Below are 57,671 nucleotides of genomic sequence, written 5' to 3' on the forward strand. Positions count from 1 at the left end.
CGTTGCCGCAGGCCAGCGCCGGCGCGGTCTTCCAACTGGCGATCTGGATGGGATAGTTCCACGCCCCGATGCCGACGCAGACGCCCAGCGGTTCGCGCATGGTATAGGCGAAATCGCCCCCCATCGGGATATGCTCGCCGGTGATCCCGGCGGCGATGCTGCCGAAATATTCCAGCGCGTCGGCGCCGCTGGCCGCATCCGCGACCAGCGTTTCCTGCAAGGGCTTGCCGGTGTCGCGGGTTTCCAGTTCCGACAGTTCCCGGTTGCGGGCGCGCATGATCTCTGCCGCGCGGCGCAGCACCCGGCCGCGTTCGGTTCCGGTCCGCGTGGCCCAGTCTGCCTGCGCCCGTGTCGCGGCCTGTAGCGCGCGGTCGAGAATCGCAGGCGTGGCGGCGTGCAGCCGGGCGATTTCTTCTCCGGTGGCGGGCGAGAGCACGGCGATTTCCTCGCCGGTGGTATCCTCGACATAGTTGCCGTCGATGAAGTGGCTGGCGGCGGGTTGGCAAAGCGCGGTCATGGGGCACTCCGTTGCTGTGGATGTGGCGATTTGGACGTGTCCGCTGTGAGACAGCGATCTTGGTGTCCTTCTAGAGCGTATATTGATTGACTGGTCAATCAGGTGTGTTGCAGGAAACCCCGAAATGTGGTTCTTGGGAGCGATCAAAATTGTAACGGGGAGGTTTTTAAATGTTCAGATTGTCTATTTCCGCGCTGGCCCTTGCGGCCATGGCGAGCACTGCAAGTGCGGCGGATTGCGATTCGGTCCGGTTCTCGGATGTGGGGTGGACCGATATCACCGCCACCACGGCGGCCACCGCCGCGGTGCTAGAGGCGCTGGGCTATGACACCGACATCAAGGTGCTGTCGGTTCCGGTGACCTATACCTCGCTCGCCAAGGGCGATATCGACGTGTTCCTGGGCAACTGGATGCCGACGATGGAGGCAGACATCGCCCCCTATCGCGAGGCCGGAACCGTGGACACGGTGCGCGTCAATCTGGAGGGGGCGAAATACACGCTGGCCACCAACAAGACGGGCGCCGATCTGGGCATTACCTCGTTCGCGGCGATCGTCGATCAGGCGGAGGCGCTGGATGGCACCATCTACGGGATCGAGCCTGGCAATGACGGCAACCGGTTGATCATGGACATGATTGCGGATGGCGCCTTTGGCCTGAGCGATTTCAAGGTCAAAGAAAGTTCAGAGCAGGGGATGCTGGCGCAGGTCGCCCGCGCCGACCGCAAGGGCGAGCCGATCGTGTTTCTGGGCTGGGAACCGCATCCGATGAACGCCAATTTCGACATGACCTATCTGGCGGGCGGGGATGACTGGTTCGGCCCGAACTATGGTGGCGCGACGGTTCAGACCAATACCTCTGCCGGCTATGTCGCGGCCTGCCCGAATGTGGGCAAGCTGCTGGGCAATCTCGAATTCTCGCTGATGATGGAGAACGAGATCATGGGCGCGATCCTGAATGACGGGACCAAGCCGGAAGAGGCCGCCAAGACCTGGCTTGCCGCGCATCCGGAAACGCTTGGCCCGTGGCTGGACGGCGTGACCACCAAGGATGGCAGCGATGCCATGGCTGCGGTAAAAGCGGCGCTGGGGCTCTGATCCCACGCATCCGATAAACACAGGCGCAACGCGACCGCGATTGACAGGCCGCGTTGCGCCGTGCCGGATGGAACCGGTGGCCGCCCGTCGAGAGGCGGGGCCGGTGCCGGATACCCGGCGCGTGACATATCAAGGAACAAGGCGAACCGAATGGACTGGCTGACCGACCGCAAGATCCCGATCGGCGACAGCGCCAAGGGGTTCTTTCTTTGGCTTCAGGATCACGGGGCCTGGTTCTTTGACGGCATGGCCGTCGCGATGGAGGGGCTGATCGACGGCATCCTCTGGGTGCTGCAAACCCCGCATCCACTGGCGGTGATCGCGGTTTTCGTGGCGATCACATGGGGGCTTCAACGCAACTGGAAGACCTGCCTGTTCGTGGCGCTGGGCTTTCTCTTTATCCTCAATCAGGACTATTGGGAGGAGACCACCGAAAGCCTGACGCTGGTGCTGTCGGCCTGTGTCTTCTGCATGGCGATCGGGGTGCCGTTGGGCATTGCCGCGGCGCATCGTCCGCGTCTGTTTCGCGGCATGCGGCCGGTGCTGGACCTGATGCAGACGCTGCCCACCTTTGTCTATCTGATCCCGGCCATCGTGTTCTTTGGCATCGGCATGGTGCCGGGGCTGATCGCCACGGTGATCTTCGTGGTGCCAGCCCCGATCCGGTTGACGCATCTGGGGGTGTCCTCCACGCCGAAACCGCTGCTGGAGGCGGCGCAGGCCTTTGGCGCCACGCCGCGCCAGACGCTGTTCAAGGTCGAACTGCCCTATGCCCTGCCGCAGATCATGGCGGGGCTGAACCAGACCATCATGCTGTCACTGTCGATGGTGGTGATCGCGGCGCTGGTGGGGGCCGACGGGCTGGGCGTGCCGGTGTTGCGCGCGATCAACACGGTGAATATCGCGTTGGGCTTTGAAAGCGGCTCGATCATCGTGGTGCTTGCCATCATGCTGGACCGCATGTTGCGGATGGAGCGCTGAGCCATGACCACTGCCGTGAAATTCGACAATGTCTCGATCGTGTTTGGCCCTGAGCCAGCCGCCGCCCTGCCGCTGATGGACGCGATGCAGGACCGCAGCGAGATCCAGTCCGAGACCGGTCAGGTCCTGGGCGTGCATGATTGTTCGCTTGAGGTCGAACAGGGCGAGATTCTGGTGCTGATGGGGCTGTCTGGCTCGGGCAAATCCACCCTGCTGCGGGCGGTCAACGCGCTGAACCCGGTCACGCGGGGGCGGGTGCTGGTGAATGACGGGCAGGGGATGGTCGATGTGACCGCCGCCGATCCCGCCACCCTGCGCCAGATCCGACAGCAACAGGTCGCCATGGTGTTTCAGCAGTTCGGCTTGCTGCCATGGCGCACGGTCCGTGAAAACGTCGGGCTGGGGTTGGAGCTGTCGGGCGTACCCAAGGGTGAGCGCGACGCGCGGGTCGATCGACAACTGGCGCTGGTCGGGTTGTCTGACTGGGGCGATCGCAAGGTGGGCGAGCTGTCGGGCGGCATGCAGCAGCGGGTGGGACTGGCCCGCGCCTTTGCCACCGAGGCACCGATCCTGTTGATGGACGAACCGTTTTCCGCGCTGGATCCGCTGATCCGCACCCGGCTGCAGGACGAGCTGCTGGATCTGCAAAAACAGCTGCAGCGCACCATCATCTTTGTCAGCCACGATCTGGACGAGGCATTCAAGATCGGCAACCGCATCGCCATCATGGAGGGCGGGCGCATCGTGCAATGCGGCACCCCGCAACAGATCTTTTCAAATCCGGCGAATGACTATGTGGCCGAATTCGTGGCGCATATGAACCCGCTCGGCGTGCTGCGCGCCCGTGACGTGATGGCACCGTTGCACTCCACCCCCGAACGCATGGTCTCGGCGGATGCCGATATACAGGACGTGATGAGCCAGGTGATCGAAACCGGCCAGCCCATCGGCGTGACCGAGGGCGGCAAGCTGCTGGGCGAGGTCACCAAGGATGGCGTTCTGGCCAAGCTGCTGGACCCAAGGGGGTAGCCCCGTCTTGCGACCGCACTGCGATCCCAACAGGCGCTTCCCCCCTACGCAATCTAGGGCTTGCCCCAAATCGGTTTCCATCGTTAGCTTAAACTCTGGGCGAGCCGCTCGCTGAATAGGCGGTCTGATGGCGCGTGACCGGCTAGGCCCCGGCGCCGCTTCCCGGGCCCCTTGCCAACCCGTTTCGGAGGGCTGCTGATTACTATCATGGACCAGAGTAAACGATTTTTTGACGAGATGTTCGCCCGGCCCGAGGCGGCGCGACCGCCCTATGAGGGCTATAACCAGTGGTTTAGCGGTGAAGACCTCAAGGGGCTGCGGCGCAAGTCGAGCGAGGCGGAAGCGTTTTTCCGCAGCATCGGTATCACCTTCAACGTCTATGGGCAGGACGAGGCGGACGAACGGCTGATCCCGTTCGACATCGTGCCGCGTATCATCTCGGCGCGGGAATGGGCCAAGCTGGAACGCGGCATCGAACAGCGGGTGCGCGCGATCAACGCGTTTCTGCATGACATCTATCACCGTCAGGAAATCCTGCGCGCGGGCCGCATCCCGGCCCATATCATCGCCGGAAACGAGGCGTTTCTGCCGCAGATGATCGGGGTGAACCCGCCCGGTGGCGTCTATACCCATATCGTCGGTGTCGATCTGGTGCGCACCGGAGAGGATGAATTTTTCGTGCTGGAGGACAATGCGCGCACGCCCTCGGGGGTCTCTTATATGTTGGAGAACCGCGAGACGATGCTGCAGATGTTCCCGGAGCTGTTTACCCGGCTGAACGTGCGCCCGGTCAGTTCGTATCCGCAGCTTTTGCGCCGCTCGCTGTCGGACTCGGCGCCGGTTGGCTCGCCCAATGACCGGCCGGTGGTGGCGGTGCTGACGCCGGGCATCCACAATTCGGCCTATTTCGAACATGCGTTTCTCGCCGACCGGATGGGCGCCGAACTGGTCGAAAGCGCCGACCTGCGGATCGACAAGGGCCGCGTTGCCATGCGCACGACGCAGGGGTTCAAACCGATCGACGTGCTGTATCGCCGGGTCGATGACGAATACCTCGATCCGTTGAATTTCAACCCCGACAGCATGCTGGGCGTGCCCGGGATCATGGATGTCTATCGCGCTGGCAACATCACGCTGGCCAATGCGCCGGGCACCGGCATCGCCGACGACAAGGCTCTGTATTCCTACATGCCCGATATCATCGAGTTTTATACCGGCGAACCCGCGATCCTGCCGAACGTGCCGACATGGCGCTGTTCCGAGGCTGACTCGCTGGCCTATGTGCTGGATCACCTGTCCGAGATGGTGGTCAAGGAGGTGCACGGATCGGGCGGCTATGGCATGCTGGTGGGCCCGGTGGCGAGCAAGAAAGAGATCGCCGCCTTTGAGCAAAAGCTGCGGGCGCGGCCAAGCAATTATATCGCGCAACCGACGCTGGCGCTGTCGACCGTGCCGATCCTGACCAAGGCGGGGCTGGCGCCGCGCCATGTGGACCTGCGCCCCTTTGTGTTGGTCTCGCCCAACCGGATCGACATGACGCCGGGCGGGCTGACCCGGGTGGCACTGAAGAAAGGGTCGCTTGTGGTCAACTCTTCGCAGGGCGGCGGCACCAAGGATACCTGGGTATTGGGGGACTGAGCGGATGATGCTGGGAAAGAACGCCGGCGGTCTGTACTGGATGTTCCGCTATATCGAACGGGCCGAGAATATCGCCCGCTTGCTTGAGGCTGGCTGGCACATTGCGCTGACCCGCTCCAATGGCGGCAATGGGAAGGGCGCGAATGAATGGCGCTCGATCCTGACCACGGCGGGGATCGACGCCGCCTATCACGAGAAGTACGCCGAATACGACTCCGCCAGCGTCATCGACTTTTTGCTGCGCGACCGGGACAATAACTCCAGCGTGCTCTGCGCCATCGAGGCGGCGCGCACCAATGCGCGCACGGTGCGCACGGCGCTGTCGGGCGAAGTCTGGGAGGCGATCAATCAATGTTGGATGACGCTGAAATCCACCTTGGCGCGCCCGGTAACCGAACGCAGCCTGTATGACACGCTCAGCTCGATCCGCCACGGTACCTCGGTGGTGCGCGGGGCCTTGCACGGCACCATGCTGCGCAACGATATCTATGCGTTTTCGCGGTTGGGCACCTTTATCGAACGGGCTGACAACACCGCCCGTATTCTGGACGTGAAATATTATGTGCTGCTGCCCTCGGCGGCCTTCGTCGGCACCAGCATCGACAACGCCCAGTGGGAGGTGATCCTGCGCTCGGTCTCGGCCGAACGGTCCTATCACTGGCTGAACGGCGGCGATGTCTCGCCCTACAGCATTGCCGAGTTTCTGATTCTGGACAAGCGGATGCCACGATCGCTGGCGTTTTGCTATTCCAAGATCGGACAATATCTGGCGCTGCTTGAACAGGACTATGGCCAGCGTCAGGACAGCCAGATCCTGTCGGATCGCATCTGCATGCGGCTTCGCTCGGCTTCGGTGCAGTCAATTTTCGAAGATGGCCTGCACGAGTTCTTGACCGAGTTCATCGCCGACACCTCGCTTCTGGCCAATCACATAGAAACGGATTTCCGATTTTACAGGTAACGCAATGCGGCTAAAAATCACCCACGTCACAACCTATACCTTTGACACCCCGGTGCATTACGCTTTGCAGCAATTGCGGCTGATCCCGAAATCGGGCCATGGCCAATCGGTGATCGCCTGGTCCTCGACGATCAACGGCGGCACCAAGCAGCTTGAATTCGACGACCTGTTTTCCAACCATACCGAGCTGGTGATGGTCGATTCCGGCGCGACCCGGGTTGAGATCATCAGCGAAGGCGATGTCGAGATCGAAGACCGTGGTGGCTTGATCGGCAAGCATGGCGGGATGGCACCGCTTTGGCTGTTCCGCGAGACCACGCCGCTGACCACGCCGGGGCCGTTGCTGCGCCAGCTTGCCAGCTGGATGCGCGGTGCCTTCCCGGATTGGGGCGGGGTCGAGTCCTTGCACGCCCTGTCGAGCGAAATTGCCGAAGCAGTGACCTATGAAACCGGGCACACCGACAGCAGCACCGGCGCGGAAGAGGCGCTGAGCGCGGGGCACGGGGTGTGTCAGGACCACGCCCATATCATGATCGCGGTCGCCCGCCTGATGGGGCATCCGGCGCGTTATGTCAGCGGCTATCTGATGATGGACGGGGTGGTGGAACAAAGCGCCAGCCACGCCTGGGCCGAGGTCTGGACCGAAGGGCTGGGCTGGATCGGGTTTGACGTCTCGAACGGCATCTGCCCGGATGCGCGCTATGTCCGGGTGGCGACGGGGCGCGATTATCGCGATGCGGCGCCAATTCACGGGCTGCGACAGGGCGCCGGTGGCGAGGCGCTGCATGTCGCCTTGCAAGTTCAGCAATAGGCTGCTTTCTAGGGCCGCAACAAAAGGGGCCCTGCCATGACCTATTGCGTCGGTCTGATGCTGGACAAGGGGTTGGTGTTCATGTCCGACACCCGCACCAATTCCGGCGTCGACAACATTTCGACTTTCAGCAAGATGTTCGTCTGGGAACAGGCGGGCGAGCGCAATATCACGCTGATGACCGCTGGCAATCTGGCGACCACGCAATCGGTCGTCAGCCTGCTGGATGAACGCAGCAAGGAACCCGCCGCGCGCCATCCCGGTATCCTTGAGGCCAAGTCGATGTTTCAGGTCGCGACGCTGGTCGGCAATACGTTGAAAGAGGTGATCGCGACCCATGCCGAGACCGGCCAGCGCGCCGATGCCGCCTTTAACGCCACGATGATTCTGGGCGGACAGGTCGAAGGCGGCGCGCCGCGTCTGTTCATGATCTATCCCGAGGGCAACTTTATCGAGGCCAGCTTCGACACCCCCTATTTCCAGATCGGAGAGACCAAATACGGCCGCCCGATCCTGGTGCGGGCCTATGATCCGACGATGAGCTTTGAAGAGGCGGTCAAGCTGCTGTTGCTGTCGTTTGATTCCACCATCAAGGCCAACCTGTCGGTCAGCCTGCCGCTGGATGTGCATATCTACGAGGCGAACAGTCTGGAGCCCGGCGCGCAGTTTCGCATCCAGCCCGATGATCCCTATTATGACCGGATCTCGAACGACTGGGGTGTCGCCCTGCGCGAGGCGTTCGGCCAGCTTCCCGATTTCACCTTTCCCGAAGGGTTGGCGTAAGCGGGCCGCGCGGCGCGTTCAGGTGACAGGCGGGAACCTTGTTCGAAAATTCTGTAATGATGATCTGAGCCAAGCTTTTGTGCGCGGAACAAGGCCGAAGGCCGCCGCGCGAGCGCCGGACCGTCCCGGTGGTCTGGCGCTTGGATGACGTTGGCGCATCGCCCGGATGTTGTCCGGGTTTGGCCAAGATTAAGTGCTTGGATCAGAGGTCACAGCGCCAGCCCACGGTCCGGCGCGCGCGCGGCTTGCTCTGTGGGGGGGAGTGGCGGCAGCCTCGAAATCGGTTCAGGTGAAATGCGCAATGGCGCAAACGAAAACCGCGCCCGCCGAGGGGCGGACGCGGTTCGTGGTTGCCTGACGGGGACGGCGGTTAGCCGTAGACCAGCCTTGGCAGCCAGGTGATGATCTCGGGGAAGAACATGCACAACAGCAGCCCCACCACCTGCAACGCCAGAAACGGCAGCGCGGATTTGAAGATATCTGTCATCGGGATCTCGGGCGGGGCGACGCCACGCAGATAGAACAGCGCATAGCCGAACGGCGGTGACAGAAAGCTCATCTGCATGTTGACGAGGTAAAGCACCCCGAACCACAGCACCAGATCATCGGGGCTGTCCAGACCGAAGGACTGCGCGCCGAGCGCCTTGATGATCGGCACGAAAATCGGCACGCACAACAGCAGGATGCCGACCCAGTCCAGAAACATGCCAAGGACGATCAGCACGATCTGCATGATGACCAGAATGCCCCAGGGACCAAAGCCGGTGGACTGCAAGGCGTTCTGCACGAATTGCTGCCCGCCCTCCAACACGTAAAGCCCGACAAAGATGGTCGCGCCGAACATGATCCAGATCACCATCGCGCTGGCCTTCAGCGTGCCGATCGAGGCCTCGCGGATCGTCTGCCAGTCCAGCTTGCGGTGGATGGCGGCGACGATGAAGGCGCCAAAGGTGCCGATGCCGGCGGCCTCGACCGGGGTCGCGACGCCGGTAAAGATCACCCCCAGCACCACGACGATCAGGGCGATCGGGGCCGACATCTTGCTGATCAGACGGATCTTGCCGGCGGTGCTGATCCGCTCTTCCATCGGGATTGGCGGCCCCAGATCGGGGTTGATATAGCTGCGAATGATCACATAGGCGACATACATCCCCGACAGCAGCAGGCCGGGGATCACGGCGCCGATGAACAGTTCGCCCACCGATTGCTCGGCCACTACCGCATAGATGATGGCCAGGATCGAGGGCGGGATCAGGATGCCCAGCGTGCCGCCCGCCATGATCGACCCCATGGCGATCTTGGGATCATAGTGCCGCTTGAGCATGGCGGGCAGGGCGATGATGCCCATGGTGACCACCGCCGCGCCGATCACGCCGACCATCGCGGCCAGCACGGTCGAGGCGATGATGGTCGCCGCCGCCAGCCCGCCTTTGACCCCGCCCAGCACCTTGTAGATCACATCGAACATGTCGTTGATGATCCCGGCCCTCTCCAACATCGAGGCCATGAAGATGAAGAGCGGGATCGCCGACAGCTGATAGTTCGTCATCAGCGGAAAGATCCGGCTTGGCACGATGTTCAGGGCGCGTTCGTCACCCAGAATGAACAGGAACACGCAGGCCAGACCACCGGTGACAAAGGCCAGCGGCAGACCCGCCAACAGCAGCACCAGCAGCGAGCCGAACATGATGAGCGTCAGAAGCTCGATTCCTATATCAAGACCCATTGCTTACGCCCCCTTCACGACGGCGCGCAGATCCTGCGCCAGTTTCGAAATACCCTGCAAAATCAGCAGCAGGCCACCGATCACCATGACCCATTTCATCGGCCAAAGCGGAACTCCCCATTCGTTGAAGCTGATTTCACCCCAGCGGATGTTCGGATCGCTCCAGAGCGTCAGGTCAAAGCCGGACAGCATCTCGCTAAAGCCGATCTCTCCGCGCGCCCAATCCGACAGGATCGAATTGCCCGAGGGCACCGAGATCGAGTCAAAGGCGAAGATATAGGATGTCGCCAGCAGCGTGCCGGCGAAGATGAAGAAGAAAACAGACGTCAGCAGATCGACCCAAGCCTTTTTCTTGCGCGGCAAGGGCGCATAGAAAATATCGACCCGCACATGGCTTTCGGTGAGCATCGCGTAAGAGCCCGCGATCAGGTACTGCATGCCGAACATCAGATACATGGATTCATGCGCCCAGTTGGTCGGGCTGTTGAACACGTATCGGCTGATCACTTCGAAGTAATAGACAAAGACCGCGATCACCGCCCAATAGCTGACGAATTCGCCGCAGAACAGCGACAGCCGGTCGATGTACCCGGTCCAGCCTTGCGAGACATGGGCGCTGTCCTCCTTGGTTGTCTCCGCCTCAAGTTCCTGCAACTTGCGTTCGGTTTCGCTCAGGGGTTCGACGGCGGGCAGGTTGGCGTTGGCGCGGCGTACCATGCCGGGCAGCAGCAGCGCGTCGATCAGCATCGCCGCCATCAGCAGGTAAAACGCCCCGGTCGAGAGTTTTTTCCAATAGGCCAGCCGCGCGCTTGCGTCCTCGGCCAGCGGCTGCGCCGTGATCAGGTCCCTGCGCGCGGTTTCGATGCTGTCGCGGCTCTTGGTGATGCGATCCTCGGCGCGCTTGAGCTTCTTTTCCGCCCCGCGCTTGGCGAATGATCCCTCCTCGGCGGCGCTGAGATCGGCGCGCAGCCCCGGTAGACTTGCCTCGCTCGAGGCGATGCGATCGGTTTCGCGCGTGACGGTGCTTTCGGCCATCCGCACCGTGTTGGCGGCGTTCGACAGCTCGGACCGGGCGCCAGCGCCTTCCCCGTTGGCGATCAGGATCGCCAGAAACACGGGGATAAAGATCAACCCCCACAGGTTCTTGAGAAAGAACCGGTGCAGGCCGAGCATGCCGCCGGTGACAAGGATCATGTATCCTAGGGCAAGGCTGTATGTCGGATGATCGGGTTTTGGCCGCTTGGCCAGGGCCATGGCGATGATCGGGAAAACGATCAGCCCGGCCCAATAGGCCCAATGTGGCAGGGTGAAATCGAGATTTGGCATTGACCCTCTCGCGGTCTGGTGGGGGGAGTCGGCAATGGTCCGCGCACCCGCAACAGGGCACGCGGACCGGAGCGGTGGGTTACCGGATCACAGGTCCAGTTCCATCCCTTCGATCTGTTCCTTGGTCACATAGCCCAGCGAGCCGGACATCATGTAATCAAGCTGGATCTTGAAAAGCCGCGCGCTGTCCTTGTCGCGGTTGGCGTATTTGAACCAGATCGGCACCGCGACCTCGGTCATCAGCTCCACGTCGTCCTGGCTCAGGCGCGTGACCTCGGTGCCGTCGGCCTCGAACTTGGCCCAGGCCTCCTGATCCGCCTTCTGGATCGCGGCGTGGTGCATGTCGGAATAGACGTGGGTTTCCATCTCGACGAACTGCCGCATCGCCGGGCTCAGCTTGTTCCAGGCGTCGATGCCGACGGTGATGTCCATCAGGTCGACCGGTTGGTACAGCGACATGAACCCCGGAGGGCCCATCGAGATATACTTGGTCACCTGACTGAACCCGAGGCTGTAGTTCACCGCCGGCCCGACATAATCGGCCACGTCGATGGTGCCCTTTTCCAGCGCCGGAAAGATTTCCGAACCGGGCAGAACCGTGGTTTCGGCGCCGATCTCGGTAAAGACCTCGGCCACCATGCCGCCGGGCATCCGCATCTTGCGCCCGCGGAAATCGTCGATCGAGCGGATCGGCACCTTGGAGTGGATGATGTTCGGGCCGTGATGCACCGGGCCGACGAAATGCATCCCCTGTTTGGCATACATCTCGCGCGCGATCTCAAGCCCGCCCAAACCGTAATAGAACACATCCCATTCATGCGGGTTGCGCATGCCCAGCGGATAGCTGGTCAGGAAGGTGGCCGCCGGGATGATCCCCTGCGCATAGATGGTAAAGGGGTTCACCGCGTCCAGAACGCCGTTCTTCACCGCGTCGAACAGTTGGAAATCCCCGACCACGTCATTGGCGCCGAACGGGTTAAAGGCCAACTCGCCGTTGGTTTTCTCGGCAATGGTGCCGCACCAGTCCTTGAAGATCTGCAAACCGGCACCGCCGGGCCAGGATGTCTGGATCTTCCATGTGGTGGTTTCGCCCGCCGCCGTGGCGATGGATGGGGCCGCCAGACCGGCCGCCCCGGCGAGCGCGACCTTCTGCAAGGCAGCCCGGCGCGTGATATTATATTTCGTCATGTCTTCCTCCCTATTCTGTCAGACGATCTCCCGTTCGTCCGACGGTGTGTTTTCAAATTCACACTTTAGAATTGGTAACTTTATTTATCCAATCTGCATAGAGGTTTTTCTATCTGCCACACAGTTCGGCACACCAGGGCGCGGCGGCGGTGATCCGGTTCCCTCGATTGACCAGATCGCCCGGCGTCTTGAGACCAGCGGGGCGCGAGAGGATAGGCGCACCAGTCCGGTACAAAAAAACCGGCAGCCAAAAAGGCTGCCGGTTGGTCGTGACGGATCTTGCGATCAGGTGTCGTGGACGTCAGGCAAGGCCCTCGGCGGCGACCCAACCGGCGGTCAGGTCAAGCACCCGGCCCAGCCGCGCGACGATCTCGTGCACCTGCTCTTCGGTGATGATCAGCGGCGGGCACAGCGCCAGCGTATCGCCGACGTTGCGCAGGATCAGCCCCTCGTCATGGCCGAACTCAAAGGCGGCGGTTCCGACCTTTCCGATCGGGTCAAACGGGCGTTTGCTGGCCTTGTCTGCGACCAGCTCCAGCCCGGCGATCAGACCGGCGCCGCGCACCTCGCCCACCAGCGGGTGATCGGCATATTGCGCCAGCGCCTTTTGCATCACCTCACCCATCCGGGCGGCGTTGCCCATCAGATCCTGCTCTTCGATGATCGCAAGGTTCTCCAGCGCCACGGCGGTGGCAACCGGGTGCCCCGAGGCGGTGTAGCCGTGGCCAAAGGTGCCGATCTTGTGGGTGTTGTCGGCAATGGCGTCATAGATCTCTTCGGAAAAGATGATCGCCGCCAGCGGCATGTAAGACGAGGTAAGCTGTTTCGACGTCACCATGATGTCGGGGGTAAAGCCGTAATGCACGGAACCAAACGAACTGCCCAAGCGGCCGAACCCGTTGATCACCTCGTCGGCGATCAGCTTGATGTCGTACTTGCGGCACAGGGCCTCGACACCGGGCCAGTATCCTGCGGGCGGGGGCATGACGCCACCGGCGGCCATCAACGGCTCGCCGATGAACCCGGCGATGGTGTCTGCGCCTTCCTCAAGGATCACATCCTCGATCTCTTTCAGCAGGCGGGCGGTGAAATCGGCCTCGCTCTCACCGGCTTCGGCAAAGCGATAGTAATGCGGACAGGTGACATGGCGCACCGGGATCGCCGGCAGATCGAAATCGCGGTGATTGCCCGGCAGGCCGGTCAGGCTGCCCGAGGCGACGGTGATACCGTGATAGCCCTTGGTGCGGGCGATGAATTTTTTCTTCTCGGGCCGGCCGAGGGCGTTGTTCATGTACCACAGCATCTTGACCACGGTGTCGTTCGCCTCGGACCCGGACGAGGTATAGAACACCCGCGTCAGGTTTTCCGGCGTCATCTCGACCAGCTTTTCGGCCAGCCGGATCGACGGCTCATGTGCCTTGTGGGCAAAGATGTGGTAATAGGGCAGGCGGTCCATCTGCGCCGCTGCCGCATCGCGCAGGCGCGGCTGACTAAAGCCTACAGCGACCGACCACAGCCCGGCCAGCCCTTCGATATACTGCTTGCCGGACTGGTCATAGACATAGATGCCTTCGCCCCGGTCGATTATCAGCGGGCCTTTTTCCTCATGACGGCGGGCATCCGTATAGGGGTGCAGCGAGGTGGTAATATCCACATGCTGCGCCGAGTTGGACGTGGGTTTCATCATCGATTCCTTTGCTTAGTGTCGAATATTGGTAGGGTCAGAGGCAGAGCTGGGGTCTGGGACTGGCACCGGATTGGGGCCACCTTAACCGCTTTGCCGGTGGCGAAAAGGGGGGCAGGAGGAGACAGGGGCCTGTCAGGAAGACACGGGCACCGTGTCGCCGATCACCTCGCCCGCGTCTAGCAGCAGATCCTCGCGGAACTGGTTGGCCACCAGTTGCACACCGACCGGGGTTGGCCCGTGCGGCCCGGTGACAGTGCCGGTGGCGACGCTCAGGCTTGGCAATCCCATGAAGGGCAGGCCGATCTGCGCCATCTGGGCCGCGACCACCGCGTCGAAATCCGCCTGACTGCCGACATCGCGCTGATCGGCGAAGGGCAATTCACCAGACACCGGACACAGCAGCACCGGCCAGTCGCTGAGAAAGGCGCGCCACTCCCGGGCCAGCCGCGAGCGGGCTTGAAGCGTATCCAACAGCCCGTTCACATCGACCGGCGGGCAAAATGCCGACAGCCGTTCATAGACGAGGTTGGCGTCGGGGTCGTCCTCGGTCCGGATCGCCGCATCCGCAGCGCGCCGGGTCTCTGCCAGCCAAAGCGTGAGCTGGCGCATCATCGCCTCGCGCAGCGGCGGGGTGTCCTGTTCTTCCACGATCCATCCGGCGGCCTCCAGCCGGGCGGCGGCATCGCGCAGCGCGGTCTTGATTTCGGGCGCGACCTCCATCCCGTCGGGGGCCAGACACAGTGCGGCGCGGCGCGGGGCATCGGGGCCCCGCAGCGGCGCGGGCATGTACCAGGCATCGCGCAAATCGGGCGCGGCCATCGCTTCCAGCCCCAGCCGCAGATCCGCGATCGAGCGCGCGATCGGTCCCGCAACCGCCATCAGCTGACCGCCGATATGCCGATCAACCCCGGTGAAGTTATAGGCCGGGACGCGCCCAAGCGAGGGGCGCAGCCCATGCAGCCCGCAGGCATAGGCCGGATAGCGCACAGAGCCGGCGATATCGGTGCCATGGGCCAGCGGCCCCATACCCGCGGCAACCGCCGCCGCCGCCCCGCCCGAAGACCCCCCGGGGGTCAGCGCCGGGTTGCGCGGGTTCTTGGTGTGGCCATGCAGGCTGTTGCGGGTAAACCAGCGCAACGAAAACGCCGGCGTATTGGTCCGCCCGACGATGACCGCCCCGGCCTTGCGCAGGTTGGCGACCACCGGATTGTCCTGCGTTGCGATCAGATCCTTCTGGGTGCGCAGCCCGTTGGTGGTGGCATAGCCAGCCTGATCCGCGTTCACCTTGATCGTGATCGGCACCCCGGCCAGCAGGCCCGGTGCCTGTCCTGCCGCATGGGCGGCATCGACCGCGTCGGCGGCGGCCAGCGCTTCTGCGTCACAGCGCGCGATCACGGCGTTCAGCGGCGGGTTCACCGTGTCGATCCGGGCCAGCACCGCCTCGGTCACGGCGCGCGCCGTGATATCGCCGGTGTGAATCTGCGAGGTGATCTCGCTCGCGGTCAGGTTCCAAAGGTCGCTCATCTTTCCATCCTGTACAAAAGGCGGGGCAAATCCCCTGATCTGATCTAGCTTGCGGTCGCGGCCCGGTTGCCCCAGTCGGCCCCCGGCACCGCCGCCAAAAGGTTGCGCGTATACTCTGCTTTGGGGGTCAGGAACACGTCCGACACCGGCCCGATCTCGACCAGCTTGCCGCGCTGCATCACCGCGATCCGGTCGCACAGTTGCGCCGCGACGCGCAGGTCGTGGGTGATGAACAACAGCGACAGGCCAAGCCGCTGTTGCAGATCGCGCAGCAGCTCCAGCACCTGCGCCTGAATCGAGACGTCGAGCGCGGAAACCGCCTCGTCGGCGATGATCAGGTCCGGGTCCATCGCCAGCGCCCGGGCGATGCCGATCCGCTGGCGCTGACCGCCGGAAAACTCATGCGGGAAGCGCTCGGCGGCCGAGGCCTCTAACCCGACGGTGTCGAGCAACTCGCGCGCTCGCGCATGGGCCTCGGCCACCGGCACGCCTTGGGTGATCGGCCCCTCGCTGATCGCCGAGAGGATTTTCTTGCGCGGATTGAGCGAGGCATAGGGATCTTGAAAGATCATCTGCACCCGCCGCCGCGCATGGCGAAGCTGTTGCGGGGTCAGCGCGTTCATGTCTTCCCCGTCCAGCAGGATCTGGCCGCTGTCGGGCTCGACCAGCCGCACGATGGCGCGCCCGACCGTGGATTTCCCCGACCCGCTTTCGCCGACGATGCCCAGAACCTCGCCCCGCGCCACGGTGAAGGACACGCCGTCAATCGCCGTCACGCTGCGGGTCGGTTTGAACAGGCCGCCGCTGGTGACATAGGTTTTGCGTAGATCGCGCACCTCCAGCACCGGCGCGGTGGTGACCGGGTGCGGTTCGGGCACGCTGTCCGAGGGGATCGCCGCCAGCAGGGCGCGGGTATAGTCGTGCTGTGGCGCCTCAAGCACCTGCGCGGCGCTGCCCTGTTCGACAATATCGCCATAGCGCATGACGATCACCCGGTCGGCGATCTCGGCCACCACGCCGAAGTCATGGGTGATGAACATCACCGCCATGCCATGACGCTGCTGGATCGTCTTGATCAGCTCGAGGATCTGCGCCTGCGTGGTCACGTCAAGCGCGGTGGTGGGTTCGTCCGCGATCAGGATCGCAGGGTCCAGTGCCAGCGCCATGGCGATCATGGCCCGCTGGCGCTGCCCGCCGGACAGTTGAAACGGATAGGCGCGGATGATTTTTTCCGGGTCGGGCAGGCCGACCTCTCCGATCAGGGACAGCGCGCGCTCCTTGCGTTCGGCGGGGGTGAAGCGGTTGTGCGCCTCATAGACCTCGGCGATCTGGTCGCCGATGCGCATCAGCGGGTTCAGCGCCGACATCGGTTCCTGAAAGATCATGCCGATCCGGTCGCCGCGCAGCGCCCGGCGCGCAGAGTCGGGCAGGGAAAACAGATCGCGCCCCTCAAAGACCGCCGCGCCCTCGGTCACATGCACCAGATCGGGCAAAAGCCCCATCAGTGCATTTGCCGTCATCGACTTGCCCGAGCCGCTTTCCCCTACCACGCAGAGGATCTCCCGCTCTTGCAGATCAAACGAGATGTTGCGCACGGCAAAGGCCCGGTCGGCCCCCGCAGGCAGGGCGATCGCGAGATCGTGGATGGAAAGTGCCGTGCTCATTCTATCGCCCTTTGCGTGCCAGCCGTGGGTTCAGCGCGTCGTTCAGCCCCTCACCGATCAGGTTCAGCGCCAGAACCGTCAGCAGGATCGCCACCCCGGGAATGAAGCTGAGCCACCATGCGGTGCGGATCACCGTGCGCGCCGCCCCGATCATATAGCCCCAGCTCATGATATTGGGATCGCCCAGCCCGAGAAACGACAACGAGCTTTCCAGAAGGATCGCGGTGGCCACCATCAGCGAGGCCATGACGATGATCGGTGACATCGCATTGGGCAGGATGTGGCCGAACAGGATCCGCATGTTCGACAGCCCCGCCAACCGCGCGGCATCGACAAATTCGCGCCGCCGCAGTGATAGCACCTCGGCTCGCACCAGACGGGCGACGGGGGGCCAGCTGACGATGGCGATGGCCAGCGTGATCGAGGTCAGATGCGGCTCCAGAATGGCGACCAGAACGATGGCCAGCGCAAAGCTGGGGATGGTCTGAAAGAACTCGGTAAAGCGCATCGCGCCCTCGTCGATCCAGCCACCGTAAAACCCCGCCAAGGCACCCAGCGGAATCCCGATCAGCAGCGCCACAGCGGTCGAGACCAGCCCGACGATCAGCGACACCCGCGCGCCGTAAACCAGACCGGCGGCGACGTTGCGGCCCAGCGTGTCGGTGCCCAGCGGCATCCCCTCGACCGCGAGGGGGGGCAGAAACGGGCGTTGGACCATCTTCCACGGGCTGTCGGGAAACAGCAGCGGCGCAAACACCGCCAGCAGGACCACACAGATCAGGATCAGCAGGCCCAGCAGCGCGCCGCGATTGCGGGCAAAACGTGTCATGAAATCGCTCATGCCGCGCCCCCCGCCGCGATGCGCGGATCAATCAGCCGGTAGACGATATCGGTGAGGATGTTGAACAGGATCACCATCGCGGCAGAGACCAGAAACACCCCCAGAAGCGTGTTGTAATCGCGCGCGGTCAGGCTGTCGAACATCAGCCGCCCGATGCCGGGCCATGCAAATACGGTTTCAGTCAGGACCGCGCCGCCCACCAGTTGTCCGGCTTGCAGACCGGCCAGCGTGACCACCGGCAGCAGCGCGTTGCGCAGGATGTGGCGGCGGCGGATGATGCCCTCGCTCAGGCCCTTGGCCCGTGCGGTCTTGACGAAATCCATCTGGCTGACCTCTAGCACGGAGGAGCGGGTCATGCGCAGATAGACCGCCATGAAGAACAGCCCCAGCGTCAGCGCCGGCAGCGCCAGATGCCGGAGCCGGTCCAGCACCATGGCCAGCCCGGTATAGCCGGCCCCGACTGATTCATAGCCAAAGGCGGGCAGCCAATTGAGCTGCACCGAAAACAGCAGAACAGCCATCAGCGCCACCCAGTACAGCGGCGTGGCATAAAACAGCAGCGCCATGCCGGTGATCGCGCTGTCGGACCAACGCCCGACCCGCGCGGCGGCGGCAAGGCCAAAGACCACGCCCAGCAGCAGCGACATGCCGAATGCGGTCATCGTCAGCAACAGGGTCGCGGGCAGCCGATCCAGGATCAGGTCAAGAACCGGCATTTGCTGGCGGTAGGAATAGCCAAGATCAAGCTGCAGCACCCCGCCGACATATTTGTAGAACTGCACATAAAGCGGTTGATCCAGACCGAACTGCGCCCGCAGCTGGTCGATATAGATCTGGTCGGCGGCGCCGTTTTCCCCCGCCATCACGGCGGCGGGATCTCCGGGCGCGGCATGGATCAGAAAGAAATTCAGGATCACGATCATCAACAGCGTGATCGCGGCTTTGGCGGCTCGTGCAAGGATCGCTGCGAGTAGGGTCATCGGCCGGTCCGGTCCTGTCCGTTTGTCGGTTCGGGAAACCGGCGGCCCGCGTGGATGTGCAGGCCGCCGGAGATCGTGTCAGCGATGCGCGCGGCTTAGCGATGCGCGCGCGTCACTTTTCGATCCAGGCGTCGCGGGCGCCGTCGTTGACGCCGATGGCGGTGGTCACCAGATCCTTGACATCGCAGCGATAGATCGTCGGGAATTCGATCTCCAGCAGCCATGCGACCGGCACGTCCTCGACGATTTCGCTTTGGATCTCGTCATAGAGCGTCTGGCGCTTTGCCACGTCGGGCTCGATTGCGGCGGCGGCCCATTTCGCGTCCAGCTCGGGGTTGGCATAGCCTTCGACGTTGTTCCACGGGCTGCCCTTGGCGATGTTCGAGGCGAGATAGTTGCGCGCCACGCCAAGTGCCGGGTCGCCATATTGGTACATGTAGGTAAAGGCGATGTCATAGTCCCAGTCGCCCAGCTTCTGGTTCCAGCCGGCCACGTCCGAGGCCACCATATCGACACTGACGCCAACCTCTTCGAGGTTCTGCTTCATCGCCTCGCCCCAGCGCTTCCAAGTCTCGCCATAGGGCAGCGGCAGGATGCGCACCGGGGTGCCGTCATAGCCCATCTGCTTGAGCAGGGCGCGGGCCTTGTCGGGGTTGTAGTCATAGTGGTTGACGTCATCGGAGTAGAACTTGGTACGGCTGGAAATCGGCCCGGTCGCCACCGTGCCATAGCCGTTCCAGATCACGTCCTTCACGAATTCGCGGTCGATGGCATACATCAGCGCCTGACGGAATTCCTTGTGCGAGGTCGGCCCTTCGCGGTTGTTGAGCCAGGCCAGCGCATGGGGCGCGAAATATTCCCAGCCCTTGCCGGTGGAACAGACGTTGTCCATCTTGATCAGCCGGGCAACGTCCCAGTTCTCGATCGAGCCGCCGGGCAGCACGTTCACGTCGCCATTCTCAAACGCCACGGCACGGGCGGCGGCATCGGGGATCACCCGGTAATAGATCTCGTCCAGATAGGGCTGGCCGTCGAGATAGTAATCCTCGTTCTTGACCAGATGGATATAGCTGCCCTTTTCCCATTTATCGAACTTGAACGGGCCGGTGCCGATCGGCGTGTTGTTGGCCGGGTTGTTGGCGAAATCGGTGTCCTTGTAGATATGTTCGGGCACCATCGGCATGGTGCCGGCCTCGAACACGCCGATGAAGGGGCCAAAGGGCTCTTTCAGCTGGAACACCACGGTCAGATCATCCGGCGCGGTGATGCTGTCTACATGTTCAAGGCTGACGCGCAGCCGGGCGTGGGTCTTGCGCAGGAACACATCGGCGGAAAACACCACATCGGCCGCGGTGAAGGGCGCGCCGTCATGCCATTTCACCCCGTCGCGCAGGTGAAAGGTATAGGTCAGCCCGCCTTCGGAAATCTCCCAGCTTTTCGCCAGCGAAGGCTGTGGGTTCAGGTCGGTGTCATAGCGCAGCAGGCTTTCATAGATATCACCGGCGACCAGCTGGGTCGGACCGTTGCTGACCAGCCCCAGCATCAGGCTGGGCGGTTCCGGTTGCACCACGATGTCGAGCCGCCCACCGGCGTCCTGCGCCTGTGCCGCTGCGGCCAGGCCGAGCGATACAAAGGTCGCTGTAATCAGTTTCTTCATTCTTCAAGTCTCCCGGTTGGATTTCTGTCGTCGATCCGGCTGATGGCGGTCTTTCACGCGTGCGGTATCGGCGGGGGCCGGGCTTGTGTGACCCGGTTCTGTTGTTGTCGGCAGGTGCTGCCTTTGGCACAGGCCTGAGACCGGGGCGCTCTTTTTAATGGCGCAGCTTTTGCCCTCCGGTCCTGCTGACAGGTCAGCGGGAGGGCGCGCGAATGTCAAGGAAAATTGTCGACAGTATACAATTTCAGGTCTAGGTTTTCCCTTATGAGCGAGAAATCCGACCCCCCGATATTCAGCCCGGTCACGCGCGATGCGCTGTCGCAGAAGGTCGCCAAGATGCTGACCGATGCGATCATGTCAGGCAAGCTGAAGCCGGGGGCCCGCGTGTCCGAATCCGTGATTGCCCGCGATCTCGGCGTCAGCCGCGCGCCGGTGCGCGAGGCCGGGCGCCTGTTGGAAAGCGCGGGGTTGCTGGTCTCGCATCCCAACCGGGGCTTTTTCGTGCGCACGATGGATTCCGAGGATCTCGACTCGCTGTACGAACTGCGTCTGGCGATCGAATGCGAAGCGGCTGCGCGCCTTGCGCGGCAGGGCGCGCAAGAGGTGATCCCGGTCCTGCGCAAGCAGATGGACCAGATGATCGCGCTGGCCAGCAGCGGCGAGATCGCTGCGCAGGTTCAGGCCGACATGCATTTTCACCGCCTGATGATCGAAGGCTGCGGCAACCGCCGCTTTGTGTCGGTGTTCAAGAAGGTTGCCTCGGAAATCCAGCTTGGCGTTGCGCTGATCGGCCATGTCAACGACGCCCCCGACAACATCGCCCGCAATCACGAGATGATCATCGCGGCGTTGGAGGCAGGGGATGAAGAGGCGGCCCGCGCCGCGATGCGATACCATATCGGCGTGGCGAGAACTGCCGTTGTCGCCCATTTTCAGAGATTGGAGGCGGCGGGGCCTCATCCTGAAAACCCCGCATCCTGAAACCCGGCATCTGTCGGCTCTGGTCGGGCGCTTTTGCTCTGGGATCAGGCCGCCAGATCGGCCTTTGACATCGCCGCTTGTGCCCATGTGGCAAGAGCGGCCTGTGTGGCGGGGAGCCGTTCGGCCAGATCCTCTGCAAACGCCAGGAAGGCCGGGTGGTTCAGGGTGTTCACGCCCACGATCACGGGGATGCCCGCGACCAGACAGCGACCGATCAGCTCACGAAACCCGCCGCCCTCGGCTTCGCGTCGGCCGAATTTGTTAAGGATCAGCAGCGCCGGGGCCGGGTCGAGGGTGGTTTCAACCGCGGCGACCGCAGCCTCCAATGCGGCACTGTCCAACCGGCAGCCGCGCGACTCTTTGCCCAGCGACTGCGAAATCCGAAACACCGGACCATCTGGCAGCACCTTGCCATCCATGTCGCAATGGTGGGGATCGGAGCTGTCGCTGTTGATCTGCACTAGACCCGCGACCGCGTGCCCCTGCCTCAGGCAGGTCTGGGCGAATTCACCGAGCAGCAGATCGGTCGCGCCGGGGGTGTTGGTCATGACATAGGCCAGTTTCATAAGCGTTCCTTTCGGACGGGGATCAGATCGGCAGGAATTCCAGCATATCGCCGACCGCCACCTGTTCGGTGTCTGCGGGGATGAGGATCAGACCATCCGCTGCCGCCAGCGGCCCCAGATTGGCCGAGTTCACATTGGGCGCGCAGGCGGCGATTTCGATCCCTTGCCCGTCATATCCAATGATCGAGGCGGGCCGATATTCGCAGCGCCCCGGTCTGTGCGGGATCGGGGCGGCGGCGCGCACATGGCGTCGGGCCGATGACGGGGCGGCCCCGGACAGCCGGTCAACCAGCGGTCGGCCCAGCACATGCCAGGTGACGAAGGCCGCGACCGGATTGCCCGGCAGGCTGAGGATCACGCTCGTCCCCAGCTGCGAAACGGTAACGGGTTTGCCCGGTTTGATCGCCACGCCAGATACGGCAATGCGCGCGCCAAGATCGCGCAAGGCGGGCTTTACAGGGTCGCGTTCGCCTACGGAGATCCCGCCCGAGGTCAGGATCATGTCGACCTTCCCGCTCAAATCCGCCAGCGTGGCGACGAGTGCGGCGCGCCGGTCGGGCACCTGCTGCACGGCGACAATATCCGCCCCGGCGTCCTGACATAGCGCGCGCAGCATCGGGGTGTTCACGTCCCAGATCGCGCCGCCCTGCACCGGCTCTCCAGCTGGGGTAATCTCGTCTCCGCTCAGCACAAGGGCGATCCGCAACTGCCGCCGGACGGTGACATACCCGGCCCCGGCACCGGCGCAGATGGCAAGGTGTTTCGCCGCCAGCCGGAGGCCGGGGGCAAGCACCACATCGCCACACCGCTGGTCGTTCCCGGCCTTTCTGATATGGCTGCCGACGCGCACCGGGCCGGTCACCAGCGCGTGGTCTCCGCTGCGCTCGATGGCCTCTTGCATCACCACCGTATCGGCGCCCTCGGGGATCGGGGCGCCGGTAAAGATGCGCATCATCGTTCCTGTGGTCAGAGGGGTTGGCGCGTCACCCGCGGCGCAGACCCCCTGAACCGGAAGCAGGGCGCGGTCGCGCAGATCGGCGTAGCGCAGGGCATAGCCATCCATCGCCGCGTTGTCGAACCGGGGCATGTCGGAGCGCGCCAGCACCGGCGCGACAAGGCAACGCCCGCGCGCCTTGTCCAGCGTGACCTCTTCGGTCTGCGCGATCGGGGTGACCAGCGCCAGCGCGGCGGCGACCGCCTCGTGTACCGGCATCAGCGCGCCGGGGCGGTGGAGATCATCGCAGCCGCAGGCGGCGCTTTCGATTCGTTCGAAAACTGTCATTCCACGTTCCTCGTTTCAATGCGCCGTGTCGGTGTCGGTGTGACGCCTTTGCAGCATCCGCAACCGAAGCGATTTCAGGTCGCTCTGGCTTAGCCGGACCCGTGCCAGTGGCAGCACGATGCCGTTCTCTACAATCAGTTGGCGGCGTTCCCGCGCGGCAAAGGCGGTGATGGCCGTGGCCTCCTCCGCCGTGAACGCCGTGCCCCGCAGCACCAACCGTTCCAGCGCCGCTTGGATCGGCTCCAGCATCGCGCTGGCATGGGCGTGATCGGCTATGAGCCGGTCCAGCGTGTCGTTGATGTCCGCGTCAGTCTGCGAGCGGCGGCGCAGCAGCGGGAACAGATCGCCCTCTTCGTCCCTGATGTGGCGGGGCAAAGCGGTTTTCAGATGTGTCAGCACCTCGCCGGCCAGTGTCGGGTCGGGGTGCGGCAGCGCCGCGACCAGCGTATCGAGGAAACCGCAGATCACGCGCCGACAGCGATTTTCCCCGGCGAGGTGATCCAGCGGGTCGGGCAGGACGGCGTCGCCAGACAGGCCGGGCACCGGGGCAGAAGCGCGCCTCTGCCCCCCGTTGCCCGGCGGATATGATCTGGCCGCCGCCATCCCTCTCAGGCCACCGCTGCCAGATCGATCCCGGTGATTTCGGTCCGATCCAGCAGCCCCGAGAGATAGGCGTTCGCGGCCCGAGCCCAGTTCGCTTTTTCACAGGCCTCGGACAGGCGGGGCCGCACCGCGTCAAAGGGCAGGATCTCCCCCGTCGCGCGCTCATCCACGCGCAGGATGTGATAGCCATAGCGCGTTTCGACCAGCGTCTCGTATATCGCGCCCACCGGCGCGGCATCCATTGCCGCCTCGAACTCGGGCACCGTGTCGCCGCTGCTGAGTTGTCCCAGCTGGCCGTCGGTGTCCCGCGACGAACAGGCGCTTTCCTTGCGGACCAGCGTGGCGAACTGCCCGGGGGTCGCGCGCAGATCCTTCAGCACCGCCTCACCGCGCAGCTTTGCGGCGGCCCGGACCTTTTTGTCCTCGGGCGCGGCGGCAAAGAGGATATGTGCGGGCTGATACAGCGAGGGCGCGCGATAGGCGCCGGGGTTGCGCTGATAGATCTGGTGCAACGCCTCTTCGCTGACCGGGGCAGGTTGTACATTTTGGGCCAGCAACTCCCGGATCTGGGCCTCTTCCGGGGTTTCCCATTTGTCGGGCGAGAGCTCTTCCGGCGGTGGGGTCAGACCCAGCCTTTCGGCCTCGTCCAGCAGTACCTGCCGGATCACCAGCGCCCGTGCCGCCCGGCGCCAGGCCAACCCCGGCTTGCCAGCCGGGGCGGGGTGGTTCTGGGCCTCTGCCGCGATGTCCGCAGCAGAAAGCGTGGTTCCATTGATGGTGATTTCGGGGAACAGGGGGTTTGTCATCTGATCACTCCGCCGGGGTTTTGTTCACGGTTTTCCGGCGCGAGCGCACGATCTGATAGCCCGGCCGCCACAGATAGCGCAGCGGCACCGACAACATGTGGACAAGCCGGGTGAACGGGAACAGCAGGAAGATCGTCAGCCCAAGGAACAGGTGCAGTTTGAACACCAGCGCCACATCCGCGATATAGCTTGCCGCCTGCCCGTCGAAGGTGAAGATCCCCTGCGCCCAGGCCATGAACTTGGTCATCTCATGCCCGTCCAGATGCTGCAGCGAGACAAAGATGGTTCCGACCCCAAGCGTGAGCTGCGCCAGCAACAGGGCCAGAATGGCGATGTCGGCAAAGCTTGAAGTGCGGCGAATGCGCGGGTCGGTCCAGCGGCGGTGAAACAGGATCCCGCCGCCCACCAGCGCCATCACACCGGCGACGCCACCGGCGATCACCGCCAGCAGCTGCTTGGCGCCATGGCTGATGCCGAGGGCATCGAATATCCAGATCGGCGTCAACAGCCCGCCCAGATGGCCGAAAAAGATTACCAGAACCCCGACGTGGAATAGCACCGATCCAAGGATCAGCTGGCGCCGTCGCAACAACTGGCTAGAGCTTGATTTCCAGGTGAACGGCACGGTCTCATAGCGGGCAATGGACCCGAAGATCAGCACCGTAAGCGCGATATAGGGGTAAATTCCGAATAGAAATTGATGCATCTGAGCCTCCATCACTCAGCCGCTTGGGCGGGTGTGCCCGGTGCGGGGGTTACGGGTGTATCCATCTGGGACAGCATGTCGCGCACCTGCGGACAGCCGCCATTGGGATCGGGGCCAAAGGTCACTTCGCTTTCTTCCCAGACGGCATCGAGCGCCTCGAGATCCTCGGGGTCGTCGTCGGGCAGTTCCAGAAGCTGTTCGACCGCGCCGGCATCGACGCGGGCATCTGCAATCTGCAAAAGCGCGGCGAACACGGCGCCATAGGGGCTTTCCCGCCGCTCCAACCGGGTTTGCAACGCGGCCAGAATATGGGCCGCGTCCGCCAGCGTGTCTTGAACATCGGCAATCGGACGCATCGCCAGAAATTCCAGCAGCACCGGCAGGTGGTCGGGCAGTTCCGAGGTGACCGGATCAAAGCCACCCGCGCGGTACATCTCGACCAGATTGACCATCGCGCCGCCGCGATCCCGGCTTTCGCCGTGGACATGTTCAAACAGGTTCAGCGACAGGCTGCGCGAGCGATCAAACAGCGCGACATAGGTTTCCTGCACCTCATAGATGTCGCCCGATTGCAGGGTCTCGACCAGCGGGCGCAGGGCGCGCCGCGCGGCCGTGGTCAGGCGGCTGTCCGAGGCCAGAACGCCGGCGATTTCCGGCATCGCATGCTGCAACTCCTCGGTGGGATAGCTCAGCAGCAGCGACATCGCTTTCAGGGATCGATCCATCATCATCTCATGGCCTCCGGCATTTTCAGGGCTTTGCGCTTTCCGCCGAACAGCGTGCCGTCGGAGATACCGGTCGAGCATCCGTTGCCGTCGGTAAAGCCGCAGCCGCCGCGCATGTCATAGGCGTCTTCCACCTGTTCGCGGTGGGTGGTGGGGATCACGAAACGATCCTCGTAATCGGCCAGCGCGAGGATCTTGTACATGTCCTCGATCACCCGACCGCTGAGGCCGACCCGTGCCGCGATCGCCTCGTCGATGACGCCATCCACGGTCTTGGCCCGCATGTAGCTGCGCATCGCGGACATCCGCTCCAGCGCCTGCACGATGGGTTCTTCGTCGCCGGCGGTCAGCATGTTGGCCAGATAGCGCACCGGGATGCGCAGGCTGCGCACATCGGGCATTTCGCCGTCATGGCCGATCTTGCCGGCCTCGGCGGCGTTCTGGATCGGGCTGAGCGGCGGGATGTACCACACCATCGGCAGCGTCCGGTATTCCGGGTGCAGCGGGAAGGCCAGCTTCCATTCCATCGCCATTTTCCAGATCGGGCTTTCCTGCGCGCCCTTGATCCAGTCCTCGGGCACGCCGTCGGCGCGGGCGGCTTCGATCACCGCCGGGTCGTGCGGATCGAGAAAGACATCGAGTTGCGCGTCGTAGAGGTCCTTTTCGGAATGCGTGTTGGCTGCGCTTTCGATCTTGTCCGCATCATAGAGCATCACGCCAAGATAGCGGATGCGACCGACGCAGGTTTCCGAACAGACGGTCGGGTTGCCGCTTTCGATCCGGGGATAACACAGCGTGCATTTCTCGGATTTGCCGCTTTCCCAGTTGTAATAGACCTTTTTGTAGGGGCAGCCCGAGACGCACATGCGCCAGCCCCGGCATTTTTCCTGATCGATCAGGACGATGCCATCCTCTTCGCGCTTGTAGATCGCGCCAGAGGGGCAGGAGGCGGCGCAGGCGGGGTTGAGGCAATGCTCGCACAGGCGCGGCAGGTACATCATGAAGGTATTTTCGTACTCTCCATAGATCTCCTTCTGCACACCTTCGAAGTTATAGTCTTTTGAGCGTTTCTCGAATTCGCCGCCAAGAATTTCCTCCCAGTTCGGGCCGTACTCGATCTTCTGCATCCGCTCGCCCGAGATTTTCGAGCGTGGCCGCGCGGTCGGAAACGCTTTGACTTCGGGGGCGGATTTCAGGTGGTCGTAGTCGAAATCGAACGGCTCGTAATAGTCGTCGATCTCGGGCAGGTCGGGGTTGCCAAAGATATTGGCAAGGATGCGCCATTTGGACCCCTGTTTGGGTTGCAGCTTGCCGGATTTGGTCCGCTCCCAACCGCCGTTCCAGCGTTTCTGGTTCTCCCAGTCCTTGGGATAGCCGATGCCGGGCTTGGTCTCGACGTTGTTGAACCATGCGTATTCGACGCCGTCGCGGCTGGTCCAGACGTTCTTGCAGGTGACGGAACAGGTGTGGCACCCGATGCATTTGTCGAGGTTCAGCACCATGCCGATTTGTGCGCGTACTTTCATTGTGCGGCCTCCTTCTCGGTCGCTTCGTCGTCAAGCCAATCGACCTTGTTCATTTTCCGGACGATGACGAATTCGTCCCGGTTCGAGCCCACGGTGCCGTAGTAGTTGAAGCCGTAGGACAGATGCGCGTAGCCGCCGATCATGTGGGTCGGTTTCAGCACCGTGCGGGTGACCGAATTGTGGATGCCGCCGCGCAGCCCGGTCTTTTGCGAGCCGGGGGTGTTCACGATCTTTTCCTGCGCGTGATACATGAACACCGTGCCTTCGCGGATCCGCTGCGAGACGACGGCACGCGCGGTCAGCGCCCCGTTGACGTTATAGGCCTCGATCCAGTCGTTATCCGCGATCCCGGCTTTCTTGGCGTCGGTCTCGGACAGCCAGACCACCGGCCCGCCGCGGTTCAGCGTCAGCATCAGCAGGTTGTCGGAATAGGTCGAGTGGATGCCCCATTTCTGGTGCGGCGTGATGAAGTTCAGCACCAGGCTGTCGCCCGCGTCCTGCACCCCCTTGGTGATGGTCTTGAGATCGACCGGCGGGCGATAGGCGACGAAGCCTTCGCCAAAGGCGCGCATCCACAGGTGATCCTGATAGAGCTGTTGCCGCCCGGTCAGCGTGCGCCATGGGATCAGCTCATGCACGTTGGTGTAGCCCGCGTTATAGCAGACCTCTTCGCTCTCGATGCCGGACCAGGTCGGCGAAGAGATGATCTTGCGCGGCTGGGCGGCGATATCGCGGAAGCGGATCTTGACGTGTTCCTGCCCCTCAGCGAGATGCGCATGTTCGCGCCCTGTTGCCTTGCTCAGCTCTTTCCACGCCTTTACGGCCACCTCGCCGTTGGTTTCGGGGGCGAGCATCAGCACCACCTCGGTGGCGTCGATGTCAGTGTCGATCCGTGCTTGTCCCTTGGCCGTCCCGTCGAGTTGCACACCGTTGAGGTCGCGCAGGTTCTGGACCTCGACCTTGGTGTCCCAGGCGATGCCCTTGCCGCCGTTGCCGATGTCATCCATCAGCGGCCCCAGCGCGGTGAACCGGTCATAGATCGCGGTATAGTCCCGCTCGACCGTGATATAGTTCGGCGCGGTCTTGCCCGGGATCAGATCGCATTCGCCTTTCTTCCAGTCGCGCACCTGATCCTGCGCGATCTCGGCCGGGGTGTCGTGCAGGATCGGCAGGGCCACCACATCGGTTTCCTGCCCGAGATAGCCCGGCACGATCTCTTGAAACTTCTTGGCGATCGCCTTGAAGATCTCCCAGTCGGATTTGCTTTCATAGGCCGGGTCCACGGCCGCCTGAAGCGGGTGGATGAACGGGTGCATGTCCGAGGTGTTGAGATCGTTCTTTTCGTACCATGACGCGGTTGGCAGCACGATGTCGGAATAGACCGCCGTGGTGGACATGCGAAAGTCGATCGTCACCAGCAGGTCAAGCTTGCCCTTGGGCGCCTCGTCGCGCCAGACCGCCTCTTTCGGCTTTTGCCGGCCTTCCTCGCCCAGATCCTTACCCATCACGCCGTTGTCGGTGCCCAGCAGGTGTTTGAGGAAATATTCATGCCCCTTGCCCGAGCTGCCCAACAGGTTGGAGCGCCACACGAACAGGTTGCGCGGCCAGTTCTCGGGCGCGTCCGGGTCGGTACAGGACATCTCCAGATCACCGGATTTCAGCCCCTTGGCGATATAGTCGCAGGGCTCGTGCCCGGCCTCTTTCGCGGCTTTGGCCACCTCAAGCGGGTTCTGCTTGAGCTGCGGCGCCGAGGGCAGCCAGCCCATGCGCTCGGCCCGGATGTTGTAGTCGATCATCGAGATGTCCCAGTCGCCTGCGGGCGCGGTGGGGGAAAGCAGCTCATCCGCTGTCAGCGTCTCATAGCGCCACTGATCGGTATGGGCGTACCAGGAGCTGGTCCCGTTCACCTGCCGGGGCGGGCGGCCCCAGTCGAGCGCAAAGGCCAGCGGTTGCCAACCTGTTTGCGGGCGAAGTTTTTCCTGACCGACATAGTGGCTCCAACCGCCGCCGGACTGGCCGACGCAGCCGCACATCACCAGCATGTTGATGATGCCGCGATAGCTCATGTCCATGTGATACCAGTGGTTCAGCCCGGCCCCGAGGATCACCATCGACTTGCCGTTGGTCTTTTCGGCGTTCAGCGCGAATTCGCGCGCCACGGTGATGATCTTTTCCGCCGGAACGCTGGTGATTTTCTCGGCCCATTTCGGGGTATAGGGCATGTCGGCTTCGTAACCCGAGGTGACCCAGTCGCCGCCCAGCCCACGGTCAAGCCCGTAGTTGGCGCACAACAGGTCAAAGACGGTGGCGACGCGGGCCTCTCCGTCGGCCAGCTTCACTGTCTTGACCGGGATGTTGCGGGTCAGCACGTCGGGGTGGTCGCATTTGACGAAATTCTCGGTCGCGACGCCGCCGAAATAGGGGAAATCGACGCCAACCACATCGTCGTGATCCTCGTCGAGGATCAGCGACATTCTGAGAGCGGTCTCGGCATTTTTCGCGCGCTGTTCCAGGTTCCAGTCGCCGTCTCCGCCCCAGCGGAAACCAACCGAGCCGTTGGGGGCGACAAAGCTGGCGGTCTTGGAGTCAAAGGCGATGGTCTTCCATTCCGGGTTGCTGTCCTCGCCCAGCCTGCCGTCGAAATCATCGGCGCGCAGGAACCGGCCCGGCACCAGCCGGCCATCCTTTTCCTCCATCCGCACCAGCATCGGCATGTCGCTGTATTTGCGGCAATAGTCCTCGAAATACTCGGCCTGCCGGTCGAGGTGGAATTCGCGCAGGATCACGTGGCCCATGGCCAGCGCCAGCGCCGCATCGGTGCCTTGCTGCGGGGCCAGCCAGACATCGCCGAATTTTGCCGCCTCGGAATAGTCGGGGCAGATCACCGCCGACTTGGTGCCGCGATAGCGCGCCTCGGTATAGAAATGCGCATCCGGGGTGCGGGTCTGTGGCACGTTGGAGCCCCAGATCAGCAGGAAACCGGCATTGAACCAATCGGCCGATTCCGGCACGTCGGTCTGTTCGCCCCAGGTTTGCGGGCTTGCCGGGGGCAGATCGCAATACCAGTCGTAGAACGACATGCAGGTGCCGCCCAACAGGCTGAGGTAGCGTGTGCCAGCGGCATAGCTGATCATCGACATCGCCGGGATCGGCGAAAACCCGAACACCCGGTCAGGGCCATAGGTCTTGGCGGTATAGGCATTGGCCGCCGCCGTGATCTCGGTCGCCTCATCCCAGGTTGCGCGCACGAACCCGCCCTTGCCGCGAGAGGTGACATAGCTGGCGCGCAGGATCGGGTCGCCTTGCAGCTTGGTCCAGGCTGCGATCGGGTCCATCGTTTTGCGCATCTCGCGCCAGATCTTCATCAGCTTGCCACGGATCAGCGGGTTCTTCACCCGGTTGGCGCTGTAGAGATACCAGCTGTAGCTGGCGCCGCGGGCACAGCCGCGCGGTTCGTGGTTGGGCAGGCCGGGACGGGTGCGCGGATAATCGGTCTGCTGGGTTTCCCAGGTGACGATTCCGGATTTCACATAGATCTTCCAGCTGCACGAGCCGGTGCAGTTTACCCCGTGGGTCGAGCGCACGATCTTGTCGTGGCGCCAGCGGTTTCTATAGGTGTCTTCCCAGTCCCGGCTTTCACGGGTGAGCTGTCCGTGACCATTGGAAAACTGGTCCAGCTCCTTGGATTGGAGGAAATTCAGTCTGTCGAGGAGGTGGCTCATTTGGCTGTCCTTTCAGTTTTCGTCAGACCGGCAGCGGCTGCGCCGCCGGCCCTGTATCAGCTTATGCGGTGGCGCTGGGCGCGGGCGTCGGGGACGCCCCGCCGCGTTCAAGGTTGTGCAGCAGGCCGCCGCGCCGGGTGTAATAGGCCCAGGTGACCATCAGGCAGATCACGTAGAACACCAGGAAGGCCCAGAGCGCGCCCACCGGAGACCCCGTCATGGCGATCGAGGTGCCGTAGGCCTTGGGGATGAAAAAGGCACCATAGGCCGCGATTGCGCTGGTAAAGGCGATGATCGCCGCACTCTCGCGCTCGGCCTGCTTGCGGCTGGCGGTGGCATCGAGATCGGGCAACAGGCGCGGCACTTCGCGCCCCATGATCGCGGGGATCATCTGGAACGTGGAGGCATTGCCGATGCCGGTCAGCAGGAACAGCGCCATGAACGCGGCGAAGAACCCCGCGAAGCTGCCCGCGCCAAGGGCGGCGATCACCCCGAACACCGCCACGATCATCGCGGCAAAGGTCCAGAACGTCACCCGCCCGCCGCCGAAGCGGTCGCTGACCCAGCCGGTTCCGGCGCGCGACAGCGCCCCGACCAGCGGCCCGAGGAACACATATTGCACCGCGTTCACCTCGGGGAAAGCCAGCCGCGTCAGCAGCGGAAAGCCCGCCGAATAGCCAATGAAGCTGCCAAAGGTGCCGGTATAGAGCAGGCACATCAGCCAGTTGTGTTTGCGGGTAAAGATGATGGCCTGCTCGCGAAAGCTTGCCCGCGCATCGGCGATGTCGTTCATGCCAAGCCAGGCCGCAGCGGTGGCGATCAGGATGAAGGGTACCCAGACAAAGCCGGCATTCTGCATCCACAGCTGGCCGCCGTCCGACAGGGTTTGCGGTGCGCCGCCCATTGCGCCGAACACGCCGGCGGTGACGACGATCGGCACCAGAAACTGCATGACCGAGACACCAAGGTTGCCAAGACCGGCGTTCAGCGCCAGCGCGTTGCCCTTTTCCGCCTTTGGGAAGAAATAGGCGATATTGGCCATCGAGGAGGCAAAGTTGCCGCCCCCGAACCCGCAGAGCAGCGCCAGCGCCAGAAAGATCAGATAAGGCGTTTCAGGGTTCTGCACCGCATAGCCGATCCCCATCGCCGGCAGCAGCAGCGACACGGTCGAAAGCGTGGTCCAAAGCCGCCCGCCGAAGATCGGCACCATGAAGCTGTAGAAGATCCGCAGGGTTGCACCTGACAGCCCCGGCAGTGCCGCCAGCCAGAACAGTTGGCCGGTGGAAAAGTCGAACCCGATGGCAGGAAGCCGTGCCACCACCATCGACCAGACCATCCACACCGAGAAGGCCAGCAACAGCGCCGGGATCGAGATCCAGAGGTTGCGCTTGGCGATGCGACGGCCCTGATCCTCCCAGAAACTCGCATCTTCGGGGCGCCAGTCGTCCAGAACGCGCGGCATGACCGTGCGCTCTGGATCGTGGATGTCCTGCATTTCGGGCAGCGCAGGCAGTCTGTCGAGCGCCTCGCCCTGCGCACTGCGTTCCATTGCGCGGATCGAAAGGTGCATCCACCCCAGCGCGACGGCGACCAGTGTGAACAAAAGCGCAAAGCACGAGGTATAGACGCCCGTAAGGTCAAGCAGCGCCCCGAACCCGATGGGAAGGATAAAGCCGCCCAAGCCGCCGATCATGCCGACAAGACCGCCGACCGCGCCGACATGGTTGGGATAATAGACCGGGATGTGCTTGAACACCGCTGCTTTGCCGAGGCTCATGAAGAAGCCAAGCGCGAAAAGCACCGCGATGAAGGGCCAAAGCCCCATCGACGTCGAAAAGGCGATCGGGCCGTTCTTGCCCTGAATCACATAGTCGGTCGGCGGATAGGACAGCATGAACAGCAGGATCATCGAAAAGCCGAAGGTCCAGTACATGACCGCCCGCGCGCCGAACTTGTCGGACAGGTGGCCGCCATAGGCGCGGAACAGGCTTGCCGAGAGACTGAACACCGCCGCAGCCATCCCTGCCGATTTGACGTCGAGGCTGTAGACGTCGATCATGTAGTGCGGCAGCCAGAGCGCCAGCGCCACAAAGGCGCCGAACACCAGAAAGTAATAGAGCGAAAAGCGCCAGACCTGCAGGTTGCGCAGCGGGGCGAATTGCTCGGCCATGGAGGGCGCGCGCACGCCCCGTTTGCGACGGTCGACCAGTTCCGGATCATCCTTGGCGAACAGAAAGAAGATCACGCCGATGATCGCCAGCCCTGCGGCCCAGACATAGGCGACGCCGTGCCAGCCATAGGCCACCATGACAAAGGGGGCGACGAATTTCGTCACCGCCGCGCCGACGTTGCCGGCGCCAAAGATTCCCAGCGCGGTGCCCTGATGCCCGGCGTCGTACCAGCGCGAGACATAGGCGACGCCGATGATGAACGACCCGCCCGCAAGGCCGATGCCGAGCGCTGCGATCAGATAGGTGGTATAGCTGTCGGCCAGCGTCAGCGCCCATGTGGCCAGCGCGGTCAGGATCATCTGCGCCGAAAAGACCAGCCGCCCGCCGTACTTCTCGGTCCAGACGCCGAGGAAGAGGCGGGTGATCGACCCGGTCAGGATCGGTGTTGCGACAAGAATGCCGAACTGCGCCTCGGACAGGCCAAGCTCGTCCTTGATGGCGATGCCGATAATGGAAAAAATCGTCCAGACCGCGAAACAGGCGGTAAAGGAAATTGTACTCAGGCCAAGGGCGCGGTGTTGGTCCGCGCGAGCTACGCCTTCAAGCGTATTCATCGAGTGTCCCTCCTGGGGTCTTGGTGGGTTACGCATTGCATTTCACGGCCCAGAAAGAGGGAGATGGAGCAGGAGACGGTTGATTCAGATCAAGAAACGATGCGCGCCGACCTGAAATAAACATCCGGACCACTTGCGTCTGTCACGACAGGAAAACATGTGGATCCGGGAGAGGGGGCCAATCGGAGCGACGCTTGACAATCATCAAGTGAGAAACCTACCAAAGTCATAGCGATCAACCTGGAGGCGACATGAGACCCGAGGATATCCCCGAGATTCGACCCTTGGATCTGTTCCGCAACATGTCGGAGGAGAATTTCAACGATTTGATCCGGGGGGGCTATGTCCAGACCTTTCCACCGCAGGTGGTTCTGACCACCGAGGGTGATCAACCGGATTTTCTGCATATCGTGCTGTCAGGCAGCGTTGAACTTTTCTCGACGTGGAATGATCGCGAAACCTCGATGGCGACGGTCCGGCCGATCTCGACCTTTATCCTGGCGGCGACGATCCGGGATGCGCCCTATTTGATGTCGGCGCGCACCTGTGAAAAGTCGCGCATCATCCTGTTGCCGTCGATGGATGTGCGCGCCGTGTTCGAGCGCGACAATGATTTCGCCCGGGCCGTGGTGAGTGAACTAGCGCAATGCTACCGATCCGTCATCAAGATCTCCAAGAACCTCAAGCTGCGGACCTCGATCGAACGGCTGGCCAATTACCTGTTGCGCAGCCATCGGCGTGCCGGTGGTGCGCTGGAATTCGACCTGCTGCTTGAAAAGCGCCGCCTTGCCTCATTTCTTGGGATGACACCGGAAAACCTGTCGCGCGCGATCAAGGCGTTGCGCCCCTATGGGGTTGAAATCGACGGGGCGCAGGTGCGCATCACCAATCTTGCCGATCTTGAACAATTCGCAAAACCGAGCCCCCTGATCGACGATTACAGCACCTGAATCGGCCCCGGCGGCACAAAAGCGGTGCCAAAACAGTACCAAAACGGCGCCAAAGCGATCACTCCGGGGTGCGGGGTGTTTCGTTGATCTCCGCCAATTCCCGCAGCAGCGTCAGAAGCAGTTGATATTTCTCAGGGCCGAATTCGCGGGTGATCTCGCGGTGGATGACGGCGGCCTCTTCCACTAGAGGATCAAGCAATTCGACCCCCTGCTGTGTCAGTTGGACAAGAGCGGACCGGTTGTCGCATTCGCTTGTGCTGCGCTCGACAAAATCACGTTTTTCCAGAGACTTGAGAATGCGGGACATCGAGACTTTGTGGATGCAGGATTGTTTGCAGATATCGGTCGCGGTCATCGCGCCCTGATCGAACAGAATGCGAAGCACCCGCCACTGCTGTTCTGAAAAATCCTGACGATGGAAGATGTCGCGAAACCGGACGACCACGGCCTCGCGCCCTCGGGTGCAGGCGATGGCCAGCGATCGGTTGACATAATCCGGGTTCGCAAGGTCGGGATAGGGTGTTGTGTTCGGTTTTCCCATTTCTTCTTTACCTGCATTTAGTTGTCTGGGGGCCGACATGCCCGGGGGAACTGATCACATGGGGACAAAAGGCTGCCTGCTCAGACCTCTCGTGTGAACCATATCGTGGGCGGCAAGGATTGTCTTGCGCGTTCCGATCGTCTGACGCGGTGATAGTCTCAAAATGAGACTATTACGGTATCTGCGAAAAGGCCACTGGGGACGTGCGCGAGGACGCCCATCCCTGAACGGTGCAGCTTTGTGACAGTTTTGCCGTCGACACGGGGCCGGTTTCGGGCGCTTTGCGCGCCGCCAATTGCCATGGGGAAACCGGTGCGGAGGCAATTATTCATGGATTTTCACATCACCTTGTATACTGAATTGGCAAGCCCCTCTCGTGAGGAATTGTCATTTGCGCAAATACCCCCTGCCAGCCCTGTCGCAGTTGCATACCTTCGAAGCGGTCTCTCGGAGGATGAGTTTTACCGCGGCCGCAGACGAACTTTGCCTGACTCAAAGTGCCGTCAGTCGCCAGATCAGGGCCTTGGAAGCGGATCTTGGTCAGTCTCTGTTTCATCGCAAACACCGCGCGATCGAACTCACCCGTGCGGGGCGTCGGCTGTTTGACGCGGTCACCCGTGGGCTGGACGAGATTTCGCGCTGTGTCGGGGATTTGCGCGCGGTGACCGAGGCGCCGCAGATCACGGTCGCGGCCTCGGTTGCCTTTTCCTATTACTGGCTGATGCCCCGTCTGGAGCGCTTTTCCGAGCGCCGCCCGGAGATTGATCTGCGCGTTCTGGCCACGGATCAGAAGGTGGATCTGCACAAGGGCGATACCGATATTGCCGTCCTGTATGGCGACGGGATCTGGGATGGTGTCGAGGCCCGGCTGTTGTTCGGAGAGCGGGTCTATCCGGTGTGCAGCCCTGGCTATCTGCGCGATCACCCCGAGTTGCAGCGCCCAAGCGATGCTCTGGGCCAGACGCTTTTGCATTTGGAGGGCGGCGGCACGATCTGGGGGGCGGTCGACTGGCGGGTCTGGCTGGCGCATCAGGGCGTCAGGGGAGAACCTGAGCGCCGGGGCATCCGTCTCAACAGCTACCCGATGGTGCTGCAGGGGGCCGAGGCCGGGCGCGGTGTGGCGTTGGGGTGGAGCTATATCACCGACGAGATGCTGGCGGACGGGCGTCTTGTCTGTCCGGTCGGTTTGCCGTTGGAGACCCGCAGCAACTATTACGTTGGTGCGCTGGTAGAGCGCATGTCCAACCCGGCGATCGGCGATTTTTTCCAATGGATCATGGAGGAAATCGGAACGGGTGCGGAATTGGCATGATCTGGGGGAATGCGACACATTCACAATGATCGTTTGAACGCGGGTTTTCGGTGCTGCCACAGTGAGCTTGAAAAACCAGGCGAGGTCCGACATGACCGTATCCACCGCGCGAAGAACAAGCCGTCGCAGTCGAGGCATTGCAAATGCCGTGCCTCTGGTCTCACCTGTCAGACCGGGCATGTTGGGGGGTGGGTACAAGCCTCTGACCCAGCCCGAGGTCGAGCGTATTCATGCGCTTGTGCTGCAACTGCTGGAGGATCTGGGGCTCAGCCAGATCACCCCGAGCCTTGAGGCCCGCGCGATCGAGGCGGGATGCTGGGTGGACGACACGGGCCGGCTGCGGTTTCCACGCGCGCTGGTCGAGGATGTGATCGCCCGCACCCGGCGCAAATTCACCCTGCATGGCATTGACCCCGCCCATGACATCGAAATCGGCGGCGGGCGCGTGCATACCGGCACCGGCGGGGCGGCCCCGACCATCATGGATTTTCACAGCGGGAGATACCGCGAAAGCACGGTGTCGGATCTGTATGACATTGCCCGGCTGGTGGACCGGATGGACAATATCCACTGGTATCACCGCTCGGTCGTGGCGCGCGATGCCGAGACCATTCTGGATCTCGATATCAACACCACCTATGCCTGCCTGTCCGGAACGACGAAATCCATCGCCATCAGTTATACGGACAGCGCCAGCGTCAAGGCCGTGATCCCGATGCTGGATGCGGTGGCCGGGGGCGAGGGGAAATTCCGCCAACGACCCTTTTGCACCGCGGTCTGTTGTCATGTGGTGCCGCCGATGCGCTTTGCCACCGAAAGTTGCGCCGCGCTGGAGGCCGCCGTTGAGGCGGGCCTGCCGATCCTGCTGGTGGCTGCGGGTCAGGCCGGGGCCACGGCACCGGCAGCGCTGGCGGGCTCCGTCGCGCAGGCCTGTGCCGAGGTTCTGGCGGGGCTGGTCCTGTGCAACATCATAGACCCGATGTGCCGGGGGATCTTTGCCACCTGGCCCTTTGTCAGCGATCTGCGCACCGGCGCGATGTCTGGTGGCTCGGGCGAGCAGGCGCTGTTGTCGGCGGCCTGCGCCCAGATGGCGGGGTTCTATGATCTGCCCAATTCGGTGCCTGCGGGGATGACCGACAGCAAGCTGCCCGACATGCAGGCTGGTGGTGAAAAAGGCTATACGGTGGCGCTTGCCGCCCATGCCGGGGCTTCGATGATCCACGAATGTGCGGGCATGCACGGGTCGCTGATGGGAACCTGTTTCGAAAGCTATGTTCTTGACAATGATTTGCTGGGTGCAATCCTGCGCACGGTGAAGGGGGTGGAGGTGACGGAAGATGCGCTCAGCTTTGACGTGATCCGCGATGTGGTGCTGGGCGAAGGGCATTACCTTGGCCATCCGCAAACCTTCAGCCGTATGAAAACGGATTACCTGTATCCCGCAATCGCCGACCGCCGCAGTATCAGCGTCTGGGAAGAGACCGGCGCGCGCGATGCCCGCGAGGTGGCGCGCGGCACCGTGCAAACCGTGCTGGGCGAACATTATCCGACGCATATCGACCCGGCGATTGATCGTCAGCTTCGCGACAATTTCAACATCATTCTGCCCGCCGCGCGGATGCGCCCGGGCAACGGCGTCTGGTAGCGCCCGACAGGAAAGGACAGGGCAAACGATGCAATCTCAAGCGAAAGTGGTGATCGTCGGCGGTGGCATGATGGGTGTTGGCCTGGCCTATCACCTGGCCGAAGAGGGCTGGCGCGATGTCGTGCTGATCGAAAAGGGCGAGCTGACCAGCGGATCGACCTGGCACGCGGCGGGGCAGTGCCCCAGCTTCATCGGCAACTACAACATGGCCAAGATTCACCATTATTCCAATACGCTTTACCCGCGCCTGGAAGAGATCACCGGCCAGCCCGCCGGCTGGCACGGCTGTGGCGGCATTCGGCTGGCCACCACCCCGGAAGAGGTGGAATGGTTCAACTATGTGGCCGGGTTCGCGGCCAATATCGGGTTCCACATGGAGGTGATCGGCCCGGAGCGGATCAAGGAGCTGAACCCCTGGCTGGAAACCGACGGTGTTGTAGCCGGGGCCTATACCACGATGGATGGCCACGTGGACCCCTCCAGCGCCTGCAACGCCATGGCCGCCGGCGCGCGCCAGATGGGCGCAACGATCATTCGCCACAACCGGGTGCTGGACATCAAACAACGGCCCTCGGGCGAATTCGAGGTGATGACCGAACAGGGCAGCATTACCTGTGAACATGTGGTCAACGCCGGTGGCTGCTATGCCCGCGAGGTGGGGCTTTGGGTGGGGGTCGACACGCCGATCACCAATATGGAACATCATTATCTTGTCACCGAGGCACTGCCGGAATTCACCGCCAGCGACACCGAACTGCCAGTAATGCGCGACCCGGCAACCTCGGGCTATTACCGGCAAGAGCAGAAATCGGGGCTGATCGGCGTTTATGAGCACTATGGCGCCAAGGAAGCCTGGGACAATCGCGGTGGCTTTCCCAAATGGGACAGCGAGAACGAGCTGTTCGATGGTGATATCGACCGTATCGCGCCATGGCTTGAACAGGCGTTCGAGCGGATGCCGATCTTTGCCAATGCCGGGATTAAGCGCGTCATCAACGGGGCCATTCCGCATTCGCCCGACGGCAATCCGCTGGTTGGACCGGCGCCGGGGCTGCGCAATTTCTGGCAGTGCTGCGGGTCGTCCATCGGCATCGCGCAAGGGGGCGGGTGCGGCAAATATCTGGCGCAGTGGATGGTGCATGGCGAGGCCGAGATCAACATGGGCTGTGTCGACCCGCGCCGCTTTGGCCGCTATGCCGATCAGGACTATACCCGCGCCAAAAGCTTCGAGGATTATCACGAGATGTTCGTGACCCCGCTGCCGGGGCGCGAGGCGGGGGCAGGGCGCCAAACCCGCATTACGCCGCTGTATGAGCCGCTCAAGGCCAAGGGGGCCGCCTATACCCAGGTCTTTGGCTGGGAGCGTCCGAAATACTTTGCGCCAGAGGGCTTCGTCGAGGATCTGCGATACAGCCGCAACAACGTCTTTGACATCGTGGCCGCGGAGTGCCGCGCGGTGCGCGAGCGTGTCGGCATCATGGATCTGTCGAGTTTTGCCAAGTTCGATGTCTCCGGCCCTGGCGCCGAGGCGCTGCTGGATCGGCTGACCGCCAACAAGCTGGCCCGGAAAGCATGCGGCATCACCCTGACCCATGTGCTGTCCGAGGGCGGCCGGATCGAGGGGGAATGGACCATCACCCGGTTGGCGGAGGATCGGTTCTATATCCTGTCAGGTGCGGGCAGCGAACTGCAGGTGCTGGATCATCTGAGCGTGGCGGGCGACGATGTCACCGTTGACAATGTCACCGATGATTTCGGCCTTCTTGTCGTGGCCGGCCCCAAGGCCCGCGAGGTTCTGCAACCGCTGAGCAGTGCCGATCTGTCGAACGCCTCTTTCCGCTGGCTGTCCGGGCAGGAAATCACCATCGCGGGCATCCCGGTGCGGGCGCTGCGGGTGAGCTATGTCGGCGAGTTGGGCTGGGAGCTGCATGCGCCGATGGGCGATCTGGAGACGCTTTACGATGCGATCTGGGCCGAAGGCGTGTCGCACGGTATCGCCGATTTCGGCGCCCATGCGGTCAATTCGCTGCGGATGGAGAAAGCCTATCGCGGGTTCGGCGCCGAGCTGACCAACGAGATCACCCTGATCGAGGCCGATTGCACCCGGTTTTACGCCCCGAACAAGGGCGCGTTCACCGGCCGCGATGCCACCGAGGCGGTGCGCGAAAAGGGCGTTGCCACCACGCTGGTTTACGGAGAGGTCGCGGCAAGTAATTGCGACATCTACGGCGGCGAGGCGGTGATGCTGGGCGGTAAGGTGGTCGGGGTCTGCACCTCGGGCGGCTATGGCCATGCGACGGGCAAAAGCCTTGCCTTTGCCTATATCGATCCCGGTGCTGCAGAGGGGTTGGAGGTTGTCATCCTGGGGCAGCGCTGTGCGTTTACCCGTCATGGCGACCCGGTCTGGGACCCCACCAACGCCCGGCAGAAAGCCTGAGCGATCGCTTGCAGAGTGGCCGCCCCCGTCTCCGGTGTCCCCGTGATGCCGGGGCTGCGGGGGCGCGGTTAAAGGTATTTAGTCGGCACCGCCGTGGTGAGCTTCAGCTCTTCCATCGAGATCGAGGAGTTGATCTGTGAAAAGTCGAGCTTGTCGATCATCTTCTTGTAGACGGTGTCATAGGTGGAAATGTCGGGAACGACGACCTTGAGGATGTAATCCGTGGATCCGGTCAGGCGATAGGCTTCGACGATTTCGGGGATTTCATCGATCAGCGACCGAAAGCTGTTGAGCCAGTTCATTTCGTGGCGTGACGCGGTGATGCCGATGAAGACCGTCATGCCGACATTGGCGCGCTCATGATCGACCACGGCGACACGGCCGCGGATGACGCCCGCCTCTTCCAGCCGTTTGATGCGCCGCCAGCAGGGGGTGGGGGTCAGCCCCACCGCCTCTGCGATCTGATTCACCGGTTGGTCGGCATCGGCTTGCAGCAGCTCAAGAATGCGTCTGTCGATGTCATCAAAGCCAGAGGACTCGGCCGGTTTCTTGTCGGTATTGCGGGGCTTTCTAGGGGCGATCATTGCGGCGCGAACTCAAGGATCATGCCGGAGCAATACTTGGGGGCAAGGGCGATCCCGCGCGCGGTTGGGGAATAGGGAATGGCGTTCGACTTTAGGTAGTCTTCCGTTGCCTGCAAATCCTTGACGTGGATGGACAGCGCGGCAAACCCGTGTTTCGGCAGGCTCGACAGGTCGATGCCGGGGAAACGGGCGGCAAGGGCTGCGGGTGTCAACAGCGTGATCCCGGTCGAGTCGGGGCCCGTCGTGACCTGCGCGCCGCTGTTGGTCCGGGTGACCGCACCAGCCGCGTATAGCCTTGCAAAACGCTCGGCATCCTCTGCCGGGGTCTCGCTTTGGGCGAAGACTTCGGACAGCCCCGTCGCACCATTGGCATGATCGAGCAGCTCTGGCAGCCAGACCGTTTCGCGGGTCTTGTGCTGGCACATAAAGAGCGTGCCGAACGGGCGTTCGCTGTCATCAAAGGGCAGGGTGGCAAAGGCGGCGGGCGCGGTGCCGCCATCTGGCAGGGGAACCGGGCGTTCGAAATGGCCGACCGGGCCGGTCGCGATGCCAAGCTTTGTCAGGGCGGTCTTGGCGGCCTCGGCATCGCTAATGCGGCAGGCAATGGCGCTGAGACCTTCGCCGTTGCTTTCCAGAACGGCGCGCCGTGCGGCATTGCCCTCGACCGGGGTGACGATGCCGAGAAGTTCGAAATAATCGTTCGGAAACATGATGGTATGGTTTGCAGTCCCCTTTGAGGCGGAATGCATCCCGCGCGGCGAGACGGTGAACCCCAGCCGTTCGAATTGTTGTTGCGAACGGTCCAGATCCTGAACCAGAAGAAAGACGTGGTCGATGCCTTTGACGGGATGTTCCATGGTGCGTTTCCTGTGTTCGTGGGTCAGCGTTTTACCGGGGCAAGAGCGATCTCATGCACCGCGACATTGGGGTTCATCTGGGCGACATGCAGCGCCAGATCGGCGATATCTTCGGGCTGGATCATCCGCGCGGCAAGCTCCGGGTCAAAGCCCGGACGTTTCGTCAGCAGCGGTGTTGCCACTTCGCCGGGACAAAGCGCGGTGGAGCGGATACCGTTCACCCCCTCTTGCCCGTTAAGGCTGGCGCTGAGATCGCTGAGGGCGTGTTTCGAGGCGCCGTACGGCACACCGGCGACATCGCTGTGAAACCGCCCCGCCCAAGATGAGGTGTGGATCATCACGCCTGATTTTTGCGTCCGCATCGGGGGCAGCGCGGCGGCGATCACGTTCAACGCGCCGGTGACATTGGTCTGGATCACTGCATCCCAGCTGTCCCAGTCCAGTTGATCCCAGCGCCGCAGCGGGATGTTCAGCCCTGCGTTGTTGCACAGCACGTCGAGCGAGCCCGCCCAGTCGGGAATCTCTGCGCCAAGCGACAGGATCCGCGCGCGGTCGGTCACATCGGCGGGAAAAGCCCTTGCCTCGCCGCCCTCAAGGTCTATTTCCTCGACCAGTTCATTTAACGCGGCCTCGGACCGCGCCGTAAGGGCGACCCGGAAGCCGGCAGCAGCGAAGCGCCGGGCCATTGCAGCGCCGATTCCCGACCCGGCCCCAGTGATCCACGCGCATTTCGTCATATTCTTTCCCCTTCAGGGTGATTGATGTGGATTTTTGTGCTACGTTTTGCTCAGTTAGTAGCATAGGAATACTTTTTTCAAGCATTTCAAGCAAAAATTTATTGACCTCGTGGCGAGCGGCTGGTTCCTAGAGGGCAGTCGCCCGGATCGGACCTGTTTTTTGGGCGGGACAACAACAGGGAGTCAGATATGATTCAGAAAAAGGTAGCCCTTAGGGCTTCGCTTGGCTCGGCGGCACTCTGTGCGCTGAGTGTCATGACGACGGGAGCCGCCTCGGCAGAAGACGCGCCGAAGCATGGTGGCACCGCGATCATTCACATGGCCTCGGAACAGCGCGCGCTCAACCCCGCGCTGCGGGCCTCGACGGGCGTCTACAACATCACCGGCAAGATCATGGAGCCGCTGATCGACAAAAGCTATGACGGTTACGAGCCGGTTCTGGCGACCGAATGGTCGACCTCGGACGATGGCAAGCACATCACCGTCAAGCTGCGCGAAGGCGTCAAATGGCACGACGGCGAACCGTTCACCTGTGCTGACGTGTCCTTTTCGGCGATGGAGCTGTGGAAAAAACTGCTGAACTATTCCAGCACGCTGCAACAGAACCTCGACTCGGTCGATTGCACCGATGATTTCACCGCCGTCTTCAACTATTCCAAGCCGATGCCTTTGAGCCTGTTCGTGGCGGCGATGCCCGACCTTGGTCATCCGGTGGCCAAGCACCTGTATGAAGGCACCGACATTCTGAAGAACCCGTACAACACGGCTCCAGTCGGGACCGGCCCGTTCAAATTCGTCGAATATGAGCGTGGCCAGTATGTGATGGCGGAACGCAACCCGGACTACTGGCGCGGCGAGGAATTCCCGTATCTTGACCGGATCGTCTGGCGCTTCATTCGCGACAAATCAGCCGCCGCTGCCGCACTGGAATCGGGTGAAGTACACGAGTCCGGCTTCAACGGCGTGTCGATGTCCGATATCGAGCGGTTGTCCAAGGATGAGCGTTTCGAAGTTGGCACCATGGGCTATGAGAACAACGTCGCCCACTCCACCGTCGAGTTCAATCACCGCAACCCGATCATGGCCGATCTGAAGGTGCGCCAGGCGATGTATCATGGGCTGGACATCGACTACGCGATCAAGACGATCATGCGTGGCTTTGCCAAGCCGGGCCGGGGTCCAGTTCCGTCTGCGGGTGGGGCGAACTACACCGATCAGGTCACCACCTATGACTATGATCCGGAACTGGCCATGAAGATGCTCGACGAGGCCGGCTATCCGGTCAAGGATGACGGGTTCCGCTTCCATCTGCGTCACCGTCCGGCACCGTGGGGCGAGTACACCCAGCTTTGGGGTGAGTATTATGCCCAGGCGATGCGGGAAATTGGTATCGACGTCGAGATCCTGACCAACGATGCGCCCGGTTTCCTGAACGGGGTCTATCGCGACTATGACTTCGACACCGCCAACGGCTGGCACCAGTTCCGTTCGGACCCGGCTGTTTCGACCATGGTCTGGCTGCGCTCCGGCGCTCCCGCCGGCACCCCTTGGTCGAACCAGTTCGGCTGGCAGTCCGACGAGATGGACACGATGATCGACGAGGCCCAGGCCGAGCTCGACCCGGAAAAGCGCGCCGCCGACTATCACGCGATCCAGGCCAAATCGATGGACGAGATCCCGGTGATTTTCGCGATCGAGCATCCCTTCATCTCGGTCACGTCGACCAAGCTGAAGAACCACCACAACACGCCGCGCTGGAACTCTTCCAGCTGGTATGACCTCTGGCTCGACGAGTAATCGCGCCCGCCGTGCCCGGAGGTTCCGGGCACGGCATCAATATCCGGAGCACATGATGACGCTACACCTCCCCCCGATACTCACTTACGCCCTGCGCCGACTGGTGCAGGCGGTGCCCGTGATCGTGCTGATCATGATCGGCACCTTTCTTCTTCTCAAGCTGGCGCCGGGCGATACCGTGGATGCGCTGGTCGGCGACATGGGGGGCGCTGACGCGGCCTATATCGCGCGGTTGCGGACCGAATACGGGCTGGATCAGCCCGTCTGGGTGCAGCTTTGGCTCTATATGGTGAAGCTCGTGCAGTTCGATTTCGGCTGGTCCTTTGTCTATGAGGAGTCGGTCGCGACGATCCTGCTGGAGCGTCTGGGCACCACCTTGATGCTGATGGCAACCTCGCTGTCGATCGCCTTTACGGTGGGCTGTTTTCTGGGCGCGTTCGCGGCACGCCGGGCCTATTCGTTGACGGACAACGTGATTTCGACGGTTGGGTTGGTGTTCTATGCCACGCCAAGTTTCTTTCTGTCGCTGATGATGATCCTGCTGTTTTCGGTCCAGCTGGGCTGGTTGCCGGTGGGGGGCATCAAGACGGTGGCCGGGTTCTATACCGGCTGGGATCATGTGGTGGACGTGGCGCGACATCTGATCATGCCGACGGCGGCGCTGTCGCTGATCTATCTTTCGTTTTACCTGCGGCTGATGCGCGCCTCGGTGCTTGAGGTTGCCGATCTGGATTTCGTGCGGACGGCGCGGGCCAAGGGTGCCGGCGAGACCCGGCTGATGGTCCACCACATCATGCGCAACGCGCTGTTGCCGGTGATCACGCTGCTGGGGATGCAATTCTCGACCGTTCTGGGTGGCTCCGTGGTGGTGGAAACCATCTTCTCGCTGCCGGGGCTCGGACAGCTGGCCTATCAGTCCGTTATCCAACGCGACATGAACATGTTGATGGGCATCATTTTTCTCTGCGCGATCATCGTCGTGGTCGTGAATTTCCTCACCGACCTGCTCTATGCGCGTCTCGACTCGAGGATCGAACTGGCATGACCCTTCTCACAACCGAACTTCCCAAACCTGAACCGCATCGCGCCGTGCTGCTGTGGCGTCGTTTCGCCCGCAACCGGGCCGCGCTTCTGGGGCTTGTCATCTTTGTGGTCGTGCTGATCATGGCCGCCACCGCCGGGCTGATCGAGCCAACCGATCCGTTGCGCCGCGCTGGCGTGCCCCTGACCAAACCCTTTGTCGACTGGGCAACCCCGCTGGGCACAGACCAACTGGGCCGCGACATCCTTGCAAGCCTGTTTTACGGTGCGCGGATTTCGCTGCTGGTTGGTGTGCTGGCGACATTGCTGTCGATTGGCATTGGCGTGGTTATCGGCGCGGTGTCCGGCTATTTTGGCGGCTGGATCGACGATGTTCTGATGCGCACCACCGAGGCGTTTCAGACCATCCCGAACTTTGTGCTGCTGCTGGCGCTGGTGGCGATCCTTGGCTCGTCGATCGAATATATCACCGTGGCCATCGCCATCGTTTCCTGGACCGCGCCGGCGCGGATGGTGCGGGCCGAGTTCATGTCGCTGCGGGGACGTGAATTCGTCGATGCCGCGCGCAATCTCGGGGTCTCCAACACCGCGATCATCTTCCGCGAGATCCTGCCCAATGCCCTGCCGCCCATCGTGGTCTATGCCTCGGTCATCATGGCGCTGTCGATCCTGCTGGAAAGCGCGCTGGCCTTTCTGGGCCTTGGCGATCCCAACCATGCGAGCTGGGGCAACATGATCGGCCAGGGGCGCGCCGTGTTGCGCTCCGATTGGTACTGTGCCGCGATCCCGGGCACCGCCATCATCCTGACTGTGCTGTCGTTCTCGCTGCTGGGCGAGGGGCTGAACGACGCGCTCAATCCGAGGCAGAAGAAATGAACGGCAACACCCCCGTATTGGAGATCAAGGGTCTGCGCATTGCGCTGCCCAAAGGCGCCGACCGGCCCTATGCACTTGATGGGCTCGACCTGACTGTCAACCCGGGCGAGATCGTCTGTCTGGTGGGCGAGAGCGGCTCTGGCAAATCGCTGACCGCTGGCGCCATCATGCGGCTGTTGCCGGAACCGCATGTGCATGTCGCCGACGGCGCAATTCGGTTCGAGGGCGAGGATCTGCTCGCCCTGTCCGAGGCCCGGATGAAGGCCATTCGCGGCGACCGGATCGCGCAGATCTTTCAGGAACCGATGACGGCGCTGAACCCGCAGAAATCCGTGGGATGGCAGCTTGACGAGGTGTTGCGCCTGCATACCGAGCTGGGCAAGTCAGACCGCAAGGCGCGCGTCATCGAGATGTTGGAACGGGTCAAGATCCCCGACCCGGCGTCGGCCTATAATGCCTATCCGCATCAGATCTCGGGCGGTCAAAGGCAGCGGGTGATGATCGCGATGGCGCTGTCCTTGTCGCCGCGTCTGATCATCGCCGATGAACCCACCACCGCGCTGGATGTGACGACCCAGTTGGAGATCTTGCGCCTGATCCGCGAATTGCAGGAGCAGGACGGCGCCGGGGTTCTGTTCATCACCCATGATTTCGGCGTCGTGGCCGAGATCGCCGACAAGGTGGCCGTGCTGTGCAAGGGCGAACTGGTCGAACAAGGCCCGGCGCAGCAGATTCTGAACCGGCCACAGCATTCTTATACGCAAGCGCTGATCGCGGCGATTCCGGCGCTGACGCCGCCAGCCCCACGGGATTTCACCGGGGCGCCGGTGGTTCTGGAGGCAAAGGGGCTGGTCAAGACCTTTGCCGCGCGGGGCGGGATGTTCAGCGGCAAGCGCAAGGCGGTCAAGGCGGTCTCGGATCTGTCCTTTGTCCTGCGTCGGGGCGAGACGCTGGGCGTTGTCGGCGAAAGCGGGTCGGGCAAGACCACGGTGTCGCGCATCGTTACCCGGCTGCTTGAATCCGACACCGGTTCGGTCACCGTCGAGGGCACCGATCTGCTGGCCTGTTCGCCGCGGGAACTGCGCAGGATGCGTCAGTATATCCAGATGGTGTTTCAGGATCCGATGGCCTCGCTCAACCCGCGCAAACGGGTCGAGGCGCTAATCGCGCAGGGGCCGATCGTGCATGGCGTCGATCCTAAGGAGGCGCGGGAGCGGGCGCGCAAGTTGCTGGAGCTGGTGGAACTGTCCCCCGCCGCCGCCAGCCGGTTCCCGCATGAGTTCTCGGGCGGTCAGCGGCAACGCATCGGTATCGCCCGCGCGCTGGCGATGGAGCCGCGGGTGATCGTGGCGGATGAACCGGTTTCGGCGCTGGATGTTTCGGTTCAGGCGCAGGTGCTGAAACTGCTGGGCGATCTGCGCGACCGGCTGGATCTGTCGCTGCTTTTCGTGACGCACGATCTGCGCGTTGCGGCACAGCTTTGCGACCGGCTGATCGTGATGCAGAAGGGCGAAATTGTCGAGACCGGCGTGACGGCGGAAATCTTTGCCGATCCGCAGCACCCCTATACCCGAAAGCTGCTCGATTCGATCCCCGGGCGCGGCTGGACACCTCCGGTCATTCGCCCGGACGCAGCCTGACAGACCCCGGACGCAGCCTGACAGAAAGAGAAACTGATGAGCATGCAATTCGACGATATCCGCCACGCCCTGATCGGCGAAGGCGTTGCGATCCCGGGTCCGTTTGGCCCGCGGGCGCTGATCTATGCCGATTATGTGGCCTCGGGGCGCTCGCTCGATTTTATCGAAGAGACGATCCGCACCCAAGTCCTGCCGTTCTATGGCAATACCCATACCGAGACCTCCTTTACCGGGCGCCGTACCACCCAGCTGCGCGAACTGGCCCGCGATGCGGTGCGCGAAGGTGTCGGCGCGGATGACGATCATGCGGTGATCTTTGCCGGAGCCGGGACCACCGCCGCCTCGGACAAACTGGTGCGGGCGTTGCAGATGGGCGGCGCGGCAGGCCAGCTTGGCCCGGATGCGGTTGTTTTCGTGGGCCCGTATGAGCACCACTCCAACGATCTGCCGTGGCGCGAGAGCGGCGCGCAACTGGTGCGTATCCCGCTGGACGCCTCGGGCGGGGTCTGTCTGAGCACGCTCAAGGCCGAGCTGGAGGCGCATCGCGATGCGCCGCTGATCGTGGGTGCCTTTTCGGCGGCCTCGAACGTGACCGGGGTGCGCACGGATATTCGGGCCGTGGCCATGGCCCTGCACGCCGTGGGCGGCTGGTGCGTGATCGACTTTGCCGCAGCTGCGCCCTATGTCGCCATTTCGCTGGCCGAAAGCGCGCCGGGCGCGGGGGATCGGATTGACGCGGCTTTTGTTTCGCCGCACAAATTTCCCGGCGGCCCCGGAGCCTCGGGCCTTCTGATCGCGGATCGCGGGTTGATGAGCACCGCGCGGCCTACTGTTGTCGGGGGCGGCACCGTGGCTTTCGTCACGCCTGAGGATCATCAATATGTGTCGTCGATCGAGGCACGAGAAGAGGCAGGCACCCCGTCGATTGTCGAGAACATCCGCGCCGGGATGGTGATGGCGCTGAAAACCGATCTGGGCGCCGAGGCGATCGAGGCGCGCGAGAGCCAGCTTTCGCGGCGTCTGGAAGAGGCCATTGTCGGCATTCCGGGGATCGAGTTGTTGGGTCCACGCAACGCGCAGCGTCTGGGGATCTTTTCCTTCAATATCCGGGTTGGCGCCCGCGTGTTGCATCATGGCTTTGTGGTGGCCCTGCTCAATGACCTGTTCGGCATCCAGGCGCGCGGCGGCTGTTCCTGTGCCGGGCCCTATGGTCATGCGCTGCTGGAGATCGACAGGGCGCAATCGCTTCGTCATTCCGATGCTGTGAACCGGGGGCTTGGTGTCTTGCGTCCGGGCTGGGTGCGGTTGGGGGTCAACTACTTTTTCTCGGAAGAAGATGTGGACCGCATCGCGCGCGCGCTGGAGTTCATTGCCCATGAGGGCGCGGGCCTGTTGCCACTGTATGAGCTTGATGCGGCGGAAAGCATGTGGCGTGCCCGGCGTCCGGTGACAGATGAAGTCCCGGCGCGGCTGTCCGATCTCTGGACCCACCCGGCGGTCCCGCTGTCGCAAACCCCCGACATGGACACCTGTCTTGCGCAGGCGCGGGCGCTGTCGCACGAGGGCCGGACGCAGGAGGCCGTGGCGACCACCTTTGACAGGGCCGATGACGAGGATCTGCGCTGGTTCTGGCTGCCGCAAGAGGCCGCCGAGGCGCTGAACACCACCACCGAAATGGAGTATCAGGCATGAGTGGAAAGGTAGCCTTCCCACCGTCGATCTGGGCCGCGACCGCACCCGAACGGGTCACGGCCCCCCACCTCAAAACGGATATCGAGACCGACACCGTCGTGATCGGCGGTGGCTTTTCCGGCCTGTCGGCGGCGCTGCATCTGGCGCGCGAAGGCGGCAATGTGGTGGTGCTGGAGGGCGAGGCCGTGGGCTGGGGTGCCTCGGGTCGCAACAATGGTCAGGTGATCCCGACGCTGACCTCGGCCGAACCCGACGCTTGGGTTGGTCGCTATGGCGAGACCGGGCGCCGTTTTGCCGAAATGATCGGCCAGAGCGCGGCCACGGTCTTTGACATCATCCGCCGCGAAGGCATCAATGCCGAGGCCGAGCAGGCGGGTTGGTTTCAGCCGGCGCATTCGCCGGGACGGGTGAAGCTGATGCAAAAACGCGCCGAGGCCTGGACCCGTTTCGGGTTGGATATCGAGGTTCTTGATCGCGCGCAGACTACGGATCTGCTGGGGTCTGATTTCTGGTATGGCGGCATTCTGGCGCCGTCTGGCGGCCACATAAACCCGCTCGCGCTGGCGCGGGGGCTGGCGCGCGCCGTCGAACATCACGGCGGCACGATCTATGAGCAAAGCCCGGTGCAGCGGTTTGAACGCGTCGGGTCCGAATGGGTCGTGATGACCCATCATGGCCGGGTCCGGGCACGCTCGCTGATTCTGGCGACCAACACCTACACCGGGGAGTTGGTGCCGAAACTGGCCTCCAAGCTGGCCCGCTCCGTCGTGCCGGTGTTGTCGTGGCAAATGTCGACCCCACCGGTGTCGGACAATCTGCGCGCCAAGATCCTGCCCGGGCGGCAGGCGGTTTCTGACACCCGTGGGGATCTGCGGTTTTTCCGCTATGATGCCCGCAATCGTCTGATCACCGGCGGTGCGGTGATGGGCAGCTGGAAGGTCGAGGAGCGGGTTCGCGCCAAGGCGGCGCGCAATCTGGCCGAGGCATTCCCGGAACTGGGCGTGCCCGAGATGACCCATGTCTGGTCCGGCTATATCGGCATGAACTGGGATCGCTTTCCGCGGGTTCATTCGCTGGGCCCGAATGGCTGGGCCTGGATGGGTTTCAACGGGCGCGGCGTGGCGCTGGGCGTCGCGCTGGGGCGCGAGGTGGCCCGTGCCGTCGCCGGTGAGGATCCGCGCGGTCTTGCGTTGCCGGTGACCGAACCACATCCGTTCCCGCTGCACAGCGTTGTGCGTCGGTTCGCACCGACCTACCTTGCATGGCTGCGCCGCAAGGATCTTGTAGACCCCAAACTCTGAACAGGAAACACCATGACAGATATTCCGATTCTGGAAATGCGCCGGATCGAGGCTGCGATCCTGAAGCATGTCTTTGACGTGATCGTGGAACGCTCTGGCCGGGAAGAGGCCGAGGCCGTAATCGGCGAGACCTGCTCGCGCTCGGCCATTGCGCAGGGGCAGGCCATGGCGGCCGGCCTCGATCATCCGGCCACGCTGGAGGATTTCGCCGCGATCCTGCCGAACTGGACCAAAGGGGGGGCGCTGGAACTGGAGCCGCTGGAAACCTCGGCCGACAAGATGGATTTCAACGTCACCCGCTGCCGCTATGCCGAGATGTACCGCGAGATGGGGGTGGGCGATATCGGTCATCTGCTGTCGTGCAACCGCGACGGCGATTTCTGCGTCGGCTACAATCCGGATATGGAATTGACCCGGACGCAGACCATCATGAAGGGCGCCAGCCATTGTGATTTTCGCTACCGGATGAAGAAAGGGGCCTGAGCCATGGCAATCGAAAACTGGGTCTCGCGTGAGATCGAAGCACTTGTGGATTTCCGTCACGACCTGCACCGCAACCCGGAACTGCTTTATGAAGTGTCGCGCACCGCTGGCAAGGTGGCCGACGCGCTGCGGGCCGCCGGGGTCGATGAGGTGCATGAGGGCATCGGGCGCACCGGTGTCGTCGGCGTGATCCGGGGGCGCACCAATACCTCGGGGCGCAGCATCGGGTTGCGCGCCGATATGGACGCGCTGCCGATCACCGAGGAAACCGGCGCGGAGTGGGCATCGGACGTGGTGGGCAAGATGCATGCCTGCGGCCATGACGGCCATACCACCATGTTGCTGGGCGCGGCAAAGCATCTGGCGGAAAGCCGGGCGTTTGACGGCACCGTCATCGTGATCTTCCAACCCGCCGAAGAGGGCGGGGCTGGCGCACGTGCGATGATCGAGGACGGGTTGTTCAAAAACTGGCCCTGCAACGAAGTCTATGGCATGCACAACCGCCCGAACTTGCCGCTGGGGCAGTTCACCATCGCGTCGGGTCCGATCATGGGCTCTGTCGATGCGGTCGAGATCACCATCTCGGGCCGGGGCGGGCACGCCGCGCAGCCGCACAATGCGATCGACCCGATGCCAGCAACGGCGGCGGTGATTCAGGCGGTGCAGGCGATGTCTGCGCGCAGCATCGATCCGTTCGAGGCCTCGGTCGTGTCGCTGTGCACCATCGAGGGCGGCAATGCCTTCAACGTCATCCCGCAGGAGATCAAGATCACCGGCACCGTGCGCACCCTACGCCAAGAGGTCCGCGATCATATCGAAAGCAGCCTTGGCACGCTTGTCAGCTCGGTCGCGGCGGGTTTTGGCTGTGTCGGGAGGTTGGAATATTCCCGGCACTATCCGGTGACGGTCAACCACGAGGCCGAGACCGAGCTTGCCGTTCAAGCCGCCCGCGCCGTGGTGGGCGAAGAGAACGTCTTTACCGACATGCCGCCGACCTTGGGGGGCGAGGATTTCTCCTTCATGCTGAACGAGGTGCCCGGTGCAATGATCAACGTTGGCAACGGTCCCTCGGCGCAGCTGCATCACCCCGCCTATGACTTCAACGACGAGGTGATCGGCTGGGGCTGTTCCTATTGGACCGAACTGGTGCGCCAGCGTCTGCCCGGCTGACGCGGGCACGAGGGCTGCGGCGGGATGTGATCTGCGCCGTGTTGGTCACGGAAACGGCCCGCTATCTGGCGGGCCTTTTTCTGTTCGCAGGGGGGCCTCTTCTGTAAACCATTCTCGGGTGTGTGGGGTCAGCGTCGGGCGGGAACCTGGCGTTCCACGTAGTTGAACGCAAACCCGATGATCCCAGCGATCACCATGTAGACCAGCGCGAGCAAGAGCAGCGGTTCGTAGACAATGAAAGTGTCGGAGCGGACCCGCGATGAGACCGCGTAGATGTCCATGACCGTGATGGTGGCGATCAGCGGGGTGGCTTTCAATTGCAGGATGGACTCTCCCCCCAAGGTCGGCAGCACATTGCGGACCGCCTGCGGCAACCAGATCCGCCGGAACATGGTCAGGCGTGGCATGCCAAAGGATCTGGCGGCCTCCAACTGCCCCTTGGCGACGCTGGAAAAGGCGCCGCGCATCACCTCGCCCTCATATCCGGCATAAGAAAAGGTCAGGGCCAGAACCGCATAGGGCCAGGCCTGACGCAGATAGGGCCACAGCTCGGACGAGCGAATCCAGGGAAATTGCGGAAACAGGGACCCAAGTCCATAATACAGCAGCCAGAGTTGCAACAGCAGCGGCGTGCCGCGGATGACCGTGCAGAACATGCGGGCCGGCACGGCCAGATACCACGGGCCGACGGCCTGGGCCAATCCCAGCGGGACCGCCAACAGAAAACCGAGAACCGTCGTGACCACCAGGATCCAGAGCGTGGTCCACAGGCCTGCAATCGCCAGTGGCATGTAGTGCGGCAGCCAATCCCAACGCAGCGAGACGCCGCACCAGACCAAAAAGGCTGCGAAGATCACCATCATCACGATGCGATGGGGCTGCATCAAGGCGCGCAAAGTGATCATCAGCGCGCGCCCTTCAGCGAGGGCTGGCCGCGACGGGCCCATTTTTCGACCCAGCCGAAAACCACCCCTGAGCAGAGCGTGACCATGAGATAAAGCCCCCCTGCCGCGAGAAAGAAGGTGAAATAGGCCCGTGTGCTGGAGGCCGCCTGTTTGGTTTCAAGGGTCAGTTCGTTGAAGCCGACAACGGCCAAAAGCGCCGTGTCCTTGGTGGCGATCAGCCAGAGATTGGCCAGACCAGGCACCGCGAAGCTCATCATGGCAGGAATGGTCACCCGGCGCATGACCATCAGCGGCGGCATCCCGAAGGAACGTGCCGCTTCGAGCTGACCGGGGGGAACCGATTGAATGGCGCCGCGTAGAATCTCGGTGGAGTAGGCCCCCTGGACGATGCCCAGAACCCAGATTCCAGCCACGACGCCGCTGATCTCAACCCGGCCATAGCCCATCATGGCGGCGATCCTGTTGATCACATCGGTGCCCACATAGTAGAGGATCAGGATCAGCACCAGTTCGGGCACGGCCCGGATGACGGTGGTGTAGATGGCCAGAAGGTCGCGGGTGACCTTGCCGCCATAGAGCTTGCCATAGGCGCCCAGAAGGCCGATCAGCAGGCCCAATCCGAAGGCCCCGAACGCAATCTGTAGTGAATTGGCCAACCCGCGCAGCAGGTTGGCCCCCCAGCCCGGCGATGAAAGCGACAACAGTTGCGCGCTCTCACCTAGGCCAAGCATGTTTAGAACAGTCTCCACCCGGTCGTCTTAGTAGATGCTGGTGGTGAAGTATTTGGCGGTGATCTTCTCATGCGTGCCATCGGCCAGAATGGTGGCGATGCCCTTGTTCAGCGCCTCCAGCAGGGCGCTGTCGCCCTTGCGCACACCTGCGCCCACTCCGCGCCCCAGAATGGCCGGGTCGTCGGCAACCGCGCCCTTGATCTCGCAGCAGCTGCCAGTGTCAGAGGCGACAAAATCCGCCATGGCGATACTGTCGGCCTGGGTGGCGTCGATGCGACCGGCGAACAGATCCTGATTGGCTTCATCCTGGGTTTGATAAACGCGCAGTTCGGAGCCCTTGAAGTGTTCCTGCGCATAGGCTTGGTGGATGGTCGAGGCCTGGATGCCGACAATCTTGCCCGCAAGGGAGTCCGGGGTCGCATCGATGTCCATGGACTTGTCCGCCACGATCACGGCGGGGGTGTTATAGTAGGGGTCAGAGAAGTCGATGGTTTTCAGGCGCTCTTCGGTGATCGACATGGAGGCCATGATCGCGTCGATCTGCTGGCCGGTCAGCGACGGGATGATGCCGTCCCAGGCCACCGGTGTGATCGCGCAATCCAGCTCGGCTGCGGCGCAGACGGCGTTGATGATATCGATTTCCCAGCCGACCCAATTGCCCGAGCTTTCGGTCGAGGCGAACGGCGGATAGGGCTCGGCCGCGATGCCGATCTTGACCTGCTCGGCACTGGCTGTGCCGACGGCAAGGGTCGCTGCCGCAAGCGTAGCGGCAAGAATGGTCTTCAGTTTCATGAGAGTTCTCCCTGATTGGCTTTTTGTTTTCTGTTGAGCTGTGGTTCAGGAGACGGAGCTGAGGAACTGTTTCAACCGCTCCGACTTGGGGTTTTCAAAGACCTCGGCAGGTGGCCCCTGCTCTTCGATGCGGCCTTTGAACAGGTATACGACGTGGTTGGCCACTTCGCGTGCGAATTTCATTTCATGGGTGACCAGCAGCATGGTCCGCCCCTCGGCGGCAAGGTCGCGGATCACGGTCAACACTTCGCCCACCAGTTCCGGATCCAGCGCCGAGGTCGGCTCGTCAAACAGCATCGCCGAGGGATCTACCGCCAGGGCCCGGGCAATGGCCGCACGTTGTTGCTGGCCGCCGGACAGGAAGGCGGGAAAGGCGTCTTCCTTCTCGGCCATGCCGACGCGGGCCAAAAGCTCGCGCGCACGGGTCACGGCCTCGGCGCGCGGGGTCTTCAGCACATGAACCGGCACCTCGATGATGTTTTCCAGAAGGGTGCGGTGGGTCCAAAGGTTGAACTGTTGAAACACCATGGCCAGCCGGGTGCGGATGCGCTCGATCTGGCGCCGGTTCGCGGCGGTGCCATCGGCGCGCATCGCGATCTCTTCGCCGCCGATCACGATCTGGCCCGAACTGGGCGTTTCCAGAAAGTTGATGCAACGCAGCATGGTCGATTTGCCCGAACCTGAGCCCCCGATGATGGCAACCACATCGCCCTTGTTGGCGGTCAGGGAGACACCTTTCAAAACCTCCACCGAGCCAAAGGACTTGTGCAGGTCGGTGACGCGAATGGCCTCCTCACGCGCGTCTTCGGTGGCGGCTGACGTCGCAGCAGCGGATGGATGCATTTCGCGGCTTCCTCGTTTTCGTCTTGTAGTAATGCGGAACTGTCGTAATTATGCAAGTGTATAATTTTAGCAGACGTCAGGAAACACCCGTGGCCGAGGAACGCCGTAAATTTAAGCGAGAGAGCGCGCAGGCCCGCCGCGAGGCGTTGATTTGCGCCACGCTTGAACTGGTGGCCGAGCATGGCGTGCGTGGGGCAACGGTGCGGGGCATCGCCGAGCGGGCCGATGTGACACAGGGCCTGATCCGGCACTACTTCAGCTCGAAAGAAGACCTGATCACCGCCGCCTATGAATACCACATGACCCATATGACCGACCTGACCGAGGCCCCGGCCAGCCAGCTTCAGGGCACGGCGCGGGATCGGCTGGTGGCCTTTGTCGAGGCCTCCCTGACCGCGCCGGTGGTGGACCCGCAGTCGATCGCGCTTTGGGCGAGCTTTCTGAACAAGGTGCAGAATGACCCGGCCATGAAGGCCATCCACGCGCGCACCTATGCGGATTTCCGGGACCGGCTTGAGGCTTTGATCGCGGCCGCGCTTGGCGAGGCCGGACAGGTGACCGAGGCCGGGCAACTGCGGCACCTCGCAATTGCCTGCAACGCCGTGATTGACGGTCTGTGGCTTGAGGGTGGCGCGCTGCCCGATGCCTTTGAGCCCGATGAATTGCCGAAAATCGGCCTGATCTCTGTCGGGGCGATCGTCGGTTTGAACCTGACACACTCTTCGTGAGAAACAAGAAGGCCGATCTGCCATGAAGACAACGGATGTGACTGCGCGTTTGGCGGGGCTTGGCGGTGCCAAGTGGGAAGTCCATATCAAGGCGCGCGCCTTGGCTGCGGCGGGGGCGGACCTGATCGACATGACCATCGGGGAGCCGGATGTGCCGGTTCCGCAGGAGATGCTGGATCGGGCCACGGCGGCGATGATGGCTGGGCGCACCGGCTATTCGGACGGCCGTGGCGAGATGAACCTGCGCACCGCCTTGGCCACGGATTATACCCGGCGCAGCGGCCGCGAGATCAACCCGGACCAGGTTCTTTGCTTCCCGGGCACGCAGACGGCGCTGTTTTCGGTCATGATGGGCGTGGCGCAGCACGATGACGAGGTTCTGGTGGGCGATCCGATGTATGCCACCTATGAGGGTGTCATTCGCGCCAGCGGGGCCAAGATGGTGCCGGTGCCCCTGCGCCCGGAACACGGTTTCCGTATGCAGGCCAAGGACATCG

49 protein-coding genes (2 of these 49 cut by a window edge) are annotated in these 57,671 nt (G+C 62.8%); 22 read left to right on the plus strand and 27 right to left on the minus strand.

Annotated elements, in window-relative coordinates:
• Window positions 1-517, minus strand: partial view of a betaine-aldehyde dehydrogenase gene (gene betB / locus E1B25_RS10615; protein WP_132829106.1) — the 5' end (the start) only. The gene continues 941 nt to the left of window position 1, outside the view; only the first 517 of its 1,458 coding nucleotides appear in the window; its start codon is at window positions 515-517; the stop codon falls past the left edge of the window.
• Window positions 518-687: 170 nt separating this feature from the next.
• On the opposite strand from betB, the gene choX reads away from it, so the two are divergent.
• The 7 genes from choX to E1B25_RS10650 all read left to right on the plus strand — a co-directional run bounded on the left by choX (window position 688) and on the right by E1B25_RS10650 (window position 7,817).
• Window positions 688-1,614, plus strand: coding sequence for a choline ABC transporter substrate-binding protein (gene choX, locus E1B25_RS10620; RefSeq protein WP_132829108.1), 927 nt, complete (start codon window positions 688-690; stop codon window positions 1,612-1,614).
• A 150-nt stretch (window positions 1,615-1,764) separates the two neighbouring features.
• A complete protein-coding gene (gene choW / locus E1B25_RS10625) occupies window positions 1,765-2,595 on the plus strand; it encodes a choline ABC transporter permease subunit (protein ID WP_132829110.1) in 831 nt (276 codons plus the stop codon).
• Window positions 2,596-2,598: 3 nt separating this feature from the next.
• On the plus strand, window positions 2,599-3,624 hold the full coding sequence (gene choV, locus E1B25_RS10630) for a choline ABC transporter ATP-binding protein (protein ID WP_132829112.1): 1,026 nt from the start codon (window positions 2,599-2,601) through the stop codon (window positions 3,622-3,624).
• A gap of 207 nt (window positions 3,625-3,831) precedes the next feature.
• Window positions 3,832-5,262 carry a circularly permuted type 2 ATP-grasp protein gene (locus E1B25_RS10635; protein WP_132829114.1) on the plus strand — a complete coding sequence of 477 codons (1,431 nt, stop codon included), beginning with the start codon at window positions 3,832-3,834 and terminating at the stop codon, window positions 5,260-5,262.
• A 7-nt stretch (window positions 5,263-5,269) separates the two neighbouring features.
• Window positions 5,270-6,223: an alpha-E domain-containing protein gene (locus E1B25_RS10640; protein WP_206338533.1), complete on the plus strand. Its 954-nt coding sequence runs from the start codon at window positions 5,270-5,272 to the stop codon at window positions 6,221-6,223.
• A gap of 4 nt (window positions 6,224-6,227) precedes the next feature.
• Complete coding sequence (locus E1B25_RS10645) at window positions 6,228-7,034, plus strand: transglutaminase family protein (RefSeq protein ID WP_132829118.1); 807 nt, start codon at window positions 6,228-6,230, stop codon at window positions 7,032-7,034.
• 36 nt (window positions 7,035-7,070) lie between these two features.
• A complete protein-coding gene (locus E1B25_RS10650; protein WP_132829120.1) occupies window positions 7,071-7,817 on the plus strand; it encodes a proteasome-type protease in 747 nt (248 codons plus the stop codon).
• 370 nt (window positions 7,818-8,187) lie between these two features.
• Here the strand turns inward: E1B25_RS10650 and E1B25_RS10655 are convergent, their stop codons facing one another.
• The 9 genes from E1B25_RS10655 to E1B25_RS10695 form a co-directional block, all read right to left on the minus strand.
• Entirely contained in the window at window positions 8,188-9,543 is a 1,356-nt protein-coding gene (locus E1B25_RS10655; RefSeq protein ID WP_132829121.1) for a TRAP transporter large permease, read from the minus strand.
• 3 nt (window positions 9,544-9,546) lie between these two features.
• On the minus strand, window positions 9,547-10,869 hold the full coding sequence (locus tag E1B25_RS10660; protein WP_132829123.1) for a TRAP transporter small permease subunit: 1,323 nt from the start codon (window positions 10,867-10,869) through the stop codon (window positions 9,547-9,549).
• 87 nt (window positions 10,870-10,956) lie between these two features.
• Window positions 10,957-12,057 (minus strand): TRAP transporter substrate-binding protein DctP, encoded by a 1,101-nt coding sequence (gene dctP / locus E1B25_RS10665; protein ID WP_132829125.1) that lies wholly within the window; start codon window positions 12,055-12,057, stop codon window positions 10,957-10,959.
• A gap of 301 nt (window positions 12,058-12,358) precedes the next feature.
• On the minus strand, window positions 12,359-13,741 hold the full coding sequence (locus E1B25_RS10670) for an aspartate aminotransferase family protein (protein WP_132829127.1): 1,383 nt from the start codon (window positions 13,739-13,741) through the stop codon (window positions 12,359-12,361).
• Window positions 13,742-13,876: 135 nt separating this feature from the next.
• On the minus strand, window positions 13,877-15,268 hold the full coding sequence (locus tag E1B25_RS10675; RefSeq protein ID WP_132829128.1) for an amidase family protein: 1,392 nt from the start codon (window positions 15,266-15,268) through the stop codon (window positions 13,877-13,879).
• Window positions 15,269-15,312: 44 nt separating this feature from the next.
• Window positions 15,313-16,932 carry an ABC transporter ATP-binding protein gene (locus tag E1B25_RS10680; protein WP_132829130.1) on the minus strand — a complete coding sequence of 540 codons (1,620 nt, stop codon included), beginning with the start codon at window positions 16,930-16,932 and terminating at the stop codon, window positions 15,313-15,315.
• A 1-nt stretch (window position 16,933) separates the two neighbouring features.
• Window positions 16,934-17,773, minus strand: coding sequence for an ABC transporter permease (locus E1B25_RS10685; RefSeq protein WP_132829132.1), 840 nt, complete (start codon window positions 17,771-17,773; stop codon window positions 16,934-16,936).
• Window positions 17,770-18,753 (minus strand): ABC transporter permease, encoded by a 984-nt coding sequence (locus E1B25_RS10690; protein ID WP_132829134.1) that lies wholly within the window; start codon window positions 18,751-18,753, stop codon window positions 17,770-17,772. Before E1B25_RS10690 ends, E1B25_RS10685 begins: the two co-directional genes overlap by 4 nt.
• 112 nt (window positions 18,754-18,865) lie before the next feature.
• Window positions 18,866-20,410 (minus strand): ABC transporter substrate-binding protein, encoded by a 1,545-nt coding sequence (locus tag E1B25_RS10695; protein ID WP_132829136.1) that lies wholly within the window; start codon window positions 20,408-20,410, stop codon window positions 18,866-18,868.
• A gap of 264 nt (window positions 20,411-20,674) precedes the next feature.
• On the opposite strand from E1B25_RS10695, the gene E1B25_RS10700 reads away from it, so the two are divergent.
• Window positions 20,675-21,391 carry a GntR family transcriptional regulator gene (locus E1B25_RS10700; protein WP_132829137.1) on the plus strand — a complete coding sequence of 239 codons (717 nt, stop codon included), beginning with the start codon at window positions 20,675-20,677 and terminating at the stop codon, window positions 21,389-21,391.
• A gap of 44 nt (window positions 21,392-21,435) precedes the next feature.
• Here the strand turns inward: E1B25_RS10700 and E1B25_RS10705 are convergent, their stop codons facing one another.
• From E1B25_RS10705 to E1B25_RS10745, 9 genes are all read right to left on the minus strand, one after another.
• Window positions 21,436-21,957: a DUF2478 domain-containing protein gene (locus E1B25_RS10705; protein ID WP_132829139.1), complete on the minus strand. Its 522-nt coding sequence runs from the start codon at window positions 21,955-21,957 to the stop codon at window positions 21,436-21,438.
• A gap of 22 nt (window positions 21,958-21,979) precedes the next feature.
• Window positions 21,980-23,239 carry a molybdopterin molybdotransferase MoeA gene (locus tag E1B25_RS10710; RefSeq protein WP_132829141.1) on the minus strand — a complete coding sequence of 420 codons (1,260 nt, stop codon included), beginning with the start codon at window positions 23,237-23,239 and terminating at the stop codon, window positions 21,980-21,982.
• Window positions 23,240-23,254: 15 nt separating this feature from the next.
• Window positions 23,255-23,782 carry a hemerythrin domain-containing protein gene (locus E1B25_RS10715; protein ID WP_165937598.1) on the minus strand — a complete coding sequence of 176 codons (528 nt, stop codon included), beginning with the start codon at window positions 23,780-23,782 and terminating at the stop codon, window positions 23,255-23,257.
• Between the two features lie 65 nt (window positions 23,783-23,847).
• The gene (locus E1B25_RS10720) at window positions 23,848-24,648 is read right to left on the minus strand and encodes a peptidylprolyl isomerase (protein ID WP_132829144.1); all 801 of its coding nucleotides are present in this window, start codon (window positions 24,646-24,648) and stop codon (window positions 23,848-23,850) included.
• Between the two features lie 4 nt (window positions 24,649-24,652).
• Window positions 24,653-25,354: a respiratory nitrate reductase subunit gamma gene (gene narI, locus E1B25_RS10725; protein ID WP_132829146.1), complete on the minus strand. Its 702-nt coding sequence runs from the start codon at window positions 25,352-25,354 to the stop codon at window positions 24,653-24,655.
• 11 nt (window positions 25,355-25,365) lie between these two features.
• A complete protein-coding gene (gene narJ, locus E1B25_RS10730) occupies window positions 25,366-26,079 on the minus strand; it encodes a nitrate reductase molybdenum cofactor assembly chaperone (RefSeq protein ID WP_132829410.1) in 714 nt (237 codons plus the stop codon).
• Between the two features lie 2 nt (window positions 26,080-26,081).
• Window positions 26,082-27,605, minus strand: a complete 1,524-nt coding sequence (gene narH, locus E1B25_RS10735; RefSeq protein ID WP_132829147.1) for a nitrate reductase subunit beta — start codon at window positions 27,603-27,605, stop codon at window positions 26,082-26,084.
• A complete protein-coding gene (locus tag E1B25_RS10740) occupies window positions 27,602-31,327 on the minus strand; it encodes a nitrate reductase subunit alpha (protein ID WP_132829149.1) in 3,726 nt (1,241 codons plus the stop codon). Before E1B25_RS10740 ends, narH begins: the two co-directional genes overlap by 4 nt.
• A gap of 61 nt (window positions 31,328-31,388) precedes the next feature.
• Window positions 31,389-34,112, minus strand: coding sequence for a nitrate/nitrite transporter (locus E1B25_RS10745; protein ID WP_132829151.1), 2,724 nt, complete (start codon window positions 34,110-34,112; stop codon window positions 31,389-31,391).
• A gap of 251 nt (window positions 34,113-34,363) precedes the next feature.
• On the opposite strand from E1B25_RS10745, the gene E1B25_RS10750 reads away from it, so the two are divergent.
• On the plus strand, window positions 34,364-35,062 hold the full coding sequence (locus E1B25_RS10750; RefSeq protein WP_132829152.1) for a helix-turn-helix domain-containing protein: 699 nt from the start codon (window positions 34,364-34,366) through the stop codon (window positions 35,060-35,062).
• 58 nt (window positions 35,063-35,120) lie between these two features.
• Here the strand turns inward: E1B25_RS10750 and E1B25_RS10755 are convergent, their stop codons facing one another.
• Window positions 35,121-35,603, minus strand: coding sequence for a MarR family transcriptional regulator (locus E1B25_RS10755; RefSeq protein WP_165937599.1), 483 nt, complete (start codon window positions 35,601-35,603; stop codon window positions 35,121-35,123).
• 391 nt (window positions 35,604-35,994) lie between these two features.
• Here E1B25_RS10755 and E1B25_RS10760 point away from each other — a divergent pair, with 391 nt between their 5' ends.
• The 3 genes from E1B25_RS10760 to E1B25_RS10770 all read left to right on the plus strand — a co-directional run bounded on the left by E1B25_RS10760 (window position 35,995) and on the right by E1B25_RS10770 (window position 40,997).
• Complete coding sequence (locus E1B25_RS10760) at window positions 35,995-36,915, plus strand: LysR substrate-binding domain-containing protein (protein ID WP_132829156.1); 921 nt, start codon at window positions 35,995-35,997, stop codon at window positions 36,913-36,915.
• Window positions 36,916-37,093: 178 nt separating this feature from the next.
• Window positions 37,094-38,560, plus strand: coding sequence for a trimethylamine methyltransferase family protein (locus E1B25_RS10765; RefSeq protein ID WP_245510683.1), 1,467 nt, complete (start codon window positions 37,094-37,096; stop codon window positions 38,558-38,560).
• A 28-nt stretch (window positions 38,561-38,588) separates the two neighbouring features.
• Window positions 38,589-40,997, plus strand: coding sequence for an FAD-dependent oxidoreductase (locus tag E1B25_RS10770; protein WP_132829160.1), 2,409 nt, complete (start codon window positions 38,589-38,591; stop codon window positions 40,995-40,997).
• A 68-nt stretch (window positions 40,998-41,065) separates the two neighbouring features.
• On the opposite strand, the gene E1B25_RS10775 is transcribed toward E1B25_RS10770, so the two are convergent.
• Genes E1B25_RS10775 through E1B25_RS10785 form a run of 3 tightly spaced genes read right to left on the minus strand, consistent with a single transcriptional unit; the run spans window position 41,066 to window position 43,175 of the window.
• The gene (locus E1B25_RS10775; protein WP_132829162.1) at window positions 41,066-41,581 is read right to left on the minus strand and encodes an Lrp/AsnC family transcriptional regulator; all 516 of its coding nucleotides are present in this window, start codon (window positions 41,579-41,581) and stop codon (window positions 41,066-41,068) included.
• Window positions 41,578-42,438, minus strand: a complete 861-nt coding sequence (locus E1B25_RS10780; RefSeq protein ID WP_132829164.1) for a VOC family protein — start codon at window positions 42,436-42,438, stop codon at window positions 41,578-41,580. The genes E1B25_RS10775 and E1B25_RS10780 overlap by 4 nt, the downstream gene beginning before the upstream one ends.
• A 23-nt stretch (window positions 42,439-42,461) precedes the next feature.
• Window positions 42,462-43,175, minus strand: a complete 714-nt coding sequence (locus E1B25_RS10785) for an SDR family oxidoreductase (protein WP_132829165.1) — start codon at window positions 43,173-43,175, stop codon at window positions 42,462-42,464.
• Between the two features lie 189 nt (window positions 43,176-43,364).
• Here E1B25_RS10785 and E1B25_RS10790 point away from each other — a divergent pair, with 189 nt between their 5' ends.
• The 8 genes from E1B25_RS10790 to E1B25_RS10825 are packed head-to-tail and all read left to right on the plus strand — an operon-like array spanning window position 43,365 to window position 53,175.
• Window positions 43,365-44,972 carry an ABC transporter substrate-binding protein gene (locus E1B25_RS10790; protein ID WP_132829167.1) on the plus strand — a complete coding sequence of 536 codons (1,608 nt, stop codon included), beginning with the start codon at window positions 43,365-43,367 and terminating at the stop codon, window positions 44,970-44,972.
• 55 nt (window positions 44,973-45,027) lie between these two features.
• Window positions 45,028-46,017 carry an ABC transporter permease gene (locus tag E1B25_RS10795; protein WP_132829169.1) on the plus strand — a complete coding sequence of 330 codons (990 nt, stop codon included), beginning with the start codon at window positions 45,028-45,030 and terminating at the stop codon, window positions 46,015-46,017.
• A complete protein-coding gene (locus E1B25_RS10800) occupies window positions 46,014-46,889 on the plus strand; it encodes an ABC transporter permease (RefSeq protein WP_132829171.1) in 876 nt (291 codons plus the stop codon). The genes E1B25_RS10795 and E1B25_RS10800 overlap by 4 nt, the downstream gene beginning before the upstream one ends.
• The gene (locus tag E1B25_RS10805; protein WP_132829172.1) at window positions 46,886-48,529 is read left to right on the plus strand and encodes an ABC transporter ATP-binding protein; all 1,644 of its coding nucleotides are present in this window, start codon (window positions 46,886-46,888) and stop codon (window positions 48,527-48,529) included. The genes E1B25_RS10800 and E1B25_RS10805 overlap by 4 nt, the downstream gene beginning before the upstream one ends.
• A 36-nt stretch (window positions 48,530-48,565) precedes the next feature.
• Window positions 48,566-50,221: an aminotransferase class V-fold PLP-dependent enzyme gene (locus E1B25_RS10810; protein ID WP_132829174.1), complete on the plus strand. Its 1,656-nt coding sequence runs from the start codon at window positions 48,566-48,568 to the stop codon at window positions 50,219-50,221.
• Window positions 50,218-51,522, plus strand: coding sequence for an NAD(P)/FAD-dependent oxidoreductase (locus E1B25_RS10815; RefSeq protein WP_132829176.1), 1,305 nt, complete (start codon window positions 50,218-50,220; stop codon window positions 51,520-51,522). Before E1B25_RS10810 ends, E1B25_RS10815 begins: the two co-directional genes overlap by 4 nt.
• Before the next feature lie 12 nt (window positions 51,523-51,534).
• Window positions 51,535-52,005 carry an L-2-amino-thiazoline-4-carboxylic acid hydrolase gene (locus E1B25_RS10820; RefSeq protein ID WP_132829178.1) on the plus strand — a complete coding sequence of 157 codons (471 nt, stop codon included), beginning with the start codon at window positions 51,535-51,537 and terminating at the stop codon, window positions 52,003-52,005.
• A gap of 3 nt (window positions 52,006-52,008) precedes the next feature.
• A complete protein-coding gene (locus E1B25_RS10825; RefSeq protein WP_132829180.1) occupies window positions 52,009-53,175 on the plus strand; it encodes a M20 aminoacylase family protein in 1,167 nt (388 codons plus the stop codon).
• A 128-nt stretch (window positions 53,176-53,303) separates the two neighbouring features.
• Here E1B25_RS10825 and E1B25_RS10830 read toward each other — a convergent pair whose 3' ends face one another.
• The 4 genes from E1B25_RS10830 to E1B25_RS10845 are packed head-to-tail and all read right to left on the minus strand — an operon-like array spanning window position 53,304 to window position 56,446.
• Window positions 53,304-54,080, minus strand: a complete 777-nt coding sequence (locus E1B25_RS10830) for an ABC transporter permease (RefSeq protein WP_132829182.1) — start codon at window positions 54,078-54,080, stop codon at window positions 53,304-53,306.
• Entirely contained in the window at window positions 54,080-54,811 is a 732-nt protein-coding gene (locus E1B25_RS10835; protein WP_132829412.1) for an ABC transporter permease, read from the minus strand. Before E1B25_RS10835 ends, E1B25_RS10830 begins: the two co-directional genes overlap by 1 nt.
• A 27-nt stretch (window positions 54,812-54,838) precedes the next feature.
• Window positions 54,839-55,603: a transporter substrate-binding domain-containing protein gene (locus tag E1B25_RS10840; protein ID WP_132829184.1), complete on the minus strand. Its 765-nt coding sequence runs from the start codon at window positions 55,601-55,603 to the stop codon at window positions 54,839-54,841.
• A 45-nt stretch (window positions 55,604-55,648) separates the two neighbouring features.
• A complete protein-coding gene (locus E1B25_RS10845; RefSeq protein ID WP_132829185.1) occupies window positions 55,649-56,446 on the minus strand; it encodes an ABC transporter ATP-binding protein in 798 nt (265 codons plus the stop codon).
• Between the two features lie 89 nt (window positions 56,447-56,535).
• Between E1B25_RS10845 and E1B25_RS10850 the strand changes: the two genes are divergently transcribed.
• Entirely contained in the window at window positions 56,536-57,174 is a 639-nt protein-coding gene (locus tag E1B25_RS10850) for a TetR/AcrR family transcriptional regulator (protein WP_132829187.1), read from the plus strand.
• A 22-nt stretch (window positions 57,175-57,196) separates the two neighbouring features.
• Window positions 57,197-57,671: the 5' portion of a pyridoxal phosphate-dependent aminotransferase gene (locus tag E1B25_RS10855; RefSeq protein ID WP_132829189.1), read on the plus strand. 713 nt of this gene lie beyond the right edge of the window; only the first 475 of its 1,188 coding nucleotides appear in the window; the start codon lies at window positions 57,197-57,199; the stop codon falls past the right edge of the window.

The organism is Antarcticimicrobium sediminis (assembly GCF_004348975.1).
Lineage (GTDB): Bacteria > Pseudomonadota > Alphaproteobacteria > Rhodobacterales > Rhodobacteraceae > Antarcticimicrobium > Antarcticimicrobium sediminis.

Excerpts from the sequence above, each read along its gene's own strand:
- choX (WP_132829108.1), top strand. The coding sequence starts at position 688 with ATGTTCAGATTGTCTATTTCCGCGCTGGCCCTTGCGGCCATGGCGAGC.
- choW (WP_132829110.1), top strand. The coding sequence starts at position 1,765 with ATGGACTGGCTGACCGACCGCAAGATCCCGATCGGCGACAGCGCCAAG.
- choV (WP_132829112.1), top strand. The coding sequence starts at position 2,599 with ATGACCACTGCCGTGAAATTCGACAATGTCTCGATCGTGTTTGGCCCT.
- E1B25_RS10635 (WP_132829114.1), top strand. The coding sequence starts at position 3,832 with ATGGACCAGAGTAAACGATTTTTTGACGAGATGTTCGCCCGGCCCGAG.
- E1B25_RS10640 (WP_206338533.1), top strand. The coding sequence starts at position 5,270 with ATGCTGGGAAAGAACGCCGGCGGTCTGTACTGGATGTTCCGCTATATC.
- E1B25_RS10645 (WP_132829118.1), top strand. The coding sequence starts at position 6,228 with ATGCGGCTAAAAATCACCCACGTCACAACCTATACCTTTGACACCCCG.
- E1B25_RS10650 (WP_132829120.1), top strand. The coding sequence starts at position 7,071 with ATGACCTATTGCGTCGGTCTGATGCTGGACAAGGGGTTGGTGTTCATG.
- E1B25_RS10655 (WP_132829121.1), bottom strand. The coding sequence starts at position 9,543 with ATGGGTCTTGATATAGGAATCGAGCTTCTGACGCTCATCATGTTCGGC.
- E1B25_RS10660 (WP_132829123.1), bottom strand. The coding sequence starts at position 10,869 with ATGCCAAATCTCGATTTCACCCTGCCACATTGGGCCTATTGGGCCGGG.
- dctP (WP_132829125.1), bottom strand. The coding sequence starts at position 12,057 with ATGACGAAATATAATATCACGCGCCGGGCTGCCTTGCAGAAGGTCGCG.
- E1B25_RS10670 (WP_132829127.1), bottom strand. The coding sequence starts at position 13,741 with ATGAAACCCACGTCCAACTCGGCGCAGCATGTGGATATTACCACCTCG.
- E1B25_RS10675 (WP_132829128.1), bottom strand. The coding sequence starts at position 15,268 with ATGAGCGACCTTTGGAACCTGACCGCGAGCGAGATCACCTCGCAGATT.
- E1B25_RS10680 (WP_132829130.1), bottom strand. The coding sequence starts at position 16,932 with ATGAGCACGGCACTTTCCATCCACGATCTCGCGATCGCCCTGCCTGCG.
- E1B25_RS10685 (WP_132829132.1), bottom strand. The coding sequence starts at position 17,773 with ATGAGCGATTTCATGACACGTTTTGCCCGCAATCGCGGCGCGCTGCTG.
- E1B25_RS10690 (WP_132829134.1), bottom strand. The coding sequence starts at position 18,753 with ATGACCCTACTCGCAGCGATCCTTGCACGAGCCGCCAAAGCCGCGATC.
- E1B25_RS10695 (WP_132829136.1), bottom strand. The coding sequence starts at position 20,410 with ATGAAGAAACTGATTACAGCGACCTTTGTATCGCTCGGCCTGGCCGCA.
- E1B25_RS10700 (WP_132829137.1), top strand. The coding sequence starts at position 20,675 with ATGAGCGAGAAATCCGACCCCCCGATATTCAGCCCGGTCACGCGCGAT.
- E1B25_RS10705 (WP_132829139.1), bottom strand. The coding sequence starts at position 21,957 with ATGAAACTGGCCTATGTCATGACCAACACCCCCGGCGCGACCGATCTG.
- E1B25_RS10710 (WP_132829141.1), bottom strand. The coding sequence starts at position 23,239 with ATGACAGTTTTCGAACGAATCGAAAGCGCCGCCTGCGGCTGCGATGAT.
- E1B25_RS10720 (WP_132829144.1), bottom strand. The coding sequence starts at position 24,648 with ATGACAAACCCCCTGTTCCCCGAAATCACCATCAATGGAACCACGCTT.
- narI (WP_132829146.1), bottom strand. The coding sequence starts at position 25,354 with ATGCATCAATTTCTATTCGGAATTTACCCCTATATCGCGCTTACGGTG.
- narJ (WP_132829410.1), bottom strand. The coding sequence starts at position 26,079 with ATGGATCGATCCCTGAAAGCGATGTCGCTGCTGCTGAGCTATCCCACC.
- narH (WP_132829147.1), bottom strand. The coding sequence starts at position 27,605 with ATGAAAGTACGCGCACAAATCGGCATGGTGCTGAACCTCGACAAATGC.
- E1B25_RS10740 (WP_132829149.1), bottom strand. The coding sequence starts at position 31,327 with ATGAGCCACCTCCTCGACAGACTGAATTTCCTCCAATCCAAGGAGCTG.
- E1B25_RS10745 (WP_132829151.1), bottom strand. The coding sequence starts at position 34,112 with ATGAATACGCTTGAAGGCGTAGCTCGCGCGGACCAACACCGCGCCCTT.
- E1B25_RS10750 (WP_132829152.1), top strand. The coding sequence starts at position 34,364 with ATGAGACCCGAGGATATCCCCGAGATTCGACCCTTGGATCTGTTCCGC.
- E1B25_RS10755 (WP_165937599.1), bottom strand. The coding sequence starts at position 35,603 with ATGGGAAAACCGAACACAACACCCTATCCCGACCTTGCGAACCCGGAT.
- E1B25_RS10765 (WP_245510683.1), top strand. The coding sequence starts at position 37,094 with ATGTTGGGGGGTGGGTACAAGCCTCTGACCCAGCCCGAGGTCGAGCGT.
- E1B25_RS10770 (WP_132829160.1), top strand. The coding sequence starts at position 38,589 with ATGCAATCTCAAGCGAAAGTGGTGATCGTCGGCGGTGGCATGATGGGT.
- E1B25_RS10775 (WP_132829162.1), bottom strand. The coding sequence starts at position 41,581 with ATGATCGCCCCTAGAAAGCCCCGCAATACCGACAAGAAACCGGCCGAG.
- E1B25_RS10780 (WP_132829164.1), bottom strand. The coding sequence starts at position 42,438 with ATGGAACATCCCGTCAAAGGCATCGACCACGTCTTTCTTCTGGTTCAG.
- E1B25_RS10785 (WP_132829165.1), bottom strand. The coding sequence starts at position 43,175 with ATGACGAAATGCGCGTGGATCACTGGGGCCGGGTCGGGAATCGGCGCT.
- E1B25_RS10790 (WP_132829167.1), top strand. The coding sequence starts at position 43,365 with ATGATTCAGAAAAAGGTAGCCCTTAGGGCTTCGCTTGGCTCGGCGGCA.
- E1B25_RS10795 (WP_132829169.1), top strand. The coding sequence starts at position 45,028 with ATGACGCTACACCTCCCCCCGATACTCACTTACGCCCTGCGCCGACTG.
- E1B25_RS10800 (WP_132829171.1), top strand. The coding sequence starts at position 46,014 with ATGACCCTTCTCACAACCGAACTTCCCAAACCTGAACCGCATCGCGCC.
- E1B25_RS10805 (WP_132829172.1), top strand. The coding sequence starts at position 46,886 with ATGAACGGCAACACCCCCGTATTGGAGATCAAGGGTCTGCGCATTGCG.
- E1B25_RS10810 (WP_132829174.1), top strand. The coding sequence starts at position 48,566 with ATGAGCATGCAATTCGACGATATCCGCCACGCCCTGATCGGCGAAGGC.
- E1B25_RS10815 (WP_132829176.1), top strand. The coding sequence starts at position 50,218 with ATGAGTGGAAAGGTAGCCTTCCCACCGTCGATCTGGGCCGCGACCGCA.
- E1B25_RS10820 (WP_132829178.1), top strand. The coding sequence starts at position 51,535 with ATGACAGATATTCCGATTCTGGAAATGCGCCGGATCGAGGCTGCGATC.
- E1B25_RS10825 (WP_132829180.1), top strand. The coding sequence starts at position 52,009 with ATGGCAATCGAAAACTGGGTCTCGCGTGAGATCGAAGCACTTGTGGAT.
- E1B25_RS10830 (WP_132829182.1), bottom strand. The coding sequence starts at position 54,080 with ATGATCACTTTGCGCGCCTTGATGCAGCCCCATCGCATCGTGATGATG.
- E1B25_RS10835 (WP_132829412.1), bottom strand. The coding sequence starts at position 54,811 with ATGCTTGGCCTAGGTGAGAGCGCGCAACTGTTGTCGCTTTCATCGCCG.
- E1B25_RS10840 (WP_132829184.1), bottom strand. The coding sequence starts at position 55,603 with ATGAAACTGAAGACCATTCTTGCCGCTACGCTTGCGGCAGCGACCCTT.
- E1B25_RS10845 (WP_132829185.1), bottom strand. The coding sequence starts at position 56,446 with ATGCATCCATCCGCTGCTGCGACGTCAGCCGCCACCGAAGACGCGCGT.